Origin of the sequence: Aliiroseovarius sp. F20344 (genome assembly GCF_023016155.1) — a bacterium.
GTDB lineage: Bacteria > Pseudomonadota > Alphaproteobacteria > Rhodobacterales > Rhodobacteraceae > Aliiroseovarius.
In genome coordinates this window covers 2501-58965 of sequence record NZ_JALKBG010000008.1, presented here as the reverse complement: position 1 = coordinate 58965, position 56465 = coordinate 2501, and the positions used below count along the sequence as shown (strand labels likewise).

Below are 56465 nucleotides of genomic sequence, written 5' to 3'. Positions count from 1 at the left end.
AAATCCTGCCTGATCGGGGTAAACACCTGCTTTCATGCCTGCAAGCCACGCCGCCCCCAAGGCTGTTGTCTCTAAGACGGTTGGGCGATCTACTTGCGCATCGTTGATGTCCGATAGGAATTGCATTGCCCAGTCAGACGCTGCCATTCCACCATCGACGCGCAAAACGGCATTGCCGCCTGCCCCCATATCGGATTGCATGGCCTCAAGCAGATCTCTGGTCTGGAACCCTACCGCTTCCAAAGCGGCGCGCGCGAATTCTTTTGGCCCCGAGCCACGCGTCAGCCCAAAGATGGCCCCGCGGCAGTCGGCATCCCAATAGGGCGCGCCCATACCCGTGAAGGCAGGGACAAGGATCACTTCCTGCGCCGGATCAGCGGCGTCAGCCAGAGACGTGGTTTCAGCGGCATTGTCGATAATGCCCAGCCCATCGCGCAGCCATTGCACCGCCGCACCCGCGATGAAGATCGATCCCTCAAGCGCATAGGTCGGTTTGCCATCAAGCTGATAGGCGATTGTTGTTAGCAGCCGGTTTTGTGAAGTCACAGGTGTGTCACCGGTGTTCAAAAGCGCGAAACATCCGGTGCCGTATGTTGACTTCAACATACTAGGCTCGAAACAAGCCTGACCGATGGTGGCGGCTTGCTGATCGCCTGCCACGCCCAGAATCGGGACGGGATCGCCGAACAGGTCGGTTACTCCGAATTTCGCAGCGCAATCCTTCACCTCGGGCAACATGGACATCGGGATATTCAGCAGACCGCAGATATCCTTGTCCCATTGCCCGGACTTGATGTCGTAAAGCATCGTGCGCGCGGCATTGGTGGCGTCGGTCACATGGGATGCACCATCGGTGAGCCGCCAAATCAGGAACGTATCAACGGTGCCAAATACCAGCTCACCGGCCTCTGCCCGTGCCCGCGCCCCTTCAACATTGTCCAAAATCCACGCCAGTTTCGTGGCCGAGAAATAGGGGTCCAGCAAAAGCCCCGTCCGTTCGGTGATCAACGCCTCATGCCCTTGGGCTTTCAGCTCGGAACACCGTTCAGCTGTGCGACGATCTTGCCAGACAATCGCGTTGTGAATAGGTGCGCCCGTCACACGATCCCATACCAGCGTGGTTTCGCGTTGGTTGGTTATGCCGATGGCAGTGACGTCCCTACCCTCAACCGCATCGCGGCAGGTGGCGACCACACTGTCCCAGATCTCGTCCGGGTCATGCTCTACCCAACCCGAGTTCGGGAAATGCTGGGTGAACTCCTGTTGCGCAGTCCGCAGAGGGTGCATGTCCTTATCAAACAGAATGGCACGCGACGAAGTGGTGCCCTGATCAATGGCAAGGATATGGGTCAATTTGGCCTCCCGTATGTTCTGAAAGATATCGCTAACATCCCCCCGGCCTTATGTCACGCCTGATCAACTTGCCTTGCCAGCCCAGCGCCCTAAACTGCCCGTAAGCAGAAGGGGGCAGAATGAGCATTCTGGACGAATTGCGCGCAGCCATAGGCGCGGCACATGTGCTGACAGGTGATGATACGGCCCCTTGGGCACGCGACTGGGTGGGCAAATACGAAAGCACCCCTTTGGCCGTGCTGCGCCCCGGATCAACGCATGAAGTCAGCCAGATCATGGCGCTGGCCCAAGACCATGCCGTGCCGGTTGTGCCGGTTTCGGGCAACACAGGATTGTCGGGCGGCGCGCAGGCACGCGACGGTAGTTTGCTTTTGTCACTCGCCCGTATGAACCGCATCCGCGACATCAAATCTTATGCCCGCTTGGCCGTGGTGGACGGTGGCGTGGTGCTGGAAGCGCTTCATGACGCCTCCGCAGAGCACGGATTGCGGTTCCCGATGACCTTCGGCGCGAAGGGATCTTGTATGATTGCCGGCATGCTTGCGACCAATGCGGGCGGATCGAATGTGCTGAAATTCGGCAATATGCGCGCACTGTGTTTGGGGATCGAAGCCGTATTGCCGGGGGGCGAAATTCTCGACCTGATGAGCGAACTGCATAAGGACAATTCCGGCTACGATCTGCGTAATTTGCTGATCGGGTCCGAAGGCACGTTGGCAGTGATCACCGGCGCAGTGTTGAAACTGGTGCCTGAGCCGGGCGCGCGCGCCACGGCCATGATCGCCGTGGACAAACTTAGCACAGCGTTATCGGTGCTGAACCGTCTGCTAGAAGTGACCGGCAGCGGTGTTGAAGCGTTTGAGTACATGCCGGGCAGCTATCTGGACGCGTTGGTTGAAAAGCGTCCCGACCTCCGCCCGCCGTTTGAGAATCACCATCAAATCAACATCCTGACTGAGATCGCATCAAACGCCCCGCGCGATGTGAATTTGGCCGCGGATGGCAGCCAGCCCCTGACCACTTATCTTGAGGATGTACTGGTAGGGTTCATGGAGGACGGCACCGTGTTGGACGCCGTGATCGCCCATAACGACACCCAACGCACCGAGATGTGGGAACGCCGCGAGGCCGCCGCCGAGGTGGTTCTGGGGCGGCAACCGCTCGTCAACAACGACATTGCCTTGCCACTGGACAGGGTAGAAGCGTTTCTGGATCGGATGGGGGATGAGCTTGCCAAGCTGGACCCGAATGCGGAGGTGTTAGAGGTTGCCCATCTGGGAGATGGAAATATCCACTATGCCGTTTTCCCAAGCGATGCGGCGTTGTGCGATCCCATAATGGAACGGGTCGAGGATGTGGTGCGCGACATGGGCGGCAGCTTCTCAGCCGAGCACGGGATCGGGCTGTCGAAGCTTCCCTCGATGCAGCGGCGCAAAGACCCGGTGGCGCTGACTGTGATGCGTCAGATCAAGCGGGCACTGGACCCGAAGGGGATCATGAACCCGGGAAAAGTGCTGCCAAGATTGAGCCAGACACATGACGAACTACCGCTTTGAAACCAAGTTTGCCCTACTTTGCACAGCGGCGAGTGCTGAAGTTATGCAGGCTCCCTTAACCCACCACGGCATTCACGATTGGGAAATAGCGTCGGAAAATCGCGCGCAGGCGCGTTCGCAATAGCGCAGCTTCCGATCCTCGGATTTTTGGCTCTGCCCCGTCTGAACTGACGGTTCAGCCACAATGAATTCAAACCCGTCTGAAAAGGTTATTTTAACAACAACCCGGCGATCACCATCGCTATCTCTGGAAGTCACAATTTCAGGCTCGGGTATGGCCGCGGGCTCTAAGATTCTGGAAACGCGCTTGTGAGGGTATTGCCAGACAAACGAAACCCGTCCATCCGGCTCAAGGAACGCTGTGTAAATCGGTGTTGAGGCTGCTGTGTGGACAAAGAGGACAACCACGAGCCAAACAAATGCGATCAGCGCGTACTCGTAACCCGGACCGTTGAGATCGAGAACCGCTGTCGTCGCAACTGCCCCGAACATCAGAGCAAACAAACAAACGGTCCACACAAGCAATGCATGACGATGTGCTGCAATGCGTTTTCTCATACACCTGTATCCTGAGTGAAAAGTCCACGTGAAAGAGCATGATCGCAAAAGCGAACCTGATCAAGCACGATCACTAGGGGTGATTGGATCACAGATGTTCTGCGTGGCGGGGGGCAATTTTCCCGCAATCTGAACGTCAGTAGCTATACTCGTCGTAAATCCGGCTCAGATCACCATCCCATTCGCCGTGATACTTGCCCAGAAGCTCACAGGCAGGCGCACGGCCTTCTTCAACACATTCCTGCAGCGCGTTCAGGAAGTGGGTTTCATCGGGCACCATGCCACCGCTGCCAACACGGGCGCGGGCTTTCAACCCGCCTTCGGCGATCTTCACCACCTCGCCCGCCAGATCCAGCATGCGGATGCCGTTTACCTCGGCCTGAAGCCCCTCGACCGACGCGGCGACACGCAGCGCCTCGCGGGTTTCCGCGTCCCAGCCCTTGGCCAGATCCCACGCCGCATCGAGGCTGGATTGGTCGTACATAAGACCCACCCACAAAGCAGGCAGCGCGCAGAGGCGACGCCATGGGCCGCCATCGGCGCCGCGCATCTCCATGTATTGTTTGATCCGCGCCTCGGGGAAGATCGTGGTCAGATGATCGGCCCAGTCAGACAGGGTCGGTGTTTCACCGGGCAGTGCGGGCAGTTTGCCCTGCATGAAGTCGCGGAAGGACTGGCCCAGCGCGTCAATGTATTCGCCGTCGCGATAGACAAAATACATCGGTACATCGAGCGCGTATTGAACGTAGCGTTCAAACCCCATGCCGTCTTCAAAAACAAAGGGCAGCATGCCAGTACGGGCGCCATCCAGATCGCGCCAGATGCGCGAGCGCCACGACTTGTGGCCGTTGGGTTTGCCCTCGAAGAACGGAGAATTGGCAAACAGTGCGGTCGCCACCGGCTGTAACGCCAGCGCCACGCGGAACTTCTGCACCATGTCGGCCTCGGACGCGAAGTCGAGGTTCACCTGAACCGTGCAGGTCCGATACATCATCTGTTTGCCGTGGGTGCCGACCTTGTCCATATAGTCGGTCATCAGCTTGTAACGCCCCTTGGGCATCACCGGCATTTGATCGTGCGTCCATTCGGGCGCCGCACCCAGACCGATGAACCGCGCGCCGATCTCGTCCGCGATCTCGTGCACTTCGCGCAGGTGTTCATTCACCTCGTCACAGGTCTGGTGGATGTTGTCCAAGGGCGCGCCCGATAGCTCAAACTGCCCACCGGGTTCCAGCGAGATGTTCGCGCCGTCGCGTTCCAGCCCGATCAGGTTGCCCGCCTCGCGCACTTCGGTCCAGTTGTATCGGTCGCGCAGGCCTTCCAGCATCTTCAGGATCGAACGCGGCCCGTCATAAGGCAGTGGTTTATGCGTGTCTTTACAGTATCCAAACTTCTCGTGCTCGGTGCCGATCTTCCATGTATCACGCGGTTTACAGCCGCTTTCCAGAAACTGCGCCAGCTGATCGTGATGGGTGATTGGGCCACCACCGGACTGAGGAATGGACATGTTCGGCTCCTATAGAAAACGCCCTTTTGGGGGCTCCAGTCGTGGGGCAAGCGGCCCCCGGTGTCAATGCAGCTTCGTTGGTGGTTTTTGCCAGATAACGAACACGTGTTGTGCAGTCGAACCTGACGCGGCAATCACCTGTTCATAATTTGCACCGGAAAACCCGGCGAGCGCATCGAACAGATACTCCGCACCGACAGCCGATCCCGGAATGCGCACTAATGTGCCGCCCAAGAGGTGAAACAGCCAAAACAGATCGTCTTCCAGCGGCCCATCATCGGTGGTCTCAATCTCGATCCGTATCACGGACTCAAGCGGCACGATCGCGCCGCCATCGGGGTGCAGATAGGTCAATTGGCCTTCATCCAGCTCAATCACTCCGGCACCGCCTTTTCGTGGCAAGACCCGGCCCCGCTGGATACCAGCCCAAGTCAAGCCTGCACCAAGGATTGCCAAGGCGACCCCCATCCATTTGATCAACCCAAGCGACCCCCACGCCCACCACAGGCCCAGCAACATGATGCCCGCGCCGATCAACGCATCCCGAAAGCGGCTTAGGATCTGAGAGGCATCTGGACGAACGATGCTCATAACGAGCCTCCGATGGTCTGAGGCTCGGTCAAAAGGGAAAGCTGATAGGACCCAATCTTGGTGAACCCAATGGCTTCATACGCGCGACAAGCCGGGGGCCCCGATGCGAAAAGGATCGCCGTTTCCACACCATTTGTCTTTGCTTCCAGAAGATGCAGCGCGACGGCCTGGCGTGCATAACCCTTTGATCGCAGTTCCGGCGGTGTATAGACCCCGCCAATTTGCACCATGTCCGGAAGACTTGCGTTAAAGGCCGTTTTCGCAACCGGCGTGCCATCGGTTTCAAGAATGCGGTGTATATCCGATCCGATATGGACCTTGGCCGTTTCGACTGCGCGGTTACGGACATCCTCCGTCAGTTCCAAACCAAAGGCGGTCTTATCATAGTCGATGATCCAGTTGATCAGTAGGTCCAGATCAACGTCGTCAGCGGCGCGCAGCTTGCCGGTGATTTCTGGGAAGATCAACTGATCCAGAGACAGCCGATAAAGCGGCTCTTCACGATCCGTGGAATAGAGCCCAGCATCGATCCCCAAACCGCGCTTTCCCAACGCAACTTGCTCTGACGTGCCCATGATGCCGCCAACGTCCCGTCCGTTCAGAACCTGAGCGATGGCTTGCCACGCCTCGAAAGTCGCATTTGGCATCTGGCACATGACGAACCCGGCTTTGCTGTAGCCGACAACACCTTCAAGGCCCGCCCCTTCCACCAGCCAAAAGTCGGTCGAGCGCGGTGACGCGCCCTGTCCCAGCCCCAAATTCAGAAGGTTCGAGCGCAGGAACATGCTGGTTTCGGCATGACGGGCCAGAAACGCCTCGATCGCAGGTTCATCCCCCGCTTGGGCAAGGCGGATCATCCCCAATCCCCCAAGACCTGCTGCCACATGGTCATGGCGGCGACGGCCGCGGTGTCGGCACGTAAAACGCGCGGGCCGAGGCTGACGGCATGCGCGTTCTCCATCGCATGAAGCCGCGCGCGCTCGCGGTCAGAGAACCCGCCTTCAGGGCCAATGAAGATCGCCCATCGATGACCGCTTGCCGCATTGAGCGTCTCGGCCGCACCCACCAGCGCTTCGTCACAGAACATGATCTGGCGGTCGTCGGGCCATGCATCCAAAAGCTTGTCCATACGCATCAGATCCACGACCTCGGGCACATAGGTGCCGCCGCATTGCTCTGCGGCTTCAACTGCATGTGCTTGCAGGCGGTCGCGGCGGATTCGTTCGGAATTGGTAAACTCCGTCGACATGGGTTGGATCAACGCCGCGCCCATTTCGGCAGCTTTCTCGACAATAAAATCCGTGCGCGCTTTTTTGATCGGCGCAAAGCACAGCCAAAGGTCCGGCGGCATGTGCAGCGGTTTGGACTGCGCCTCGCATTCCAACACGCCCTTGCGTTTCCCTGCCTCGATCACACGGGCCGGAAACTCTCCGTCCCGCCCGTTGAACAGCGCCACGCGGCCGCCTTCGCCCAGCCGCATCACCCCAAAAAGGTAATGCGCTTGGTCGCGTTCCAGCGAAACGGTTTGCCCCTCGGCCAAAGGGTGATCTACATAGAGCCGGACTTTTGCCTGTTTCATGAGGGAAACCTATGACCCCGAACACCGATTTGCCAGACCCAACCGGACAGGTTTCTGATGCATATCAGGGCAACTGGGTGGATCACCGTGCGCCTGCATGGTCGCGCCCCTATTTGCGTCTAAGCCGGGCGGACCGTCCGATTGGCACGTGGCTTTTGCTGATCCCCTGTTGGTGGGGGGTGCTGCTTGCCACCGCCAGCACCGGAAAATTTGGTCTTTACGACGCATGGATCATGCTGGGTTGTGCCATAGGTGCTTGGCTAATGCGCGGCGCGGGCTGCACATGGAATGACATCACCGACCGAGACTTCGATGGGCAGGTTGAACGCACCAGAAGTCGCCCGATCCCCTCGGGTCAGGTGGGTGTAAAGCAAGCTGTGATCTGGATGGGGCTACAGGCGCTTGTTGCCTTTGGAATTCTGCTGACATTCAACACCGCTGCGATCATCATTGGTATTGTGGCCCTGCTGCCCGTCGCGGTCTATCCCTTCGCCAAGCGCTTCACGTGGTGGCCACAGGCGTTTCTGGGAATCGCTTTCAATTGGGGCGCATTGCTGGGCTGGGTTGCGCATACGGGTTCGCTGGAACTTCCCCCGGTCATTCTTTATGTCGCTGGCATCGCATGGACGCTATTTTATGATACAATTTATGCCTATCAGGATACTGAAGACGACGCGTTGATTGGTGTGAAATCCACCGCCCGCCTGTTTGGCAAAAACAGCCGCAAGTGGCTGAAATTGTTCCTGATGTTAACAGTCGCTCTGTTCGCCGTGGCCACGATTTTCGCGCTTGTTCCGCTGGCCAATGTGCTAACCTTGGTCATCGCCCTAGGCGGCGTGTGGTTCATGGGATGGCATCTGGCCTGGCAGCTTAGAAAGCTGGACACCGACAGCCCTGAGAATTGTTTGAAACTGTTTCGATCCAACCGGGATGCCGGGCTGATTTTTGTGCTTTTTCTTGCCGTAAGCCAGATCGTATGATTGCACCCTGCCCCAACACCCCATAAGAAGCTTGAAACCAAAGAGATAACGGACCCACTTTCGTATGCGCCCATCGCAAATTCTTCTGGTCCCGGCCTCGCTTGTGGTCGGCGCTTTTCTGGCCCTGTTCGCGGCCATTATTTCGGTCAATGTGATCGAAAAAAGCTCGGAAGATGCCGTGCGGGATGCTTTGACTTTGCGCGGACATGAATGGGCACAGGTCCAGTCTGATGGGTTGCAAGTTGTTTTGTCTGGTGTTGCCCCAAGCGAAGCCATGCGATTCCGTGCCTTGTCCGTCGCGGGCGGCGAAGTTGACGCGGCGCGTGTCATCGACAACATGGCAATCCCGGAAGCAGAAGTAGTTCAGCCTCCACGTTTCTCGATCGAGGTTCTGCGCAACGATGCCGGTATCTCGATGATCGGCTTGATCCCTGCAAAAACCGACCGCGACGAGCTGGTTGAAGAAGTTGGTGACATCGCAGGGGAAACGGACGTCACGGACCTGCTGGAAGTTGCCGATTACGCGGTCCCTGCCAATTGGGACGCAACGCTGGACTATGTGCTCTACGCTCTATCCCAGTTGCCACGATCGAAAATTTCAATGGATGCAGACAAGGTTTCGATCACTGCTGTGGCCGACAGTGCGGAACAACAGCAAGACTGGGCACGCAACCTGAAACGCAAAGCCCCGCGTTCTATTCTTCTGTCCATCGACATCTCAGCGCCGCGCCCCGTGATCACCCCCTTCACGCTGCGGTTCCTGATCGACGACAAAGGGGCTCGCTTCGATGCCTGTTCGGCGCATGATGCTGTGGGGCGCGCCAAGATCATCTCGGCCGCAACCGAGGCGGGATTAGACGGGGTTGCCAATTGCATTATCGGCTTGGGTGTCCCTTCGCCAGATTGGGCCGAAGCCGCCGAAATGGGCATCAATGCCGTTGCCGCCCTTGGCGGCGGGTCGGTAACTTTTTCGGACGCAGACGTAACGCTGGTTGCACAAGACACGACCCCACAAGCAACGTTTGACCGCGTCGTCGGCGAGCTGGAAAGCAACCTTCCTGATCTGTATTCGCTGCATTCGGTATTGCCCGAACCAGTAAAAATCGATGGTACCGGCGAAGGCGACGCAGTTCCCGAATTTGTCGCCACGCTAAGTCCTGAAGGGCAAGTCCAATTGCGCGGAAGATTGTCCGATGAAGCTTTGCGTAGCGCGGCAGAAAGCTTTGCACGGGCGAAGTTTGGATCACGCTCGGTCTACCCGGCAACGCGGCTTGATCCCGAACTGCCAGGCAACTGGCCTACACGCGTTCTGGCAGGTCTGGAAGCACTGTCTCTGGTCGCCAACGGCGTGGTCGTCGTGCAGCCCGACATCGTGGACATTCGCGGACGCACCGGCGATCCAGAAGCCAGCGCCGAGATCTCGCGCCTTTTGGGCGAGAAACTAGGGGCTTCCGAGAACTTTCAGGTCAACGTCACCTATGAGGAAAGCCTGAACCCGACCCTTAACCTGCCTAGCCCGGAACAATGTGCAGCTGACATCAACGCGGTTCTGGCAGCAAAGAAAATCACCTTTGCACCCGGCTCGGCCAATATTGAAGCCTCTGCCGCCGATACGGTCGACAAGATCGCCGAGATCATGCGCCAATGTTCGGACGTGCGGATGGAAATCTCTGGATATACTGACAGCCAGGGTCGTGAAGAAATGAACCTGGCGTTGTCGCAAAACCGCGCACAGGCGGTTCTAAGCGCCCTTCTGTCGCGCCGCATCCTTACCTCGAATCTGTCCGCCGTTGGCTATGGCGAAGAGAACCCGATCGCAGATAACGGGACCGAGGATGGCCGTGAAGCCAATCGCCGAATTGAGTTCCGCCTTCTGGAAGGCGCGACGCAGGAAAGTGGTGAGGAAACAGGCGAGGCTTCCGGTGAAACGGCTGAAGGCGAAAGCTCTACTACAACAGATGCCGAAGCGACACCCGAGGCTGAGGTAACGAACGCCGATGAACCGCCGGTCGATCCTGCATCTGAAACGGAAGAAACCGTTAGCGAACCAGATGCCGAGACCACAGCATCCGAACCCGAAGCCAATTCGGTAGAAGATACCGAAAGCGCCCCGGAAACGGCCCCAGTAGCTGATGCTGAACCCGCCCCAGAATCAGACCCTGCAGGCCCAGTGGAAGAGCCCAGCACGACCGACATCGCTGCGCCAAACGCAACAAGTCCGGAAGCCAGCCAAGGCTCTGCCGCCAGCACGCCCGACACCGAATCTGGTGATGAACCCTCGGAACCGCCCTATAGTGGGCCCGAAGTCTTCGCCCCTGACGCAAACGACACCCGTCCGGCTCCGCGCCCGGAACGCTGATAGACACCAAAGGACAGCCCGATGAACAGAACCGAGTTTATCATCGTCACCGCGATCATTCTTTTTGTGGCCTTTGTTCTGGGCTGGTTCGCCCATTGGCTGATCCACCGCTTCGTTCAGGTGCAAGGCAGCGAAATGAGCGAGCTGGACAAGATGGCGCAAGCGCTGCACGACGCGGAAGAGACACGTGACGAAGCCATCACCTATCTGCAATCGCGCGAAGCCGAGATGTCGAACCAGCTGCACCAGACCGAGGCGGAACTGCGCGCTGCAATGGATGGATTGCGCGATGCCCGCCACGAAGCGGAAGAGCTGCGCGCGTATATCGAACGCACGCAGCAGGGGTAAGTTTTACAGGTCTTTCACCAGCCTTAACGCGTCATAGATTGCCGCATGCGTATTGCGTGCGTTCACGGCATCCCCAATCCGGAACAGCTGAAAATTTCCATCCGCATTTGTGTTGATCGTCTGCGGCTTGCCCGTGATCAGGGCCTCTTGATCGACCTCACCGCGGTTTGACGATAGCTCTTTCAGCTCAAAATACAGATCATCCATCGGCAGTGTGCCATAGTTCACCACCACTTGATCGTATGTCGCCTCGCGGGTGAAATCAGAGTAATCGGTGCCAAGGGTAACCTTCAAGCGATTGCCATCACGCGCGACACTCTTAAGGCGTTCGGTAACGGTGAACTTCACCCCTTTGGGCTGTAGTGACCGCATGTAAGGCACAAGGTTCATCGCCATGATGTCAGGGGCGAAAGTGCGGTCAGGGGTCATCACTTCAACATTTGCACCAGCTTCGGCCGCGATTTCGGCGGCTTGCATTGCCGGGTGATCACCGCTTTCGTCATAGATCAGCACATCGCCTGCGCATTTCACGTCCCCCGCGATCACATCCCACGCGCTGATCGCCAAATCCTGATCGGTTTTGGTTTCGAAAAGCGTCAGATTGGGCAGACCGCCTGTCGCAACAATCACCACGTCTGGATTCAGCGCAGTCACGTCTGAGGCTTCAGCCCATGTGTTGAAATGGAAGGTCACATCGCGGGCGGCGCATTGGGACATACGCCAGTCAACGATGCCAATCATCTCGCGACGACGTGGGGTTTGTGCTGCTAACCGCAGCTGCCCGCCCGGATCAGGTTGCGCTTCGAACACGGTCACATCATGCCCACGCTCGGCCGCGACACGCGCTGCTTCCAGCCCTGCAGGGCCAGCGCCCACAACAACCACCTTTCGTTTCTCGCCCGCTGGTTCAGCCACATGCGGCATGGTCAGCTCGCGACCGGTGGCGGCATTGTGCATGCATAGCGCATCACCTGCCTGATAGATGCGATCCAGACAGTAGGTTGCGCCCACGCAGGGGCGAATATCCTCTTCGCGCCCCTCCACGATCTTTTGCACGATATGCGGGTCCGCCATATGGGCGCGGGTCATCCCGACCATATCCAATTGACCCGAGGCAATGGCGTGGCGCGCGGTTGCGACATCGGGGATGCGGGCGGCGTGGAAAGTCGGCATTCCAACCTCAGCCCGCACACGCCCTGCGAAATCCAGATGCGGTGAAGATGGCGCGCCCTGAATGGGGATCATATCCGTCAAAGCTGGATCCGTGTGAATGCGCCCGCGGTTGATGTTTAGATACTGGACCTGCCCACAATCGCGCAGCATTTTGGCGATCTCCATACCCATATCCGGGTCGATACCCCCATCTTCCACCTCGTCCGGGGCGAAACGCACTCCAAGGACAAACTCGTCACCCACACGCTTGCGTACGGCATCTATGATTTCCAGCGTCAGCTTCATCCGCGCAGCCAAATCTCCGCCATAGGGACCCTCAAGATGGTTGGTCAGCGGGGAAATGAACTGATCCAGCAAGTGCCCATGGGTCATAATCTCGACCCCATCCATTCCGCCTGCTTGCATCCGCTCGGCCGCGTCCGCAAAATCCGAGATGATCCGCGAAATATCCCAGTCCTCGGCCAATTTCGGGAACGCCCGGTGGGCTGGTTCGCGATGCGGTGTCGAACAGACCGGTGGCAGCCAATCGCCTTTGTTCCATCCAGTGCGCCGCCCCAGATGGGTTAACTGGATCATGCAGGCCGCACCATGTTCATGCACTGCATCGGTCAGGTTCTTGATCCACGGCACCACCTCGTCCTTATAGGCGAGGATGTTGTTGAAGACGGGCGGGCTGTTTTTCGACACAGCCGCCGATCCGGCCGTCATTGCCATCGCGACGCCTGCCTTGGCCCGTTCGGCATGGTAGGCCGCATAGCGCTCTTTCGGCATGCCATCTTCAGGATACGCGGGCTCGTGACTGGTGGTCATGATCCGGTTTCTTAAAGTCAGGTGTCCCAGCTGGTAGGGCTGCAAAAGGGGATCGTTCGACATCATCTTCTCCGTCAGTACCAGGCGTCTTCCATCGAGGCTTTCTTTCGCGCCACGAAGTCTTTCAGTTCTGCATCCTTCACCGGATCCATGCCCGGCGCTTCATAAGCCGCCAGTTGTGCCTTCCAGCGCAGGTTAGCGCGGGTGGCCATATCGACCTCGCCCTGCTCGTCCCATGTTTCCCACGGTTGGTTGTCGTCCAGCGCACTGTCGTAATAGGCGGTCTTATAGTGGCGCATCGTATGTGCGGTCGAAAACAGGTGCTCCCCCGGTCCTTTTTCGGCCAAGGCATCGAAGCCCAAAGTATCCTCGTTCACCTGCACCCCATCGTAATACGCATGCAACGCACCGCAGAGGTCCAGATCAAGCATGAACTTCTCGTAAGACATCGACAACAGCCCATCGAGGAAGCCTGCAGAATGTAGCAAATAGTTTGCCCCACATTGCACCGCTGACATCATCGACATCATGCTTTGCTGCATGGCTTGCGCATCCGGCAGTTTAGAGGTCGAGAAGTTGCCCGCACAGCGCAGCGGCATATTCAGGCGACGTGCCAGCTGCCCAAACACAAGACTGCCCAGCGCCGGTTCCGCCGTCCCAAATGTTGGCGATCCAGATCTCAGCGACATTGAGCTGATGAAGCTCGCCAGAACAGCAGGAGATCCCGGGCGTTCCAATTGCGTAATTGCGCAAGACACCATGCTTTCGGCCAAACATTGCGCGGCTGATCCTGCAAGGGTCAGCGGTGACACGGCCCCACCCAGCAAGAAAGGAAGGTGAATGGACCCCTGCCCTGCCTTCGCATATTCGCGAATGCCTTTTGACGTGATCCCATCAATTACCAACGGGCTGGTGGTGTTGAAATTGCCCATAATCACGCAGTTCTGATCGACAAAATCAGTGCCAAACAAGATGCGGCACATCTCGACGCTATCGGCCGCACGTTCGGGGGCTGTAACGGACCCAAGGAAGGCGCGATCAGAATAGCGCATGTGGGCATAGACCATATCCAGATGGCGTTTGTTCACCGGGATATCTGTGGGCTCGCAAACCGTTCCGCCCGAGTGATGCAGCCATGGGCTCATCTGTCCCAGCTTTACGAAGTTCTGGAAATCCTCAAGCGTGCCATAGCGCCGCCCCTTGTCCAGATCCATGACAAACGGGCTGCCGTAAGAAGGCGCAAAAACCACGTTATCGCCGCCAATCTCGACGTTGTTGGCCAGGTTGCGGGCGTGTTGGGTGAACACTGCCGGAGCAGTCTTCAATATCTCGCGGATCATGCCCGGTGCGAATTTGATGTTCCATCGTGTGGGATCGAGCTGGGTGACTTCACCGCCTGCCATTCGAAACATCTCAACCGTTTCAGGGTCATCTCGAAATTCGATGCCAATCTCAGCCATGATGCGATCGGCTGTCGCCTCGATCTGTTCTAACGCTTCATCGCCCAGAAGGTCATAGGTGGGGATGTTTCGTTTGATATAGGGGCGTTCCAAATGGGGATTCTGTCCGGGCGAGCCGTCCCTTGCTTGACGTCCACCTCGGCTACGCCGCCGCTTCACCGCAGTTTCGCTCATCGCATTCTCCTCCATTGCGAGTCGCCATTGACACTAGCGTCAGGAGGTTTGACACATGTGTCAAGTTCTCTAGAGTGCCCCGCATGACCCAAAAACGACAAAACCGCCCACGCGCGACCAAAAAACTTTGGCTAGACGCCGCAATAGAGCTGTTGATTAAAACCGGCGCTGACGGTGTGAAGATCATGCCTTTGGCTGAGCGTCTGGGTCTGACACGTACCGGTTTCTACCATCATTTCCGCGATCGCGATGCTCTGCTGGACGCGATGATTGAACGGTGGGAACGCAAAAACAGCGGCAATCTGGTTGCCCAATGTGACCTATATGCCGAGACGATTTGCGAGGCGATGTTCAACCTTCAGGATTGCTGGTTCCAATCCAAGCTGTTTGATGCCCAACTGGACCGTGCCATTCGAAATTGGGCCGATCATGATCGGAAGCTGAAAGCGCGGGTCGATGCGGCAGATGCCAAGCGCAAAACCGCAATTCAAGGAATGTTCGAGCGGTTCGGCTATCCCCCAACAGACGCCGAAATCAGGACGATGACCATTCTGTTCACGCAGGTTGGCTATATCGCCATGGAGATCAAAGAAGATCATGCCGCCCGTGTGAATCGCGTCCCTCTGTACGTTGAGCTTTTCACGGGAAAAACCCCCACAAAGCACGAGATTAGCCGATTCCGCGCACGGAATGGATATTGAATCCAATTTAAGCTGGCACTGTGATCACGAATATGATCATTTAACAGTCATAAGTATTCGACCATGGTGGGAGGGTCGGAAAAGCCGCATGAGCGCGCTGTTACGCCGATAACTCGCCAAGCTGAAAGACAAAGATGCGCTTGTTTTCGACCCGCAATCGGCCTGTGGATTTGGGCCCCTATCCGCTTGAACGGCTCCGACGCGTGGATCAACCCACCGCTGTCGACCAGTTACCAATGGATGCGCCAATCAGCTTTCACCGACATGATCAGCCGGACAGCATCGTTAATGCCATGACGCCCTATCAGGCAGCCTTGGACGCCATTCGCGACGGTCAAATCAATCCAGCGCCCTCCACTATCCCCACAGATCCAGATGAACGCGCGCGACACCTAAAGGCATTTGGGTATTTTTCAGATGCGTCCATGGTTGGCATCACGCGGCTCGACGCGACCGCCCATCTTAAGACATCCGTTGAAAACCCCGGCATACAAGAGCTTGTGAGCGCGCTTGAAACGCGCGAGGTGAAAACGCTGGCCGCTGGTATCGATGTCCTGATGGCAGAGCTTAAGGAAAGCCTTGCAACAAAGAACCGTGCGATCACGGATCACACCCACGCGATTGTCTTCCTTTACGAACATCACCGCGCCCCAAGACAGGACGAACCCGGCGCAAGCTGGATCATGGATGCGCAGGCTCAACGGGCCTGTTTGCTGTCCGCCGAAACTGCCATCGTCATTGCGAACTACTTGCGTCTTTTAGGCCATGATGCCAAAGCGCACACTGGGGCTGCGAGCGACGTCTGGCTTTCGCGTCTTTCGGTCCAAGCTGGGCTGACATGGGCAACCCCAAACGGTGCGCGTGCGCCCTGGCTTGGTGAAGGTTTTGGTTTGGCAGTCGTCACCACCAATCTTGAGATGACACCAGATCGTCCCCTTGCCCCAGAACCTGACCAACCAAATCTAACCGGGTTGCGGTGGTGGTTGGGCAAGGACAGCGCCAAGTCAGGCCTAAACCAAGATCCGTATACGAAACGCGACTACACAATGGGTCCGCTTCCTTTTGAGCGTCTGAAGCGCGTCGACACCCCCACATCTTACATCGACGAAGAAAACGTCGCACGCGTCCCGAAACGCTCGGACATGTTCGCACGTGCACAGTTTGGGGACATGGGGAAGAACCTGCACGAAGGCTCGTCCGGGGGGATGTATGTGCGCAAGGCTGCACCCAGCTATGCGCAACGGCGCGCGCTTGGTGTTTTCACGTTGCTACAGGATGGACCCGTTGCCAACGGTATAAGCCCTGCGGATGCCAAGCAGAACGCTGCCGCAATCCGGGCCGCCAGTTACTTTCTGGGCATTGACGCCGCGGGCACCAGCCGTTGTCCCGATTGGGCATGGTACAGCCATGATGCGGCGGGGGAAGAAATCACTCCGCCACATGATCAGGCCATTTCCATGATCGTCGATCAGGGGTTCGAAACTATGGAGGGCGCGTCAGGCGATGATTGGATCGCCGTCAGCCAATCCATGCGCGCTTATTTAAGGTTCTCGCTGATCGGGGGCGTCATCGCACAACAAATCCGCAATCTTGGATACTCGGCCAAGGCCCATACGGTGATGGATGGCACGGTGCTGCAGCCTCCACTGCTTCTACTGGCTGGCTTGGGTGAGATTTCGCGGATCGGAGACGTGATCCTGCACCCCTATCTGGGGCCACGCCTTAAGTCAGGTGTAGTAACAACCGACATGCCCCTATCGCATGACAAGCCAATTGATTTCGGTCTGCAGCGGTTCTGCGAAGCGTGTAACAAATGCGCGCGCGAATGCCCGTCCGGTGCAATCACTGCCGGGCCAAAGAAGATGTTCAACGGCTATGAGATCTGGAAATCTGACAGCCAAAAATGCACCACCTACCGTGTGACTCAACCCGGTGGCGCGATGTGTGGTCGCTGTATGAAGACGTGCCCCTGGAATCTTGAGGGGCTTTTTGCGCAGGCGCCCATGAGATGGGCAGCATCGACCATTCCGGGGGCTGCACCGGTACTGGCGAAACTTGATGACGCCGTCGGCAATGGCGGATTGAATGATGTCAAAAAATGGTGGTGGGATCTGAAGCTTGGCGAAGACGGCGGTTATCACCCCACAGATGACCCGGTGAACCGCCGCGACCTTCAACGCGAGATCAAACTTGATCCGGAAAGCCAGACCCTTGCGGCATATCCAGCTGATCTTGCGCCGCCGCCCTATCCCTATCCCTTCCCTATGGATCGCGAGGCCGGGATAACGGCCTATGACGCGATGATCACGGCGGGCGAATATCGCGACCGCAAGGCACGCGGCGACCTGTCGATGGTACATCGCTATACGGTGCCGGAAGACAGCCCGGTCTTGCAACTGGCAGTGTCCAAGGTCGAACAAATGACACCGGGCATCGCCAAATACGAACTCTCCGCGCAGGATGGATCGCGTTTGCCCGCTTGGACCGCTGGGGCGCATCTTGATGTGCTGGTGTCCCCTGATTTCCTGCGTCAGTATTCGCTGTCTGGCGATCCGTCAGATCGCAACAGCTATCAAATAGGCGTCCTGCGCGAGGAAGGTGGGCGCGGCGGATCGGCCCTTCTGCACCGCATTTTCACTGAGGGGCGCAAAGTCTTCGTCTCAAAACCCATCAACCATTTCGAACTGGTCGAAGACGCCCCCAAAAGCTTCCTGATGGGTGGCGGCATTGGCATCACGCCAATGATCGCCTTCGCCCACCGGCTTCACGCGCTGGGGAAAGACTTCGCGCTGCACTATTCGGTCGGTCGTCGGGATGAGGCCGGATTCCTTGAAGATCTGGCCGCGATGCCTTGGGCAGATCGGGTGCATCTGCATATCTCGGATGAAGACACTCGGGCGGATTTCGACACGGTGTTGGCGGATGCGCCGGAGGGCGCACATGTCTATGCCTGTGGCGCGGACCGCTACATGGACGCGGTGATGGAAGCCGCGGCGCGCCAAGATTTCCCGGAAGAAGCGCGGCATCTAGAGTATTTCTCGGTGCCCGAACAGCCAGACTATGAAAACCACCCATTCAAATTGCAGCTGAAAGATGGGCGCCGCATCGAGGTCTCGGCGGACCAAACGGCCGCAGACGCGCTGAATGCTGCCGGAGTGCATGTGGATGTGAAATGCTCTGACGGGATTTGCGGCGTGTGCAAATGCGGTTTGATCTCGGGCGATGTGGAACATCGGGATTTTGTTCTGTCCAATGCCCAGCGCGAGGGCGCGATGATCCTGTGCCAAAGCCGGGCTGCGGAACCGGGCGGTGAAATCACTGTGGATTTGTAAGATCACGGAAACGTCATCGGCTGTAGTGATCTGACCTAAGAGGGCACGCGTACTCCTTGTATCAAACAACATGGAGAACGTTATGCTTCGTCGTACATTTATTGCCCTCGCCGCCACCGCTGCATTCAGTGCCCCCGCATTCGCAGATGGTCATTCGAAAGACATTGTGGACACAGCCGTTGCTGCTGGTAGCTTCACCACTCTTGTTGCAGCGGTTCAAGCTGCAGGCCTTGTCGACACCCTGAAGGGTGAGGGCCCGTTCACAGTTTTCGCCCCAACCGATGACGCGTTCGCCGCGCTTCCGGAAGGTACCGTCGAAACACTGCTGATGCCCGAGAACAAAGACAAACTCGTGTCGATCCTGACCTATCACGTAGTCCCGGGCAAAGTAATGTCAGGCGATCTGTCTGACGGCATGATGGCCGCAACCGTACAAGGGTCCGAAGTCAAAATCGGCACCATGTCGGGTGTCACTGTCCAAGGTGCAAATGTGGTGTCAGCAGACATCGAAACGTCAAATGGCGTTATCCACGTCATCGACAGCGTGAACCTGCCTCCGGAAAGCTAAAACTTAGTCCCCCACTCACGGTGGGCAGGTAAGGGGTCGCTCACGCGGCCCCTTTTCGTTGAAGACTATTCTTCGATTGATTTCGGCAAGGTCACTAGAAAAGCTGTTCCATCTTCATCCGTCCGCTCTAAGTCCAGTGTGCCGCCGTGGCCGCGTACCAGTTCAGCGGCAATCGCCATGCCAAGGCCCGAGCCGCCCTTGCGGTTGGTCCCCGCAAAAGGTTGGAACAGATGTTCGCGCGCATTTTTGGGCAATCCCGGTCCGGTATCGACAACGCGAATTTGCCAATCCGCATCTGTCTCGAATGCTTGCAATGCGATCTCGCCGGGTTTGCCGGATGCAACAATTGCCTGGCGTGCATTGCGCACGAGGTTTGATAAGACGCGATACAGCTGCTCGGGATCTGCACGCAGGGTCAGCCCCATGGGAATGTCTTCGGCGAAGGACAGATCATGTTCGCCTGCTGACAGACGTTCGCTGTCAAAGATGTCACCCGCCAAATCAGCCAGATTAACCCATCCAAGCGACGGCGCAGGTTCCTCGGCCTTGCCAAAAGCAAGCGTGTTTTCACACAGGCTAACGGCACGACTGATCGAGTTCAAAAGCTTCGGCACCACCCGCTTCACCATTGGATCGTTGCTGCCTTCCATTCGGTCCGCGAAAAGCTGTGCCGTGGTCAGAACGTTGCGCAAGTCATGGCTGATCCGCGCAACGGCCCCGCCCAATTGCGCCAACCGTTCCTTTTGGCGCAACGCGCCCGTCAAATCAGTTTGCAGAGAGCGTAGCGTCAGTTCCGCCTCGCGTAGCTCGGTCACATTTGTGTCGGGCGAGATGATGCGGCGCGCATCCTCGGGATCGGCTGCATAAGCTTTCATATTGCCTACGACGCCCTTGATCGGTCGTACGATCAGGCGCTGCACCGCAAGGAACAACAACAATGCCGTAATAACCGAGATGACAGCCGACAGTAGTAGGATGTTCAGACCATAATCGATCATCGCAGCGCGCAGCTTGGCGGTCCACATGGTAACTTCGATCACCAACCCGCCTTCGCGCACCGGATCACCGATGATCCGAATAACCTCGGGCTCGGTGTTGAAAAGCCGCATCATGGCGTCCCGGATCAGCGTCATTGCGGATGCATCACGCAGATCAAAGTCGTGGGTGACAGCCCCAGGTGGCGTCGACGACAACATCAGTTCGCGCATTTCATCGCGGCGCAACACGACGTTATAGACCTCGGCGTTTTCCAGAAGCTCGGCTTCCAGCTCTGGTGCGATCATGTCATCGGCCAACAGGGCCAGCGATGCAATCTGCGCCCGTTCCAAACGGTCTTGCAGATAATCGGCGCGGAAACGCGCGACGGAAGGCACGAAGATCAAAATCTCGGCCAGCATGACGAACAGGGTCGTCAGGATCAAAAAACGGCCGGAAAGAGTATTGAACACCGCTGCGTCCTCGCCAGTTCACATCACGGGATGAATTTCTGCACGAAACCCACGACCCGCTTCACCATAGGACTATCAAAGAGCCGAGGCGAGAAATAGGCCCCCGCCGCCCGTTTGCTGATTTCCGCCATCGTCGGATATGGCGCAACCATCGCTGCAATCTGCCCCATTTTCAAACGGTTGGCCATGGCAAGCGCCCACAAAGTGATCATCTCGCCTGCGCCGGGACCGATAATCGAGACCCCCACCGGGCGACCTTTGACGATCATCACCTTGATCAAGCCCTTTGTTTGCTGGGTCGCAATCGCGCGGTCATTGCCCGCAAAGTCGAAACGCGCCACCTCCATCTTGTCACCATGGGCGTCCTTGGCTTGTTCTTCAGTCAGACCGATCTGCGCCATCTCGGGCGATGTATAAGTGGCCCAAGGAATGTGATCCGTGCGTTGTTTCGACGGCAGTCCAAACAGCATAGATCGGATGATCACGCCTGCATGGTAGCCCGCCACATGGGTAAATTGCAGTCCGCCCGCGACGTCCCCGATGGCGTAAACTTTCTTGTTCGTCGTGCGCAGGCTGGCGTCGACCTTGATGCCAGTTCGGGTGGGTTCAATCCCTGCCACTTCAAGGTTCAGTTTGTCCGTATTGGCTTTGCGCCCCACGGCCATCAGAAGATGCGTGCCTTTGAAGATACGGCCATCCTTGGCCTCGACCTCGATCGCACCGGCTTTGCCGCGGATTTCGGCGGCCATTGCGTCTTCTTCAATGGCGATGCCTTCACCTCGTAGCGCGTCGAGCACCTGCGCTGCCATCTCGAGATCATCCCGGCCCAGCGCCTTCATGCCCTCGATTACGGTGACCTCACAACCCAGACGACGGTGCGCCTGCGCCATTTCCATGCCAATGGGACCACCGCCGATAATCAAAAGATGATCCGGCTTTTCCTTCAGCTCAAAAATCGTTTCATTTGTCTCATAGGGCACGTTCTCGATCCCCGGGATAGGGGGTACGAAGGGGGACGAGCCCGTCGAGATTACGAAACGGCGTGCCTCGATGACATAGTTGCCAGCTCGTACTTCCTTGGGCGAGATGAACTGACCGTATTCCGTGATGACGCGCACGCCCAACCCCTCGAACCGTTCGACTGAATCGTGAGGCTCGATGGTCGCGATGGTTTGGCGCACATGCTCATGTGCTTCATCCCAGCCCATCGCGGTTTTACCAGCGTGCAAGAGCGCCTTTGACGGCACGCAGCCATAGTTCAGGCAATCTCCGCCCATCTTGTGACCTTCAAGAAGCACAACGGACGCCCCCATCTGAACGGCCCCCGCTGCAACCGAAAGCCCGCCTGAGCCCGCACCAATGATGCAGACATCTGTTTTGATTCGTTCGGCCATATCAGGCGTCCTTCTTGAAAAGCTTCAGCACCATCGGCAGGGCAGCCAACGCGGCCAAACCCAGCATGGGTAGCAGGATGTGCGGTTCAAAGATAATACCCAGATCCGGGGTTTCGCCACGGGCAAAAACCTCGCCCAATCCGGCACCGACAGATGTATAGACCAGCCCGCCGGGGATAATGCCAAGGAAGGTGGACACCACAAAACGGTGAAGTGGCACACCGACCAAAGCGGGGATCAGGTTGGCCACGAAGAACGGCACGGCTGGCACAAGGCGGATGAGGAACAGAACCGACCACTGATTTTCGTCGATCCCGTCTTTGATATTCTTCACCGCGCCTTCGCTGCCTTCCATTTTGGCGGCCAGCTTCTCGCCCAGCCCCCAGCGGGCGGCCAGAAAGATGATCGTCGCGCCAATCGTGGCTGCGGTCACGTTAAAGAGCACGCCCGGAAAGGTCGCAAACAGGAAGCCTCCGGTCAGCGTCGCAATGGTCGCGCCCGGCAGCGAGAAGCCGACGATGACGACATAGGCCGCGATGAACGCGCCAACCGTCAGCAGGTAGTTTGCATCCCGGAAGGCCAACAACGCCTCGCGGTTTTGCGCCAAGGTCTCGAAACTCAGATAGTCACGCAGTGTAAAGGCTCCGATTACGGCAACGCTTAGAATCGCAATCAGGGGCAGGCGGCGAAGAAGCGCGTTTTGCGCAGGCTTCTGGATATCCGCATCGGGTTCGGTCATCATCAAGTATCTTTCCGTGCCGGTTTGGCATAGAGGCAGCAAAGCCGCGTTGGGTTGCCAGCAACATGAGCGCAAAGACCTGCCTTGCCCACCCACCTCACGCTTGCTTGAACGGTGGTGAAGAAAACGGATATCGATGTAACAAAAGGGGCGAAAATATTTCATCAGGCATTTGACTTGCCCCCGAATGACCCCTATAGACCGGGCTTCGAATAACTCACGCTCCGAATCCACCGGGATTGGGAGCATTAACGGAGACGGGCGATGAAACGCACATACCAACCTTCGAACCTGGTTCGCAAACGCCGCCACGGCTTTCGCTCACGCATGGCCACCAAAGCCGGTCGCAAGATCCTGAATGCCCGCCGCGCACGTGGCCGGAAGTCGCTGAGCGCATAAGCGCTCGGGTCGCAGACATGACTGCGCCCAAAGCTGACAAAATGAAAACCGCCGAGACCGAAGGGTCTGCGGCGGTTTCCGTTTGCGCGCCTGATCGCAAGCTAATCACGCTGACAGAGCGGCGCGATTTTTTGGCCGCCGCCCGCGCCCGCCGGGCACCTGCACCTGCCTTCTTGCTTCAAGCACGTAAACGACGTGAAGGCGAAACTGCCCCACCCGAACAAACCCGCATCGGGTACACCTGCTCGAAAAAAGTCGGCAATGCGGTTGTTCGCAACCGAGCCAAGCGCCGTCTGCGTGCCATCGCACGTGAGGTTCTGCCCGGATTGGGCAAGCCCGGCTGGGACTATGTGTTGATCGGTCGCGCTGAAAAGACCGTGTCGCGTGACTATATGGATATGAAAGCGGACCTTGCCCGCGCCATTGAACAGATCCACGCCCCGCGAAAGAAATCATGAGCCCCGCAGCCTTCATCCTATCCCTGCCTATCCGGGCCTATCGCCTGATCTTCAGCCCGTGGGTGGGGTGGAACTGCCGCTATCAACCCACATGCAGCGCCTATGCGCTGGAAGCCTTGCAGAAACACGGCGCCTTTAAAGGTGGCTGGATAGCCGCCAAGCGCATCGCACGCTGCAATCCCTGGGGGTCCTGTGGCTACGACCCTGTGCCTGGCACGGATCACGATTGTAACACTCACGACTGATACAATCGTGCCCGAAGGGCCACATCCCTCCACAACCTGAACACGAAGCTTGAGCTTCATTTCGTTTGCGCTAAACAAGCGCCATCGCAACGCACAAGCAGAAGGAGGCGTTACATGACGAATATCAGCGCTCTCCGCCCATGCCACGTTGCGGCTCCTTGGGGTTATCTTACCGCGTGACTTATTTGTCCCGCGCTTAACCGCCCCGATCCGCCCGCATGCCGGGCCATCCCACAGCTGACACATAAACCCTGATCCCGGCCGCAGTGCGTCCGCGGTTCCGCGTCCCGTCAGCTTTCATTTAACCAAACCCAATATAAAGAGGGCCGGCCCCGTGCCGGTTTCCAACCCATGATGGACTCTAATATTCATTCCAATCCCGTCCGGCTGAACGATCTGCTGGATGATCTGATTGCCGACCATGGAACGCTGCGTGTGCTGCGTGCACTGGCGTTGCGCATCATGTCAGGCCGGACAAGACGACCGCAAGTGGATCATCTGTCCGACCATCTGCGACGTGACGTAGGGCTTCCGCCAAGCCACCCCCCGCCAGACCTCGAGGGGCCCAGGTTTTGGTAAGCCTTTCCAAAGCACCCGCCCCGTTGTTTCGGGGCGGGTCAGAAAACGCTTGACCTAAAGTTCACTTGAGGTCCGACAACAGGCTCAAACCTGCGAAAAAGGAGACACGGAAATGACCCATGTTTTGACCCTTCCACCCCGTCGGCGCAGATCTGTCCGGCTGCAATCCGCGCTTCTGGGCTTGATCGAACGTCATGGCCGCTGGCGCGTTTTGCGTGCGGCATTGTTCGCACGTCCATCTGCGCCACTTAAGGCGGACGACCTGAGCGCCCATCTGCGCCGGGATCTGAATTTACCCGAGGACCCCGGCCTTTTGCCATCTCAGCGACCACATCTGCTGTAATTTCATGGACCTAAACCAGATCGCAGCCAACGCACCGACTTCGACGCAGCCTTTTGTTTTGCAAGAAACTTGGGCTGCGTCTGATCACATCTGCGCACAGAATAAACTGCCCCTCGGCAGCACAATCCTATTACTCCACCTGTTAGACGAACCCTTGCCCGGCGTGGTGTTTTCCCCTATGCCGCGCCCATGTTGGACGACCTAGACGATATCCACCCGCTGTTTCACGGCGCGCCCTCGACCACCGAGTTCAAGAAGCTGCGTAAGCGCATCATGCGAAATGTGCGCGAGGCCTTGGACCAATACGGCATGGTCGAACGTGGGGCGAAGTGGTTGGTCTGCCTGTCAGGTGGCAAAGACAGCTATACGATGCTCGCCGCGCTTTACGAACTGCAGTGGCGCGGCGTGTTGCCGGTCGAGATTCTGGCCTGCAACCTTGATCAGGGCCAACCCGGATTTCCGGCCACCGTGCTGCCGGAATTCCTTGAAAAGATGCATGTTCCGCACCGGATTGAATACGAAGACACCTATTCGATCGTCATGGACAAGATCCCGCAGGGCCGCACGTTTTGTTCTCTTTGCGCGCGCTTGCGTCGTGGCAATCTATATCGCATTGCCCGCGAGGAGGGCTGCTCGGCCGTTGTATTGGGACACCACCGCGACGACATCTTAGAGACGTTTTTTATGAATCTCTTTCACGGTGGACGTCTTGCAACGATGCCTCCGAAATTGGTGAATGAAGAAGGCGATCTGCTTGTTTATCGCCCTCTTGCCCATGTCGCCGAAGAAGACTGCGAAAGATTCGCTGCCCAGATGAACTATCCCATCATCCCGTGCGACCTCTGTGGATCGCAGGACGGGCTGCAGCGTCAGCAGGTTAAAAAGATCATTGATCAGTGGGAATCGAACTTCCCCGGGCGTCGCCAAATCATGTTCAAAGCCCTGATGAACACACGCCCCAGCCACCTTCTGGACCCGCAACTGTTTGATTTTGCAGGCCTTACACGCGATACACCGGTAAATAGCGAAGATTCCTGAATAATTTTTGGCAGTTTTTCTAGGCGCGTTAACACCTGATTGACCACATGTTCCTACTTTGTCCCTTGCGACCCCGACAACCGGGACGCGATTGGAGTATCAATTTAGGAACCCGTCATGGCTGCCAGCTTTGGTCAAAGATCCGTTAAAACTGCTGTTCGAAATCTGCTGACCAGCCCCCACCTTACGGCGTTAATCCCAGCCCTGATGCTTTTCGCCTATTGGTGGGGCGGGGAGCCGCTTTTGTTGCTGGCCGCAATCGTTTTCCCCGGCACATTTGCATTAGGCGGCGCGCTCACAAGATCGACCTTAAAAGACAGATGGCCAACGGATCCCGTCACAGATCTGCCACTACGCCAACGCCTGACCACACTTTTGGATGCAGGGTTTGAAACTCCCGATGTGAAAGAGAAAACCTGCCTTGTCGTCGAAATTGATGACTTCGCGCAAATTGAAGACCACTACGGGTTGGATGCGCAGGACAAGATCGAAGCACAGCTGAGCGAAGCGTTAAGGTCAATGCTGCGCGCGACCGATCTGATTTGTTCGCTGGGGCGCGGCCAGTTTGGCATCGCCATAGACCGTTCAACACGCGCGGATCTTGAAGTTGTGTTGCAAATCGCATCGCGGTTGCAGGCGGTGATTGCAAACCCGATCGACCTTGACCAAACCCGGCTACACCTAACCGCCTGCATCGGATTTGCACTTCCCCAACGCGCGCCCGAGGCTACGGGGGAATCCCTTCTTCAAGCGGCTGAGAGTGCGTTGCAAAACGCACAAGCCGCAGGTTCAGGATCCATTCGTGCCTTTTCCAACGGCATGGCACCACGCGCGGCACCTTCGGAACATTCCGAAGCAGAACTGTCCGACGCGCTTGAATCCGGGCAGATGACCCCGTGGTTCCAGCCACAGATCTGCGTTCAGACCGGACAACTTACGGGCATGGAGGCTTTGGTACGTTGGCACCACCCCAAGCTTGGATGGATCGCCCCCGGAGCGTTCCTGCCTGCGCTGACGCAGGCTGGCCTTCTGGAACGCCTGAGCGAAGTGATGCTGTTCGAATGCCTGACCAGCATCTGCGAATGGGATCGGCAAGGGCTTGAGGTTCCGACAGTCTCGATCAATCTGTCATCCGCAGAACTCTCAAACCCCAAGCTTTTCGAAAAGATCCGCTGGGATCTGGACCGATTTGATGTCTCACCCGAACGATTGACTCTGGAAATTCTGGAATCGGTCATCACTCAGAACGAGGATGACGTAATCACACGCAATATCAATGCCTTGGCCCGTATGGGGTGCAATATTGATCTGGACGATTTCGGCACGGGACACGCTTCAATCTCTCACATTCGACGGTTCACTCTGAACCGGATCAAGATTGACCGCTCTTTCATTACCCATATCGACACGGACCCCAATCAGCAAAACATGGTATCCGCCATTCTAACCATGTCAGACCAGCTTCAGGTCGGGGTTATCGCCGAAGGCGTTGAAACGCATGGCGAATACGCCAAACTGGGCGAATTGGGTTGTACGCATGTTCAGGGTTACGCGATTGCCAAACCCATGCCGATGGATGCAGCTTCGATGTGGATCCGCAACTGTAAGACCTCTGCAGATCGCATCACTGCTGTCCCTTCACCGAATTGGGACAGTCAAACGCCAGCAATTCATGGGAAATCGGGATAAACTGCTTGACCTTTTGCCCCCTGCCCTGTTGAACCACTCTGACCGAAATCTATGAGTGGTGGGCCCGATGGACGACCAGAATAAGAACCTAATCCTGGCAATGGTTCTAAGCTTTATTGTCATCACTGGTTGGCTGATCATGTTTCCGCCCCCGGAGCCTGCTGTTACAACTGATCCGGCAGCGCAAGCTTCACAGTCATCGTCGCCGACCGATAATACTGTTGCCCCTGCAGCTGCAGCCACGACAGAGGCGGCCCCGGCAGATATCGCAACACAACAAGCTCAGGCAGGCCGTGTTGACATCGACACGCCCGAGCTCTCCGGCTCGATCTCGCTTCTGGGTGGTCGCATAGACGATCTGAAGCTGAAGGAATACCACGTCGAACTCTCGAAAGAGAGCGACATCGTCACGCTTCTGCGTCCTGCCGGAGAAGAGAATGCGTATTACACGCTTTACGGCTGGACACCTGGCGGGCAGACGGCGCTGGAAGACGTGCCCGGTCCGACAACTGTCTGGAACGTTGAGAACGGCAGCACCCTTACGCCAAACACCCCAGTTACACTGCGTTGGGACAGCCCATCGGGTCTGATCTTCCGGCGCACGGTGTCGGTTGATGAAAACTTCATGTTCTCAATTGATCAGTCCGTTGAAAACACCAGCGCCGCCGCCCAACGCATGGCGCCCTACGGCGTGATCGCGCGTCACGGTGAACCGCAAGACCAGAAAGGTTTCTTCATCCTGCACGAAGGTCTGATCCGCGAAGTGGATGGTGAACTTGAGGAAAGTGATTATTCGGACATCGCAGATCTGAGTTATGACGACCGCGAGGGCGCATTGGCAGATGTTCAGCAGGTCGAAGAAAACGGCTGGCTTGGCTTCACAGATCACTACTGGATGACCACGCTGATCCCCGAACCTGGTGAGCCTTTCACATCGGTCGTGCGCTATGCTGACAAAGCTGATATCTATCAAGCTCAGTTCCGCCTTCGTGCGCAGGATGTAGCACCCGGTACCACCGCCAGCGCCACGACCCATTTCTTCGCAGGTGCTAAAGAATGGGAAACCATCCGCGCCTATCAAAAAGAAGATGGCATCGACAAGTTCATCGACTCGATCGATTGGGGTTGGTTCTTCTTCCTGACCAAACCGATCTTTGCCGTTCTGCACTGGCTGAACGCGCTGATCGGGAACATGGGGTGGGCGATTATTGGTCTGACCCTTGTGATCAAGGCAGTCCTGTTCCCGCTCGCCTATAAATCTTATGTCTCTATGGCGAAGATGAAAGAGCTTCAGCCAGAAATGGAGAAGCTGAAAGAGCGCGCTGGCGATGATCGTCAGAAGATGCAGCAAGAAATGATGGAGCTGTATAAGCGCGAGAAGGTGAACCCTGCCTCTGGCTGTCTGCCGATCCTGTTGCAGATCCCGATCTTCTTCTCGCTCTATAAGGTGATTTTCGTCACGCTTGAACTGCGTCACGCCCCGTGGATTGGTTGGATCAACGACCTCTCGGCGCCGGACCCCAGCTCGATCCTGAACCTGTTTGGCCTGCTTCCCTATGCAGCCCCCAGCCCGGAAAGCTTCTTGGCCATCATCTCGCTTGGTGTGCTGCCGATCCTGTTGGGTATTTCGATGTGGCTGCAACAAAAGCTGAACCCGGCACCCACGGACGCAACCCAAGCCATGATTTTCGCTTGGATGCCTTGGGTCTTCATGTTCATGCTGGGTGGCTTTGCATCGGGTCTGGTTGTTTACTGGATCGCGAACAACACGATCACTTTTATCCAGCAATACACGATCATGCGCAGCCACGGACACAAACCGGATGTGCTGGGTAACGTATTGAAAAGCTTCAAGAGAAGCCCGAAAGACTCGAAATGACCGGGGTTGTCGCTGGCATCTGGCGGCACCCGATCAAGTCGCATGGACGCGAGGAGCTTCTTCGCGTCCAGTTGACCGAAGGGCGCTGTCTTCCCTTCGACCGAAAATGGGCTGTCGCGCATGAAGCAGCCAAGCTGGAAGACGGTCAACGCTGGGTTCCTTGCACAAACTTCTCGCGAGGGTCCAAAGCCCCCAAACTAATGGCAATTTCGGCTGCGGTGGATGAAGGAACGAATACCGTAACCCTGACTCACCCCGCACAGCCCGGCATCACGATCAATCCAGATCTGTCCGCTGATCAGAAAAGTTTCCTTGATTGGGTTACACCCTTGTCACCCGAGAACCGCGCCCAGCCGTCAAAGCTGGTTTCTGTTGGCCGCGGAATGACAGACACAGAATTTGAAAGCGTATCTTTGATCAATCTTGCATCCCATCGCGAGGTGCAAAAGCAACTTGGGAAAGAGATCTCACCACTGCGTTGGCGCGGGAACTTTCTGCTTGATGGGTTTGAGCCGTGGGAAGAGCGCAACTGGATCGGAAAACGGCTGCGGATTGGCGATGCAGAGTTTGAGGTCCGCGAACATATCAAACGCTGTATGGCAACGACCGCCAGCACCCGCACCGGTGAACGGGACGCAGATACGTTGGGCATCTTGAACCAGAACTGGGGCCATCAGGATTGCGGCGTGTATGCTGTTGTGACGAAGCCCGGCGTTGTCGTCCGGGATGAGCCCGTTGAGGTGATCGAATGACCATGCTTCCCTTTCCAATGGCTGAAGAGCCGGACCAGGCGTCGAAAGAAAAAGGACGTCTTCTGTTTGCCGGGGCGACCGACTTTCTGAAAGGCGTTGTCGCGATGGATGGGCTGCCCGCCCCGGACCGGATCGAGGTTTGCTTTGCTGGGCGATCGAATGTTGGTAAATCCAGCTTGATCAATGCCTTAACTGGTCGCGTCAAACTGGCTCGTGCGTCAAACACGCCGGGCCGCACGCAAGAGATCAACTTTTTCACCACAACTGGCGGCCCCTATCTGGTCGACCTTCCGGGCTATGGTTATGCAAACGCGCCCGTGGCTGTGGTCGAGAAATGGCAGCGGCTTTTAAAGAACTATTTGTCCGGCCGTCAGAACCTGCGTCGCGCGTTTGTTCTGATCGATAGCCGCCATGGTGTGAAGAAGGTTGATGATGAGATCATGAGCCTTCTGGACAAGTCTGCTGTGACCTTTCAAGTGGTGATGACCAAAGCTGACAAAGTGAAGGAAAAGGACCGCGCGAAGGTGATGGAACAGGTGCGCAAAGCGCTGTCCAAACACCCGGCTGCCTATCCCGAACTGGTGTTGACCTCGTCCGAAAAAGGCGACGGAATTGAGACGTTGCGCGCAATCATCGCTGGCCTAGACTAACTTGGGGCGTTCGGCCCTCAGCCTTACACTCACACATGCTGCGCGCCGTTCACTTCAATCTCAGCACCCGAGATATACGAGCTTTCATCCGAGCAGAGGAAATAGATGGCCGAGGCGACTTCCTCGGGTTGACCAAGCCGTTTGAGCGGCAGCTTCTCGACAATCTCTTCGGTTCCGGGGGATAGGATGGCGGTCTCGACTTCGCCCGGGGCGATGGCATTCACACGCACGCCCATCGGGCCGAAATCGTGCGCCATTTCCCGCGTTAACGCAGCAAGTGCTGCCTTCGAGGTTGCGTAAGCAGCACCTGCAAACGGGTGAACGCGCGACCCGGCGATCGACGTCACGTTGACCACAGCGCCTTTGGCTGCCGCCAGTTCCTCGCGCAGACCGCGGGCCAGAACCACGGATGCAAAGAAGTTAACGTGAAAGACCTTACCCCAATCCATAAGGTCCGTGTTCAGCGTATTCAGACGCGAACCTCCGGACCCCTTGGGCGAGATGCCCGCGTTGTTCACAAGCGCATCCAAACGCCCGTTCAGACGTTCCTGAATGACGCCGACCGCGTTGATCGTGTCCGCTGGGTCTGAAAGGTCCAGTTGCACGTGGTTATCCTCGCCGCCGCCCCACGGGCATTCATCAGGAAACGGGTGGCGGGAACAGGTGATCACGCGCCAGCCTTCGCGGTTAAACTTGCGCACGGTCGCGTGGCCAATGCCTCGGCTTGCACCGGTGAGAAGCAGGGTTTTACGGTCGTCACTCATCAGAGCCTCGTAAGGTTAGGTGGGGAAAGGGCTGACTTCTGCTTGCCCGCGCACCCTAGCAGGGCCAGCGGGTACTGCAATGCCTCTTGGCAGGCGCGGCGCAAGCGCGTAACAGGATGGGAACGAGGACCAGCATATGAAGACCCAGGACATGAACCGCGATTGGATCGCCACCGCACGTACACTTTCTCAGGCTTTGCCGTACCTTCAGCGCTATACCGGTGCGACCGTTGTCATCAAGTTCGGCGGCAACGCCATGGGCAGCGACGAAGAAATGGCCAGCTTCGCACGTGATATCGTCCTGATGCGGCAGGTCGGTGTGAAGCCGGTTGTCGTTCATGGCGGTGGGCCGATGATCAACGCGATGTTGGACAAGCTTCAGATCAAAAGCGAGTTCGTGAACGGCAAACGTGTGACTGACAAAGCCACGGTCGAAGTGGTCGAGATGGTCCTGTCAGGCCGCGTAAACAAGCGGATCGTTCAGGCAATCAATGCTGAAGGCGGCAAAGCCGTTGGCCTGTCCGGCAAGGATGCCGGGCTTGTGACCTGTGACCAGACGAACCCGGATTTGGGGTTTGTCGGCACGCCTTCAGATGTGGACGTATCGGTGCTGCACGACCTTGCAAATGCCGAAGCGATCCCAGTGATTGCCCCCTTGGGTGCGGGCCGTAATGGCGAAACCTTCAACATCAACGGCGATACGATGGCGGGCGCAATAGCAGCAGCCCTAAAGGCCGATCGCCTGCTGCTGCTGACCGATGTGGAAGGTGTGAAAGGGGCAGATGGCGAGGTTTTGACCGAGCTGACACCCACGCAAATCCGCGACATGACCGCGACGGGCGTGATTGCGGGTGGGATGATTCCGAAGACCGAGACCGCGTTGGCTGCCATCGAAGGCGGCGTGCGTGCAGTGGTCATCCTTGACGGGCGTGCCCCAAATGCCTGTTTGTTGGAGCTTTACACCGATCACGGTGCAGGGTCGCTGATCCGCGCCTAAGCCTCGCGTTTTCGTGTCTTGCAGATCCGGCAGGAACCCATAAATTCCCCACATGGAATATGAAGTTCTGATCCGATTGGGCAGTTTTCTGGTGCTCTTCATCGTTTTCGCGGTGGCAGAGGCACTGGCCCCACGTCGTGCGCGAGTGCAGCCCCGTTCGGGCCGTTGGTTCACCAATCTGGCCCTTGTCGTCATCGACAGCGTCACATTGCGTCTGCTGAGCCTTCTGTTGCCGCTTTTGGCGGTGGGCGCGGCGATGGATGCTACGCGCCAAGGCTGGGGGCTGTTCAACCAGTTCGAGTTGCCCCTTTGGCTAACAGTTCTGTTGTCTTTCCTGATCCTCGATTTTGCCATCTGGGCCCAGCACCTTGTGTTTCACAAAGTTCCAGCCTTATGGCGCCTTCATCGCGTACACCATGCGGACCGGGATATTGATGTGTCGACCGCGCTCAGGTTCCACCCAATCGAGATTGCAGCCTCAATGCTTATCAAAATCGGGCTGGTCTATGTGATAGGTGCCCCCGCGATGGCTGTGGTCTTGTTCGAAGTGGTGCTGAACGGATCGGCCATGTTCAACCATGCCAATTGGCGATTGCCCCTGCCTCTGGATCGCGCGCTAAGACTTGTGCTTGTTACACCTGACATGCATCGTGTGCATCATTCGGTCTATCGAAATGAGACTGACAGCAATTATGGCTTCTGCCTGTCTGTTTGGGACCGGTGGTTTGGAACCTACACGGACCAACCAAGCGACGGGCATGGCGACATGGTGATAGGACTGGAATGGCAGGACGAAAAACCGATGAAACTGGGCTGGAGCCTGATGCTTCCCTTTCGACGAAAATGACCCTTAAACCCGCTGCAGAGGACCTGCAGCTGGAAGTGCTGGGCACACTTCACGAGGGTGATGACACAATCTATCTGTTAGGCCCACATGAGCCGGGGTTTTGGCAGGTATTCACCGAAAGTGATGAGTATTGGGTCGGAGCACCTGATCCGCTGGATCGATGGTCCAAACGCGTGATCGGAGAGCTGGCTGAAAGCTGGGGCGGTACAGCGATTTTTCCATCTGACGGACCGCCCTATCCCCCGTTTCAGGCTTGGGCGCGTGCGTCTGGTCGGGCGTGGGACAGTCCCGTGGGCATGTTGGTTCATGACACTACAGGGCTTTGGATCAGCTATCGGGGAGCCGTGCGTGTACCAGGTTTGCGCCCTCTGCCCTCTACCGGCGACAAACCCTGCTTAAATTGCGATGCGCCTTGTCTAAAGGCCTGCCCTGTTTCAGCTCTGGGCCCAAAAGCGTATGATGTTTCTAAGTGCAAAGAGCACTTGAACGGCGAAGATCTTGCCAATTGCATGACGCAAGGCTGTGCGGTCCGTCGCACTTGTCCTGCAGGCCAGTCTTATGGCAGGTTGCCTTCTCAATCCGCATTTCACATGAAAGCATTCAACCCGACATGACCCTGACCCTAATCCTGACACGACACGCAAAATCCAGTTGGAGCGACGCGGACCTTGATGACCATTCCCGTCCGTTAAACAAACGTGGTCGGGCATCAGCCAAGGCCATTGGGCGTTGGCTGGCAGGTCATGGTGACACCCCGGACGAGGTTCTGTGCTCGGACGCTGCACGCACACGTGAGACTTGGGCGTTGGTGTCGGACAAGCTCGTAGGGTCACCTAAGGTCTCTTACCTGCCCGAGTTGTATCTGGCTGATCCCGAGGATATGTTGGCGGTTTTGAAAAAGGCCTCCACATCGCGGGTGATGATGGTCGCCCACAATCCTGGTTCTGCCTATATGGCGCGCAGACTGGCGGCAGAACCCTACCCGCACCCAAAGTTTCATCACTACCCGACAGCCGCGACGTCTGTGATTGAATTTGACGCTGCCAGCTGGGCCGATGTGGATTGGGGCAAGGGCCGTGTCGTCGAATTTGTGGTCCCGCGTGAGCTGATCTGAGACCATAGTTCAGGACTACCCGTCGACTGTCGTGTTCTCATATGGCACGCCAGCTTGGTGAACCTGCTCCATAAGAGACGAGATTGAATAGCCCGTATACTCGCGCAGCTGTATCGATGGGCGGTCCTGAAAATGCGCCCAGTACTCGACCATATCCGGATCATCATCTCGCGCTATTCTTCGACGTTCGAGCGATTTGATCGCCGAAAGAGGCACGTGAAAGCCTTCCTCGGGTCCATGGGCGTGAACTGGCACCTTCCAAAGCAGATCGTCCTGCGTCAGTCGAAACCGCCATTCGCCCGAGGTGCCACGGGCGCGCCAAACAAACACCATAAGCTTCAGCAAATTGACAACGCCCGTCACAATCAGAAAGAGCCCAAGAAAGCCCCAAAGGTTCCACGTCTCGACCGCTTCAAAGGACAAGGCCCAAACTGCGTCATCGGGAATCAACCGGAACCCCAGCCAAATAAATCCAGCCACCACAATTGGAATGATGATCAATCGCTCCAGATTGCGTCTAGATACGGATTTGCGCAGATCAAAGATTGGGGCCGATGTCATGGGCCACTGCACCTTGAGTTCTTAGCCTTCGATGGCTTCCATCATGTCCACACGGGTCGCATGACGTCCACCTTCAAATTCGGCATCAAGGAAGGCGTCAACGATATGCAGGGCCAGATCCTGCCCAACAACACGCGCGCCGATCGATAGCATGTTGGCGTTGTTGTGCTCGCGGATCATGCGGGCCGAAAATGCTTCAGAGCAAACGCCGCAGCGGATGCCATCAACACGGTTGGCAGACATCATGATGCCCTGACCAGTGCCGCACAGGATGATGCCCAGCGCGCAGTCACCCGAAGCCACTTTGCGGGCCGCGGCTTCACCATGTTTCGGATAGTGGGTGCTTTCGGGTGTCGTCGGACCAATATCAACTGCCTCGTACCCTTTTGCAGTGATGTGATCTGCGATGGTATTGCGCAGATCAATGGCAGCGTGGTCGCTTGAAAGAACGATACGTTTGTTGGCAGTCATGATGTCATTCCGTGATTAAGGTGACCGTGTTGGCCGCCTTCTAGCACCCTCGCAACAAAAAAGCCCCACCAAAATGGCGGGGCTTTTGAAGTTCTGTTCAGAAAAATCAGAGGATCTGGCTGAGGAACAGCTTGGTGCGTTCCGATTGTGGGTTGTTGAAGAACTCTTCCGGTTCGTTTTGCTCCACAATCTGGCCGGCATCCATGAAGATCACGCGGTTGGCGACCTCTTTCGCGAAGCCCATCTCGTGGGTCACGCAGAGCATGGTCATACCTTCTTCGGCAAGCTCCACCATGGTCTCCAGCACTTCCTTGATCATCTCAGGGTCAAGCGCCGAGGTGGGTTCGTCGAACAACATGATGCGCGGCATCATGCACAGCGAACGGGCAATCGCCACACGCTGCTGCTGACCACCCGAAAGCATGCCCGGATATTTGTGGGCCTGTTCTGGGATCTTCACCTTCTCAAGGAAATGCATCGCACGCGCTTCGGCCTCTTTGCGGGGCTCTTTGCGCACCCAGATGGGGGCCAGCGTACAGTTCTCCAGAATGGTCAGGTGCGGGAAGAGGTTGAAGTGCTGAAACACCATCCCCACTTCCGAGCGCACCTTGTCGACGTTTTTCAGGTCCGAGGTCAGTTCGGTCCCGTCAACGATGATCTGACCTTCCTGGTGCTCTTCCAGACGATTGATGCACCGGATTAAGGTGGATTTACCCGAGCCCGACGGCCCCGCGATAACGATCCGTTCGCCCTGATAGACGGTCAGATCAATGTCGCGCAGCACGTGGAACGAGCCATACCACTTGTTCATGTTGCGGATTTCAATTGCCACCTCGTCCGAGACGGCCATCTTGCTGCGATCAGCGTGGTGATCGAGAGTAATCGAAGACATTTAGTCTCTCCTTTAACGGTGGTCCGTACGAAGCCGGCGTTCGAGATACATCGAGTAGCGCGACATCGAGAAACAGAAGACGAAGAACAGAAGTGCGATAAAGCCGTAAAGCTCCCACACCAGACCGTTCCACGCCTGGTCTGCACGGATGGCATTTGAAAGACCCAGCGGGTCCAGAAGGCCGATGATCGACACCAGAACCGTGTCTTTAAACACGCCAATGAACGTCGAAACGATACCCGGGATCGAGATCTTAAGGGCCTGCGGCATGATGATCAGTCGCTGGGCTTTCCAATAGTCCAGCCCCAACGCATCTGCGGCTTCATACTGTCCACGCGGAAGCGCGGCCAAACCGCCCCGGATCACCTCGGCCATATAGGCTGAAGCGAAGAGCGTCACCATGATCAGCACCCGAAGGATGATGTCAAAGTTCGTGCCCGGCGGCATGAAGATGTTCAGAAGCGTAGACGCCACGAACAGAAGCGTGATCAGCGGCACACCGCGAATGAACTCGATGAAGCCCACGCACAGCGCCTTGACAATCATCAGGTCGGATTGACGGCCCAGCGCCAGCACGATGCCGATTGGCAGCGAACAGGCAATGGCGACAACACCGATGGTGATCGACAGCATGAAGCCCCCGAACTTGCGGCTTTCGACTGGCTCAAGACCAATTGGCAGAATGGCATCCATCAGACTGGCGAAACCACCTGTCAGGAACAGCCACCAGACAATCGAAGCCACAACGGCAAGGATGATCCCTGCAAGGCTTCCGACGATCTTCGACAAGATGCTGTAGGCAAAGTAACCGATCACAAAGCCAAGTGCGGCACCGACTGGCAACCAAATGGAGCCACCCCACAACAGCCAGGGCGCAATGAACGGGAAGATCGCCGAGAAGATCAGCGGATTGGGCAAGCGTTTCGCCCCCGCCTCGATCTCGGCAGCCCGTGCATCTTTATCGGTCGACAAAGCTTTGAAGCCGACGAAGGCAGCACCGGCCAGAAGAGCCAGCCCAAGGATCATGCCAGCGGCACCACCAAGGTAGAGACCTGTCAGGCCCAGAACGGCCAGCAGAAGCACCCAGTTCATGCGGCGCGAGATCATGCTGAACAGGACCGGGGTCACCGCCACAAACAGAAGCGCAAAGGCTACGATCGGACGCCAACGTTGATCGGTAGTGTCACCTTCTGTGCCATTGGGATAGAAGCCAAACAGTAGCTGCTCCCAACGGTCATTGATCACACCCCAACAAGCGGCATGATGCCCTGCACCGATGATTTCACGGCAATCATTTTGTGATGTACCGTTCCAGGTCGGTGAGAATATCCAAGGTACGATGGCCATGGCGACCATAGCAATCAGCACCAGCGAGACGATGGTAAGGATCGAATTCACAATCCCGTTGAATAGGTTTTGCCGCATCCACCCGACGAACCCGACCGACGAAGCGGGCGGTGCGCGTTCAGGCAGCATTTCAGAGCGGACGTAAGACATATCAGACATATCAGCGCTCCTTCAGCTTCACGGATTCGTTGTACCAGTTCATCACGCTTGAAATCGTCAGCGAGATTGCCAGATACACGGCCATCAAAAGCAGAACCGTCTCAAGCTCGCGCCCGGTTTGGTTCATCGTGATGCCCCCCAACGTCCCCGTGATGTCCATATAGCCCACGGCAATCGCCAGAGAGCTGTTTTTGGTGAGGTTCAGGTAATTCGAGATCAACGGCGGGATGATAACCCGCAGAGCTTGCGGCAGAATAACAAGGCTCATGGTCCGGTTCGGACGCAAGCCCAGCGCACCCGCTGCTTCACTTTGGCCTTTAGAAACCGCCAGGATGCCCGCACGGACGATCTCGGCGATAAAGGCGCCTGTATACAACGACAGGGCCAACCAAAGCGCAATCAGCGAATTGCGCATGTATGTGCCACCCTTGAAGTTAAAGCCCTTAAGCTCTGGATAACCCCAGTGCAGGCCAAGGATGGTCAGCACGATCACTGTCGGGATCACGACCACGCCCAAACGCCAGTACCATGTCGCTGGGCGATCACCGGTGCTTTCTTGAATGGCATCCGCGCGACGCTTGATCAGCATCGACGTCAGGATACCCGCAAGGAAGACCGCAGCAATAGCCAGCAGATCAAGGCTTACGTCAAATCGCAGGCTGGATTGGCCAAGCAGATGAATATTGCCCAAGCTGTTTGAGAAGAGCGGTTCGGGAATGTAGACGCCACGATTGGTAATCGCAACGGAATCCCAAAGCGCCATTGACGCCTCGCCTTTCCTGAATGCGCTTGGTGCTGGCAAGGTCTCGATCAAGACCGCCATGATAAACACGATCCACAAAAGGACTGGCACGTTGCGGAACATCTCAACATAGACTGCAGCAAGGCGAGAAACGATCCAGTTCGGCGACAGGCGAAGAACGCCCACGATAACTCCGATAATCGTTGCCGCAATACAGCCCATTACGGCCACAAGTAACGTGTTGAGAAGTCCCATCAAGGACGCACGTAGGTGCGTATCCTGAGAGTTATATTCCAGCAGGCGCTGGTTGATGTCATAGCCTGCAGGTTCGCTCATGAACCCGAAGCTGGGTTCTTTACCCAGTTCTGCAAGGTTTTGAGCAGTGTTCGAAATTAGCCAGAAGACCAAGATCAAGAAGCCGATCAAGGCGACGATCTGAATGGTCATCGAGCGGTACCGGCTGTCATACAACAGCATGGATAGCCGGAACTGGCCCTGATGAGGGTCGGTCATAGATGTCATGTGGTACATCCCCGTTGCCCTTGGCTTGTTATGTGGTGGCGGCTTGGGCCGCGGTGCCAAGGTGCGTTCAGATGGAAAGAAAAAGGGCGTGGTCGAACCACGCCCTTTTCATGAGTTTCTTAACGGAAGGGCGGCGAGTACAGCAGGCCGCCTTCGGTCCATTGAGCGTTCAGGCCACGTGCCAGAGCGATCGGGGTATCTTCACCGATGTTCTTGGCAAACAGCTCACCGTAGTTGCCGCCCGCCATGATGGCGCGCTTAGCCCATTCGGCGTCCAGACCCAGCATTTCGCCCAGGTTGCCTTCGGTGCCCAGCAGACGGTTGATTTCCGGGTTGTCGCCAGCCGACGCGCCCAGTTCACCGATGTTTGCCGAGGTTACGCCCAGCTCTTCAGCCGAAACCAGTGCGTTCAGGGTCCAACGAACAACGTCGCCCCAGTTGTTGTCGCCGTGACGAACCAGCGGGCCCAGAGGCTCTTTCGAGATGATCTCGGGCAGCAGAACGTGGCCAGCCGGATCTTCAAAGGTTGCACGTGTGGCAGCCAGACCCGAAGCGTCGGTGGTGTACACGTCACATGCGCCAGCAAGATACTGTTGCTGAGCTTCTGCGTTGGTTTCGATCGGAACCGGCTCGTAGCTCATGTCGTTGGCGCGGAAGAAGTCGGCCAAGTTCAGCTCTGTTGTGGTGCCGGTTTGGATACAAACGGTAGCGCCGTCCAGTTCCTTGGCCGAGCTTGCGCCCAGATCCTTGGAAACCATGAAGCCTTGACCGTCATAGTAGTTCACGCCAACAAATTCGAACTTCAGGTCGACATCGCGCGAGAAGGTCCAAGTGGTGTTACGGGCCAGCATATCGATCTCGCCCGAAGCAAGAGCGGTGAAGCGGGTCTTACCGGTGGTCGGCACGAACTCGACTGCGTTTGCATCGCCCAGAACTGCAGCTGCAACAGCACGGCAGACGCCAACGTCGAAACCATTCCAGGTTCCGTTTGCATCCGGTGCTGCGAACCCAACCAGACCGGTGGTCACGCCACAGTTCAGTTTGCCGCGCTCTTTGATCTGATCAACGGTCGACACGTCCTGAGCAACAGCAGCGCTTGCGGCAATGCTGGCAACAGTGAGTGCGCCAAGAAAAGCGGTTTTCTTCATTTTTACCTCTTCCTGATTTTACCCATTTTTAGGGCTTTTTTAGCGACCATCTGGCCGCAGTGAGTGATGCAAAAAAGGGGGGTACCCTCTTCGACTGCCTAGGATTTTGAAAGGATTGATCAGAATTCGTCAAGGGCAACATTGAGAATTGCGATACTTAACCTAGGGGAAAGTAAGATAATTAGCGTCGACTAACGGTTTGGCAGAATTAAGTTTCACGCTGGGCAGCGGTATAAAACCATGCTGCCACTGCGAAATCCTTGCTCTTCTTTTCAACCATTTCCTGTGCTTCTTCGTCTTTTCCCCACAATTCTTCCTGCCAAAGCTCGTCAAGACGGGACAATTCCAATGCTGCACCTGCATCCAAATACTGGTGCGTTACCGAAAACGCCAAAATGAGAGACCCGGAAATCGAAACGAGGTCATGAAAAGCTGTCAGTTCAAACGGCGAAAGGGCGTGAACCAAATCCGACATTTTCCGAAGGGAATGCGCATCCTGTGCTTCGTGCATGATCCCGGACACGGATTTCAGCCGCACTCCTAGAGAATCGACCGCCCAGTCAAGAATCGGATCCCATTTATCAGCCTGACGCGTGACAAGCTCACGCGGGTCAGTGGCTCGGTAACACAAAAGGTCACTGTCCCCATACGCCGCGAGCATGTCTGCGACCGCAGCATGTTGCACGGAAACTTTGTCGATTGCCGAATTTGCCATGCGTGTAACGGGCATGGTGTTGGGATCAATCGCTTCATCCTGCGCATCCCATTCGGCTGCCATCGCCTCCGCCAAAGCTTTGGTCGGAACAACCAAGGATGACTTCGCTGGGGTCTTCACAGCGCGACCATCGAGCAGCACCTGATATCCGCCATCGGTCTCACTGACCGAGGTTTCTTTCCAGAACCGTTTCGCAGCCCAACCGCTCATGCTTGCCCCCATAGCTCGTCCAGCGCTGCGGGCAAATCCGCGAACGCTTCAATCAAAATATCTGCACCAGCCGCAACCAACGCTTCGCGCGGATGATAGCCCCACGTTACACCGATGGTGCGGAATCCGGCCGCTTTGCCCATGTCCATGTCAAAGCTGGTATCCCCAATCATAACCGCCTGCGCGGCGTCAGCACCGGTTTCGACCAACGCGCGTTTCAGCATCGAAGGGTGCGGCTTTGATGGGTGATCATCTGCGGTCTGGTGAGTCACGAAAAACTCGCGCAGATCATGGGCGTCATAAGCGTGTTCCAAGCCACGCCGCGCCTTGCCTGTGGCAACGCCCAACAGAACTTCATCGCGTGGATATAGCGCCTCAAGGGCGTCACGCGCACCGGGATATAATGGTGCAGCAGCTTCGCCACCCTTTTCGGCGCGCAGTTGGATAAACATGTTCTTATACTGCTGCGCCGCTTCCGCCACATCCGGTTCGGACATTGATGGCACCAAACGTGCGATGGCGTCGTGCAGGGACAGCCCGACAATCGAAAGAACCTCGGCCCGAGTGGGCAGGGCCACGCCCATCTCACCAAAGGCGCGGTTCATCGCCTCGACAATAAAATCCTGACTGTCGATAAGCGTGCCATCCACGTCGAAAACAGCAAGTTTCAGTGTGGTCATTCAGAGCGCCTCGAACGGGTCATCGGCGGCCAGATCAGGCGTCCAGCCGAAGGTCTTGAACGTGTCCGCCATATGGGGCGGCAGTTCAGCGGTCACAGTAATGGGTTCTTTCGTCACGGGATGCTCAAAGGTCATCGAGCGCGCGTGCAGGTGCAGTTTGCGCGAAATCTCTCCGCCAATCATAGCGCCCCAGCCGTCGCCCATATTGTCCTGCGAAGACCCACCATATTTGCCATCCCCAATAATCGGGTGCCCGATTTCGGCCATATGGGCGCGCAGTTGGTGGGTGCGCCCGGTAATCGGCTCCATTGCAACCCACGCTGCGCGGCTCGCCACGCGATAAAGCGTGGCATAAAGCGTATGGGCGCGTTTGGCCTCAGGGTATTCGTCCATCGCGCGCGGATGGACGCAGATCATCTTTTCGCCAGCCCCGCGCCCTCCGCCGGGGGCTTTGAACAGCCCATAGCGGATCTCACCCAGATACGGGGTGGGAACGCCTGCGACGACGGCCCAGTAAATCTTGCGGGTTTCTTTGTGGCGCATTGCAGCTGTCAGCCCAGAGGCTGCGGCCTGCGTACGTGCCAAAAGCAAAACACCCGATGTGTCTTTGTCCAACCGGTGCACAAGGCGGGGCTTTTCGTCACGATCAAACTTCAACGCCTCGGCAAGACCGTCCACATGGCGGGTCTGTTTCGAACCGCCCTGCGTGGGCAGACCCGCGGGCTTGTTCAGTGCAATCACGTGATCATCGCGATAGATCACGCAAGACTGGATCAGTTTCGCATCCGCATCTGACACGCGCGCCTTGGCTTTTGGTTCCGAGCGATCGTCCTTGGTGGTTGGAAGCGGCGGCACACGCACTTCATCCCCGGGGCCCACACGGGTCGAGGTTTTGACCTTGGCTCCGTTTACGCGGAATTCGCCCTTGCGGCAGCCCTTCTCGATCCGGCCTTGCCCTGCATGCGGAAACATGCGCTTGACCCAACGGTCCAGCCGCTGCTCTGCCTCATCCGGGCCGATAGTAATTACCTGAACGCCGCTCATGCCAGCACCATCCGGGCTAGCATTACACCTGCAACCAGGGCAGCAATCGACAGGACAACCGTCCCGATCACATAAATCGCGGCGGAGCCAACCTGTCCGCGTTCAAACAATGTGTACGCTTCCAGCGAATAGGCCGAGAAGGTCGTGAACCCGCCCAGAAAGCCGGTCATCAACAAAGGCGACATATGCGTTACGTCCTTTCGCGCCAGAAACACCACGATGACGCCAATCAGGAACGAGCCCAGCACATTCACGATCATCGTGCCCGCAGGAAATCCAGCGCCAAACGCACGGATATATGCGTTCACGCTAAGATAGCGGGCCGAGGCGCCAAGCGCGCCACCAAGGGCAACTTGCAAAAGGGGTGTCATCATGGCGTCTGACTGAGGCCAAGCGCCTTTATTGTCAAGCGCCCAGTCAGGTGTCGGGGTGGTCTTTCGCCACCTCTTTCATACCGGTGATCATCGGTTTCACAAGGTTTTCACTCTTCCAAAACCGATAAAACAGAATGGCTCCCAGATGTACGAGGGTAAGGCCAAGCACGACAAAGGAAAGCTTGTAGTGCAGCTTGGCAGCCTCGCGCGCGTTTTCGTAGCTGATCGTGTCAGCGAAAGGACCGGTGTTGATGAAGTCATCGGCGTCGATGAAAAGCCCAGTGCCTGCCTGAAGCGCCAGAACTCCGATCAAAGCAAACACGGACAATGCGCCAACTGGGTTGTGACCAGGCCAGAAACTGGGGCGTCGTTTGGGCATCGTGGCGATATAGGCGAGTGTCTTTCTAGGACCGAACAGGAAATGGCTGAACCGCGCAGTGCGTGATCCGACAAAGCCCCAGACAATCCGAAACACCAATAGCCCAATGATCGCGTAGCCCAGATAGAAATGCAGTGTCATCGCATCTGGCCCGAACTTGCCCAGCAGGAACGTGGCAATCACACAAAAAGCCAGTGCCCAGTGGAAGACGCGCAGCAATGGGTCCCATAAGCGCACGGTTTCTGTTTGGATCTGATGCTCTTTCGACATGTTGGTCCCTCGGTTCGGTTTCTGAACTCTGACATAAGAAATAAGCGTTTTCGAGCCAGCCTTGCGAAACTGTGACCAGCGCGATTAATCCCGGCGCTTTGCGCGAAGCTTTGCGAAGTAGTCCACGCGCTTTTTCAGCTCGCGTTCGAACCCACGTTCAACCGGCATGTAATAAACGCCACGTTTCATGTCGTCGGGGAAATAGTTTTGGCCCGAAAACCCATCCGGCGCATCGTGATCATAGGCATAGCCATCGCCATAGCCTTGCTCCTCCATCAGGCGCGTGGGGGCATTTAGGATATGTTTGGGCGGAGGGGCCGATCCGGTCTTCTTGGCCGCCGTCATCGCGGCCTTGAACGCCACATAGTTGGCATTGGATTTCGGCGCAAGCGCCAGATATATTACCGCCTGCGACAGGGCCAGCTCACCTTCCGGACTCCCCAACCGCTCGTAAGTTTCCCATGCGTCCAAGCAAACCCGGTGGGCCTGCGGGTCACCCAGCCCGATGTCTTCGACCGCCATGCGGGTCAGTCGACGAGCCAAGAAACGAGGATCTTCGCCGCCGTTTAGCATGCGCGCAAACCAATATAGGGCTGCGTCCGGATCAGACCCGCGCACCGATTTATGCAGCGCTGAGATCAGGTTGTAATGCTCGTCGCCGGACTTGTCATAAACCGCAGCGCGCTTCATCAGGCGCGAGGACAGGCCTTCAACATCCAGCTTGCCATCAACCTTCCATGCGGCGACCTGCTCAACAAGGTTTAGCAGCGCCCGGCCATCGCCATCCGCCATCTCCAAAAGCGCTTCGCGCGCCTCGCCGGTCAGGGGAAGCGCTTTCCCCAGCTCTTGCTCGGCCCGCTGAACGAGGCGTTCCAAATCGGCCAATGACAAGCGCGTCAGCACAAGAACCTGAGACCGAGACAGCACAGCGGCGTTCAGCTCAAAAGAAGGATTTTCGGTCGTCGCCCCGACCAATAGGATGGTGCCATCTTCCATGTAGGGCAAGAACCCGTCCTGCTGGGCTTTGTTGAAGCGGTGGATCTCGTCCACGAACAGAAGCGTCCCCTGCCCGTTTGCGCACCGATGCTTGGCGGCTTCAAAGACTTTTCGCAGTTCAGGCACGCCCGAGAAAATCGCGCTGATCTGAACGAAGTGCAGGTCGGTTTCACGGGCGAGAAGGCGGGCGATGGTGGTTTTCCCGACGCCGGGCGGTCCCCAGAAAATCAACGACCCAAGACTTCCCGCGGCAAGCATCGTGCCCAACGGGGCCTCAGGGCCCAAAACTTGTTCCTGACCGATCACCTCATCCAAGAATTGCGGGCGCAATCGATCCGCAAGTGGGCGAGGCGCCTCGTGCGTGGCATCCGTGCGATTTGTGGAACTGTCAAAAAGATCGGCCATGCGGTGAAACTATGCGCCTCAAGGGCCGGGGAAAAGAAGAAAAGCGCTGCGGCCTACAGCATTCGTCGTTCTTGCGCGCGCTGAATTGCTTCAGCGGTCGTGCGCGCCGCCAATCGATCACGCGCGCTGCGCAATCGCGCCTTCAACGCGCTTTCCGAAATTCCCAAAAGCGCCGCCGCCTTGGCATAGCGATGCCCCTTGGCAACATGCTGAAGCGCCGCCTGTTGCGCTTTAGTCAGGATTTCAGGAGGCGTTGAAATCACGTGCAGCTCTTCGACGATGGCCTGCAGCTTATCGATTTCATCATCTGTGAACTCTCGATCGGGTCGTGAAAAACCGGCAATTGTGCGCGATTTCATCGGACCCACAGCAACGACCGCCCCATACTTAAGGCCATAACGTTCTGCTTTCTTTAAAATCCCGTGTGGGTCGGGCAGGTTTAACGCACTCCAGCGAATAGTTGTCCCGTTCCCAAACCCCCAATAGACCACGGGATCAGCCAGCATAAAGCCACTTTCCATGTACAGCTTGACCCATTCAGGATCGTAGGTTTTGTACTCAAGGTGAGGAACGGCATGCCGGATGTGCAGACCTATTGCGTAGCCCGAGGGCGACAGATTGGTCAGATGTGCCAAGCGTTGGCTTATTTTTTGGTCTATCTTCATCGCTCAATCGGCGCCTAGACTGCGTTCGCAAAACTATCCTTTTAGACTAGCCACACAAAGTCAAACAACCACTGGTTGCTTTTTGGCAAGGATTGCTTGATTTTGCCGTAAACCCATCAAAAAGAAAAAGCCCCGCGAAATGCGGGGCTTTCGAACAGGTTATGTACCTGTTCTTATTCTTCGGCGTCCGCTGCAGCTTCTTCAGCTTCCAGACGTGCGCGATCTACAGCGCCTTTGGCGTCTACGTCGCGATCAACGAACTCGATGATGGCCATCGGTGCCATGTCGCCATAGCGGAAGCCAGCTTTCAGAACGCGGACATAGCCACCTTGACGGTCTTTGTAGCGCGGTCCCAGAACCTCGAACAATTTTGCAACTTGGTCTTCTTGCTTCAGACGTGCCGAAGCCTGACGACGGGCGTGCAGGTCACCACGTTTGGCCAGCGTGATCATCTTTTCGATGATCGGGCGCAATTCTTTGGCCTTCGGCAGTGTGGTTTTGATTTGTTCGTGTTCGATCAGCGAACCAGCCATGTTCGAGAACATAGCTTTACGGTGTTCGTGTGTGCGATTCAGGCGGCGGTAACCACGAGCGTGACGCATTTTCTTAATCCTTCTTTGGTGCTCTTGAACGAGCGATGCTTTGTCTGAGAACCGATGCGTGTCGGTCCCTCTCCTTGGGGCAGGATTGCCCGGATGTTCCCCGCATCAGGCGGGCATGTTGGGGGCCAGAGATCCGGCCCCCGGTGAAGATCAGAACTGATCTTCGAATTTCTTAGCGAGCTCTTCGATGTTCTCAGGCGGCCATTCTTCGACATCCATGCCGAGGTGCAGACCCATGCCCGAAAGCACTTCTTTGATCTCGTTCAGCGACTTGCGGCCGAAGTTCGGAGTGCGGAGCATCTCGGCTTCGGTTTTCTGAATCAGATCGCCAATGTAAACGATGTTGTCGTTCTTCAGGCAGTTTGCCGAACGGACCGACAGTTCCAGCTCGTCCACTTTCTTCAGCAGAAGCGGGTTGAACTCGAGGCCATCGTCTTCGTCCTGACGGCCAGCTGCTTCCGGCTCGTCGAAGTTCACGAAGATCGACAGTTGGTCTTGCAGAATACGCGCAGCGAAAGCCACGGCATCTTCCGGCGTAACCGAACCATCTGTTTCCAGCTTCAGTGTCAGCTTGTCATAGTCCAGAACCTGACCTTCACGGGTCGGCTGAACGTCATACGACACTTTCTTGACCGGCGAATAGATCGCATCAACCGGGATCAGGCCAATCGGCGCATCTTCCGGCTTGTTCTTGTCCGAAGCAACATAGCCCTTGCCCGTATTCACGGTCAGCTCCATGAACAGATCCGCGCCGTCATCCAGGTGACAGATCACGTGATCTTTGTTCAGGATCTCAATGCCAGCGCTTTCCGAGATTGCACCAGCGGTGACAACCATCGGGCCTTTGGCCGAAATCGACAGGCGCTTGGGGCCTTCAACTTCCATAGCAATAGCAACACCCTTGAGGTTCAGAACGATGTCGGTAACGTCTTCACGCACACCGGCGACCGAGCTGAACTCGTGCAGTACGTTGTCGATTTGAACCGACGTGATGGCGGCACCTTGCAGCGAGCTCATCAGCACGCGGCGCAGGGCGTTGCCCAGTGTCAGACCAAAGCCGCGTTCCAACGGTTCGGCGATCACAGTTGCTTGACGTGCTGGGTCATTGCCCGGCTTTACGTCCAGCTGTGTCGGCTTGATCAATTCTGCCCAGTTCTTGTGGATCATGCGTCCCTCCATACTAGTCCTGTCCCCATGTCCAAAGGGCAGGACGCCCGAGGTTAAAATGACGGAAACCGGGCCACGCGTTTGTGCGAGGCCCGGCGGTATTAACTTGCCTTAGACGCGGCGGCGCTTCGGCGGACGGCAGCCGTTATGTGCCATCGGTGTCACGTCACGGATCGACGTGATGTTGAAGCCGATTGCAGCCAAGGCGCGCAGAGCCGATTCACGACCCGAACCGGGGCCTTGAACTTCAACTTCCAGCGTTTTAACACCGTGTTCCTGAGCTTTTTTGCCAGCGTCTTCCGCAGCCATCTGAGCAGCATACGGGGTCGACTTACGCGAGCCTTTGAACCCCATGGTGCCAGCCGACGACCACGAGATGGCGTTGCCTTGCACGTCCGAGATCAGGATCTTGGTGTTGTTGAACGAAGAGTTTACGTGAGCAACACCGGATGCGATGTTCTTACGCTCTTTACGCTTGGTACGAGTCTTATCGCGAGCCATTGGTCAAACCCTCCCTTATTTCTTCTTACCAGCAATGGCCTTTGCAGGGCCTTTGCGAGTACGTGCGTTGGTCGAGGTACGCTGACCACGAACAGGAAGGTTACGACGGTGACGAAGACCGCGGTAGCAGCCCAGATCCATCAAACGTTTGATGTTCATCTGAACGTCACGACGCAGGTCACCTTCAACGGTGTAGTTGGCGTCGATGTGCTCACGAACAGCAAGAACTTCAGCGTCCGACAGTTCGTTCACGCGACGGGTTACGTCGATGTTCACAGCTTCGCAGATAGCAGCAGCCGAAGTATGGCCAATACCAGTGATATAAGTCAGGGCGATCGGGACCCGTTTATGGGTCGGGATGTTCACGCCAGCAATACGTGCCACGTATTCTTTCCTTTCGTTGCGGTTCCGTAACTCCGGAACCTTTTTTCACAACGGAAGCCCGCCGGATCATTCCTGCGGGCCGCGCTGAATTCTTTGGTCTGGTGCAGCTAGGGGAGCGACCCCGCAGACACACCGATTCCCGTAAGGGATGGGGTGACTTAGATGGGATTCCCGCCTCCGTCAACCCGTCTTTGATCGTGGGGTGGTATTCCCCAATTCTTACCAGGAAAAGAAAACGCGCCGCAGATCAACTGCGACGCGTTTTCCAATCAAAACCTTTTCGCCTTATCGGGACAATACATCCGCGATCTCAGCCCGCACTTCGTCGATTGTGCCCAGCCCGTCGACAGATTGCAGGTCACCCTTGGCGTAGTAATACCCAATCAACGGCGAGGTTTTCTTGTAGTATTCCATCAGACGGATCTTCAGGCTTTCCTCGTTATCATCCGCGCGCACGGGTTGACCGGCTTTGCGGGCTTCCTCGGCGCGGCCAACGATACGGCCAACAAGCACGTCGTCATTCACCTGCATCTCGATAACAGTGTCCAGAGACTGGCCATGCTTTTCAAGAAGCGCGCCAAGCGCATCCGCTTGAGCCAGCGTGCGGGGGAAACCATCGAAGATGAAGCCTCCGCCATTGTCGCCTTCCAGCTTCTCTTCGATCAGACCGATAACGATCTCGTCAGTGACAAGCTCGCCTGCGTCCATGATTGCAGCAACCTTCTTGCCCATCTCAGTGCCCGAGGCTTTGGCTTCCCGCAGCATGTCACCGGTTGACAGCTGGATCATGCCACGCTCTTCCACCAGTTTGGCAGCTTGCGTTCCTTTGCCGGCACCCGGCGGTCCAAGAAGAATAATGTTCATCGACGTGCAGGCCCCTTCTTGCCACGTTTCTTACCGCGCAGCTGCGATTTCTCAATCAGGCCCTCATACTGGTGAGCCAGAAGATGCGACTGCACTTGCTGGATCGTATCCATGGTCACCGACACAACAATCAGTACCGAGGTGCCACCAAAGTAGAACGGGATGGCCAGCTGATTGCGCAGGATTTCAGGCATCAAGCAAACTGCGGCCAGATAGATCGAGCCGAGCGTCAGCAAGCGGGTAACAACATAGTCCAGATACTCAGCGGTTTTCTTGCCGGGGCGAATACCTGGCACAAAACCGTTCTGGCTTTTCAGGTTATCAGCAACCTCATCCGTTTTGAACGCAACTTCCTTGGTGTAGAAGAAAGTGAAGAAGATGATCATGGCCGAGAAGAACAGCAGATAAAGCGGCTGACCGGGGCCAAAATAGGCAAGCAGGGTAGACATGATCGGGCCGGCTTGTCCTGACGAGAAGGTCGAGATCGTGGTTGGCAACAGCAAAAGAGCCGAAGCGAAGATCGCTGGGATAACGCCTGCCGGGTTCACTTTGATCGGCAGGTGGCTTGAGCCACCATCGTACATCTTCATACCGACCTGACGACGCGGGTATTGGATGTGGACCTTACGAAGGGCGCGTTCCATGAACACAACAAAGGCAATCACGGCAACCATCATGACAATCACACCGATGATCACGGCGGGGCTGATGGCACCCGAACGGCCCGAGGCCAGGAACTGTGCCAAGGCAGCAGGGATCTCGGCCACGATGCCGACGAAGATGATCAGCGAGATACCGTTGCCGATGCCGCGTGCGGTGATTTGCTCACCCAGCCACATCAGGAACATGGTGCCACCCACAAGAGTGATCACGCAAGCTGCGATGAAGAACATACCCGGATTTGTCACCAAATCACCCGCTTGCAGCGAGTTTGCGAGCGCAAAAGCCTGACCCGTGGCAAGCAGAACGGTGCCGTAACGGGTATATTGGTTGATCTTTTTGCGGCCTTGCTCGCCTTCTTTCTTCAGCTGTTTCAGCGGCTCCCACATCGAAGACATTAGCTGCACGATGATCGAAGCTGAGATGTAGGGCATAATGCCAAGGGCAAAGACACCCATACGGCTGAGCGCACCACCGGTAAACATGCCAAGTACGCCCGCGATGCCCGACTGGGCTTGCTCCATGAATTCGCGCAAGGCAACCGCGTCAATCCCAGGAACCGGGATGAATGTGCCAAGCCGATAAATGATCAGAAGCCCGATCGTGAAGAAGATGCGCTGGCGAAGCTCGGTCGCCTTACCGAAGGCGCTCCAGCTCATGTTCGACGCCATTTGTTCTGCTGCAGATGCCATAAGGCCCCCTTAGATCAAGTAAAGCGCCGCCGGACCGTTCCCGGCTCCGGCGGCGCTTGAAAACGTGATTAGACATGTAAGGGGCTGGCGCGCCCCTCACAAGGTCTTATTCAGCCGCAGCCGGAGCAGCCACGGTCAATTTACCGCCAGCTTTCTCGACAGCTTCGATGGCCGATTTCGACGCACCGGTCACGGTGATGTTGGCTTTGGCGGTCAATTCGCCTTTGGCCAGAACGCGAATACCGTCCAGTTTGCGACGGACCAGACCCGAAGCCACCAGAGTATCTTCGTCGATCTTCTTGGCGTCGATTTTCTTTTCGTCGATGAACTTCTGGATCAGGCCCAGGTTGATCACAGCGAACTTCTTGCGGTTCGGCTTGTTGAAGCCACGCTTAGGAAGACGCTGGTAGAGGGGCATTTGGCCGCCTTCGTAGCCGTTGATGGCTACACCCGAACGCGACTTTTGACCTTTGATACCACGGCCACCGGTTTTACCAGTGCCCGAACCGGGACCACGACCAATGCGTTTGCGGGGTTTGGTTGCGCCAGGATTGTCGCGCAGTTCATGCAATTTCATTTCGCTTCTCCTTTGCCGGAACTGACCCCAGAAGCGATACGGGGCCAAACACGGCTTTTCTTGGTTTTGATTCTGTGACGTAAAGCCACCGGGGGCGTATAGACGAGCTGCCTTTGCGACGCAAGCCTTCTCGGCTATTTGCGCGCGACAAGCCCGATGGCGATGCCGCCCAACACAAGAGCTGAAGCCGTGACCTCACGAAGCCCTACCGTTTCACCCAGCAGAGCGACCCCTGCCCCCATTGCGATGACCGGTACCGAAAGCTGCACCAGCGCGCCGGTGCTGGCGGCCAATTGCGGCAAGACGCGGTACCATAGTGCATATCCAAGCCCCGATGTGATGGCTCCCGACGTGATGGCCAGAAGAATACCCGGAATGGAGAGAGCCTCTCCCCAGATGAATGGAAGAGTGACGATTAGGACAATGGGTGTGGCATAGAAAAAGTTCCACGCGGTTGCCTGAAGTGGCTCGACCGCACGTCGCCCGATCAAGGAGTAGATGCCCCAACCGATGGCCGCAGCTGTCATCAGGATCAATGGGAGCGCAGGAAGTTGGACCTTCTCAGACGGCCAGACCAGATAGGCTAATCCGAGCATCGACACCGCCATACCGCCCCACCGCAGCCCCGGGATCCGATCCCCCGCCCGCACCGCACCCGCGAACATCGTGACCTGCACGATGGCGAAGAGCACTAACGCGCCCAGCCCCGCATCCAGCGCCACATAGGCAAACGAGAAGCCCAGAAGATAGGTGGCCAACGCTCCCGCCGAGATCCAATCCGGCGCGGGGCGTTTGGAAGCGACCTTCCTCCCCAACACCATCAACACCCACAACATCACCGCGCCCGAGATCACTCGGATTGCGGCAAATCCAGCGGGACCAATGGCACCATCAGCGAGTCCAGCCCGGTTAAGCAGAGAGTTGGCCGCGAAAGCGGTCATGGTGAGGAGTGTGAGGAGGAAGAGGCGCATATTAGGTCCGGGATTTATTAAGCCCTGTTAACGCGTTTTGCATCCAAGCGCATCTCACGTCTTTATCAGTAGACTATCGGCTGACCTTTCATGAGGCACTTCCCAGCAGCACTTTGCCAAACAGCAATACCCAATAGACCATTCGACCTAAAACGTACGGCTTGGTTCTAACCGGCCCAGAGCATGGCTCGGTGTTCGGATACACCTCACCGAATCTTAAACTCTAGATCCGGTAATTAAAGTTTCGAGTTTGGGTTAGTTGCAGCACACATGCTTACTACAATCTGCAACCCACCAGAGTTCGATAGCTTCCGGGCAATATGGCGCTGCCTTCCCGGTATATAGCCATGTGCTTGAGATACCTTTTATCCAATACATTCCGGTACGATAGTAGGACTTTACTCTCATGCAATCCACTGGCTGCGGGTTTGCGACTTCCGCTGAAGTCAATGAGCGCGAAGATTGACGTTCATAACATCCGATCCAATTCCCAGTAACAAGTTTACGAAACTCATCAACAAATCCTTCGTTTGGCGTGATTCCCCACAATCTGTAGAGTTGTGGATCGCCTGCAAACTCAAAGCTTCCATCATCATTAACGGAGCTTACAACTCCTTTGGTATGATAAGGAGGCGGATTTCCTAGTGCATCACCGTAAGCAACAGACATTGTAAGAAGGTATATCGTAGTGAGAAGGGTGGTTTTCATAGCGCACCTGCCACCAATTTAACTCGATGGTTTGTAACCCAATTGATCCGAGCTTACCACCTATAGGTGAGTTTCGCTCATTCCCCCCCTGAACGCAGAACGCCGCCGGCATTTCTGCTCGGCGGCGTTTTGTTTGTTTTTATCATCGTTTAGAGAGGATACGTTTTCTTGCTCTTTATTAGGTTTGGCGGTGACCTACTCTCCCACACCTTAAGATGCAGTACCATTGGCGCAACCGTGCTTAACGGCCGAGTTCGGGAAGGGATCGGGTGTTTCACTGGTGCTGTGACCACCAAACCGAATAAAGAGCAATTTCCAAGTCAAGTGCTACTGTGATGTATGCTTTTGATTATCCGTAGAGATCTAACTTCTACTGGATCAAATCAAGCCTATCGGACCATTAGTACCAGTCAGCTGAACGTGTTACCACGCTTACACCTCTGGCCTATCGACGAGGTAGTCTTCCTCGGTCCTCAGGGATACCTTGTTTTGAGGGGGGCTTCCCGCTTAGATGCCTTCAGCGGTTATCCTGTCCGTTCATAGCTACCCAGCACTACCGTTGGCACGATAACTGGTCCACCAGTGGAACGTTCACCCCGGTCCTCTCGTACTAGGGGCAACTCCTCTCAAGTATCCTACACCCACGGCAGATAGGGACCGAACTGTCTCACGACGTTCTAAACCCAGCTCACGTACCTCTTTAAACGGCGAACAGCCGTACCCTTGGGACCTGCTCCAGCCCCAGGATGAGATGAGCCGACATCGAGGTGCCAAACACTGCCGTCGATATGGACTCTTGGGCAGTATCAGCCTGTTATCCCCGGCGTACCTTTTATCCGTTGAGCGATGGCCCTTCCACTCGGGACCACCGGATCACTATGGCCGTCTTTCGACTCTGCTCGACTTGTCAGTCTCGCAGTCAGGCTGGCTTCTGCCATTGCACTCAACGAGCGATTTCCGACCGCTCTGAGCCAACCTTCGCGCGCCTCCGTTACTCTTTAGGAGGCGACCGCCCCAGTCAAACTACCCGCCACACAGGGTCCCGGATCCGGATAACGGACCGCGGTTAGACATCAAACAGAACAAGGGTGGTATCTCAAAGGAGGCTCCCCAAAAACTGGCGTCTCTGGTTCAAAGCCTACCACCTATTCTGCACATGTTGTGTCTGATGCCAATGTGAAGCTGTAGTAAAGGTGCACGGGGTCTTTCCGTCTAACCGCGGGAAGCCTGCATCTTGACAGGCAATTCAATTTCGCTGAGTCGATGTTGGAGACAGCGGGGAAGTCGTTACGCCATTCGTGCAGGTCGGAACTTACCCGACAAGGAATTTCGCTACCTTAGGACCGTTATAGTTACGGCCGCCGTTTACCTGGGCTTCAATTCGGAGCTTGCACTCCTCCTTTTAACCTTCAGGCACCGGGCAGGCGTCAGACCCTATACGTCGTCTTGCGACTTCGCAGAGCCCTGTGTTTTTAGTAAACAGTCGCCACCCCCTAGTTTGTGCCCCCAGTCAATACTTGCGTAGAAACTGGGCCTCCTTCTCGCGAACTTACGGAGGTATTTTGCCGAGTTCCTTCAACATCGTTCTCTCAAGCGCCTTGGTATACTCTACCTATCCACCTGTGTCGGTTTAGGGTACGGTCTTACAGGAGGGCTATTTCCAGGAACCTCTTAGCAGCCCATTCAATCCGATAAGGATGAACTACCTTCGAGATCCGTCACCACTCCACGGCCCAGGAATATTAACCTGGTTCCCATCGCCTACGCCTTTCGGCCTCGGCTTAGGGGCCGGCTTACCCTGCTCAGATTAGCTTTAAGCAGGAACCCTTGGATTTTCGGCGAGGGGGTCTCTCACCCCCTTTGTCGCTACTCATGTCATCATTCTCACTAGTGATCTCTCCACGGGATCGCTCACACGCCCGCTTCATCGAAAGCTCCTATCCTCAAAGGATCTGCGAACAGATCTAATGAGGAATGGAACTATGTCACACTACGCTCTGCTACCGCGTACACATAAGTGCACACCCTAAGCTTCGGCTCATGGCTTGAGCCCCGGTACATCTTCGCCGCAAGACAACTTATTTAGACCAGTGAGCTGTTACGCTATCTTTAAAGGATGGCTGCTTCTAAGCCAACCTCCTGGTTGTTTTGGTCGTCTCACCTGCTTTCCCACTTAGCCATGAATTAGGGGCCTTAGCTGTAGGTCAGGGTTGTTTCCCTCTCCACAACGGACGTTAGCATCCGCTGTGTGTCTGCCATATAGTACTTCCCGGTATTCGGAGTTTGATTAGGATCAGTAAGGCTGTATGCCCCCATTACCCATTCAGTGCTCTACCCCCGGGAGTATTCGTATGACGCTCTACCTAAATAGATTTCGCAGAGAACCAGCTATCTCCGAGTTTGATTGGCCTTTCACCCCTAGGCACAGCTCATCCCGATCTTTTTCAACAGATGTGGGTTCGGTCCTCCAGTGCGTGTTACCGCACCTTCAACCTGGCCATGCCTAGATCACTCGGTTTCGGGTCTGATCCACCTAACTCATTCGCCCTATTAAGACTCGCTTTCGCTGCGCCTACACCTAACGGCTTAAGCTTGCTAGATAGACCAAGTCGATGACCCATTATACAAAAGGTACGCCGTCAGCCCTCAAGGGGCCTCCGACTGATTGTAGGCGTTCGGTTTCAGGTACTGTTTCACTCCCCTCGTCGGGGTGCTTTTCACCTTTCCCTCACGGTACTGGTTCACTATCGGTCAGTAAGGAGTACTTAGCCTTCGAAGGTGGTCCTCCGATCTTCAGACAGAATTTCACGTGTTCCGCCCTACTTAATACGTCCAATTGTGCTTCATATACGGGACTGTCACCCACTATGGTTGCGCTTCCCAACGCATTCTATCCACACTCATGGCTCGGCTGGTCCCCGTTCGCTCGCCGCTACTAGGGGAGTATCAATTGATTTCCTTTCCTCCGGGTACTTAGATGTTTCAGTTCCCCGGGTTTGCTTTTATAAACCTATGTATTCAGTCTATAAATACCTGTTTCAGAACACTATAAATAACCGAAGTTATTATAATGAACTGTCAGGTGGGTTCCCCCATTCGGAAATCTTCGGGTATAACGGCTATTCTCACCTTCCCGAAGCTTATCGCAGAGTATCACGTCCTTCATCGCCTCTTACTGCCAAGGCATTCACCAAACGCCCTTCTCGCGCTTGATTTGATCCAGAAGAAGACAGACCTTTTGTATATCTGCCATCTTACCCCGAAGGGCAAACTGGACCAAAAGCATACTTTCCCGCGCTTCCTAACTGTTCCGAAGAACTGGATCGCAGATGTCGGTCTTTGATCCGTTAAGAAGCACATGTTCGAACTTGCGTT

Annotated in this window: 55 protein-coding genes and 2 rRNA genes (1 of these 57 cut by a window edge); 21 read left to right on the top strand and 36 right to left on the bottom strand. The window is 56.5% G+C overall.

The window, feature by feature from the left end:
- Window positions 1–1353: the 5' portion of a glycerol kinase GlpK gene (glpK, locus tag MWU55_RS09390; protein ID WP_246935794.1), read on the bottom strand. It extends 111 nt beyond the left edge of the window; the window shows 1353 of its 1464 coding nt (coding positions 1–1353); its start codon is at window positions 1351–1353; the stop codon falls past the left edge of the window.
- Between the two features lie 119 nt (window positions 1354–1472).
- On the opposite strand from glpK, the gene MWU55_RS09385 reads away from it, so the two are divergent.
- A complete protein-coding gene (locus MWU55_RS09385) occupies window positions 1473–2909 on the top strand; it encodes an FAD-binding oxidoreductase (protein ID WP_246935793.1) in 1437 nt (478 codons plus the stop codon).
- A 72-nt stretch (window positions 2910–2981) separates the two neighbouring features.
- Here MWU55_RS09385 and MWU55_RS09380 read toward each other — a convergent pair whose 3' ends face one another.
- From MWU55_RS09380 to MWU55_RS09360, 5 genes are all read right to left on the bottom strand, one after another.
- Window positions 2982–3467: a hypothetical protein gene (locus MWU55_RS09380; RefSeq protein ID WP_246935792.1), complete on the bottom strand. Its 486-nt coding sequence runs from the start codon at window positions 3465–3467 to the stop codon at window positions 2982–2984.
- A gap of 136 nt (window positions 3468–3603) precedes the next feature.
- A complete protein-coding gene (locus tag MWU55_RS09375) occupies window positions 3604–4974 on the bottom strand; it encodes a glutamate--cysteine ligase (protein ID WP_246935791.1) in 1371 nt (456 codons plus the stop codon).
- Between the two features lie 63 nt (window positions 4975–5037).
- Window positions 5038–5565, bottom strand: coding sequence for a hypothetical protein (locus tag MWU55_RS09370; RefSeq protein WP_246935790.1), 528 nt, complete (start codon window positions 5563–5565; stop codon window positions 5038–5040).
- A complete protein-coding gene (locus MWU55_RS09365) occupies window positions 5562–6422 on the bottom strand; it encodes a GNAT family N-acetyltransferase (RefSeq protein WP_246935789.1) in 861 nt (286 codons plus the stop codon). The genes MWU55_RS09370 and MWU55_RS09365 overlap by 4 nt, the downstream gene beginning before the upstream one ends.
- Complete coding sequence (locus MWU55_RS09360) at window positions 6419–7144, bottom strand: 16S rRNA (uracil(1498)-N(3))-methyltransferase (protein WP_246935788.1); 726 nt, start codon at window positions 7142–7144, stop codon at window positions 6419–6421. Before MWU55_RS09360 ends, MWU55_RS09365 begins: the two co-directional genes overlap by 4 nt.
- Before the next feature lie 11 nt (window positions 7145–7155).
- On the opposite strand from MWU55_RS09360, the gene ubiA reads away from it, so the two are divergent.
- The 3 genes from ubiA (at window position 7156) to MWU55_RS09345 (ending at window position 10831) form a co-directional block, all read left to right on the top strand.
- Window positions 7156–8124, top strand: coding sequence for a 4-hydroxybenzoate octaprenyltransferase (gene ubiA / locus MWU55_RS09355; protein ID WP_246935787.1), 969 nt, complete (start codon window positions 7156–7158; stop codon window positions 8122–8124).
- Window positions 8125–8188: 64 nt separating this feature from the next.
- Window positions 8189–10483, top strand: coding sequence for an OmpA family protein (locus tag MWU55_RS09350; protein ID WP_246935786.1), 2295 nt, complete (start codon window positions 8189–8191; stop codon window positions 10481–10483).
- Window positions 10484–10504: 21 nt separating this feature from the next.
- Entirely contained in the window at window positions 10505–10831 is a 327-nt protein-coding gene (locus MWU55_RS09345) for a hypothetical protein (protein ID WP_246928143.1), read from the top strand.
- Window positions 10832–10834: 3 nt separating this feature from the next.
- Here the strand turns inward: MWU55_RS09345 and MWU55_RS09340 are convergent, their stop codons facing one another.
- Both MWU55_RS09340 and MWU55_RS09335 read right to left on the bottom strand, forming a co-directional pair.
- A complete protein-coding gene (locus MWU55_RS09340) occupies window positions 10835–12877 on the bottom strand; it encodes an NADH:flavin oxidoreductase (protein WP_246935785.1) in 2043 nt (680 codons plus the stop codon).
- An 11-nt stretch (window positions 12878–12888) separates the two neighbouring features.
- On the bottom strand, window positions 12889–14448 hold the full coding sequence (locus MWU55_RS09335) for a trimethylamine methyltransferase family protein (protein WP_246935784.1): 1560 nt from the start codon (window positions 14446–14448) through the stop codon (window positions 12889–12891).
- A gap of 83 nt (window positions 14449–14531) precedes the next feature.
- On the opposite strand from MWU55_RS09335, the gene MWU55_RS09330 reads away from it, so the two are divergent.
- The 3 genes from MWU55_RS09330 to MWU55_RS09320 all read left to right on the top strand — a co-directional run bounded on the left by MWU55_RS09330 (window position 14532) and on the right by MWU55_RS09320 (window position 19049).
- Complete coding sequence (locus MWU55_RS09330) at window positions 14532–15149, top strand: TetR/AcrR family transcriptional regulator (RefSeq protein WP_246935783.1); 618 nt, start codon at window positions 14532–14534, stop codon at window positions 15147–15149.
- Between the two features lie 134 nt (window positions 15150–15283).
- Window positions 15284–18481, top strand: a complete 3198-nt coding sequence (locus MWU55_RS09325; protein ID WP_246935782.1) for a reductive dehalogenase — start codon at window positions 15284–15286, stop codon at window positions 18479–18481.
- 82 nt (window positions 18482–18563) lie between these two features.
- On the top strand, window positions 18564–19049 hold the full coding sequence (locus MWU55_RS09320) for a fasciclin domain-containing protein (RefSeq protein ID WP_246935781.1): 486 nt from the start codon (window positions 18564–18566) through the stop codon (window positions 19047–19049).
- 65 nt (window positions 19050–19114) lie between these two features.
- Here MWU55_RS09320 and MWU55_RS09315 read toward each other — a convergent pair whose 3' ends face one another.
- From MWU55_RS09315 to MWU55_RS09305, 3 genes are read right to left on the bottom strand one after another with little or no spacing between them, the layout of a single operon-like run.
- Entirely contained in the window at window positions 19115–20497 is a 1383-nt protein-coding gene (locus MWU55_RS09315; RefSeq protein ID WP_246935780.1) for a HAMP domain-containing sensor histidine kinase, read from the bottom strand.
- A 23-nt stretch (window positions 20498–20520) separates the two neighbouring features.
- Window positions 20521–21891, bottom strand: coding sequence for an FAD-dependent oxidoreductase (locus MWU55_RS09310; RefSeq protein WP_246935779.1), 1371 nt, complete (start codon window positions 21889–21891; stop codon window positions 20521–20523).
- 1 nt (window position 21892) lies between these two features.
- A complete protein-coding gene (locus MWU55_RS09305; protein WP_246935778.1) occupies window positions 21893–22633 on the bottom strand; it encodes a TVP38/TMEM64 family protein in 741 nt (246 codons plus the stop codon).
- Window positions 22634–22894: 261 nt separating this feature from the next.
- Here MWU55_RS09305 and rpmH point away from each other — a divergent pair, with 261 nt between their 5' ends.
- From rpmH to yihA, 10 genes are all read left to right on the top strand, one after another.
- Window positions 22895–23029, top strand: a complete 135-nt coding sequence (gene rpmH / locus MWU55_RS09300) for a 50S ribosomal protein L34 (RefSeq protein ID WP_048599009.1) — start codon at window positions 22895–22897, stop codon at window positions 23027–23029.
- 17 nt (window positions 23030–23046) lie between these two features.
- Window positions 23047–23487: a ribonuclease P protein component gene (gene rnpA, locus MWU55_RS09295; protein ID WP_246935777.1), complete on the top strand. Its 441-nt coding sequence runs from the start codon at window positions 23047–23049 to the stop codon at window positions 23485–23487.
- Complete coding sequence (gene yidD / locus MWU55_RS09290) at window positions 23484–23732, top strand: membrane protein insertion efficiency factor YidD (protein ID WP_246935776.1); 249 nt, start codon at window positions 23484–23486, stop codon at window positions 23730–23732. The genes rnpA and yidD overlap by 4 nt, the downstream gene beginning before the upstream one ends.
- A 351-nt stretch (window positions 23733–24083) precedes the next feature.
- A complete protein-coding gene (locus MWU55_RS09285) occupies window positions 24084–24311 on the top strand; it encodes a hypothetical protein (RefSeq protein ID WP_246935775.1) in 228 nt (75 codons plus the stop codon).
- Between the two features lie 112 nt (window positions 24312–24423).
- Window positions 24424–24654, top strand: a complete 231-nt coding sequence (locus MWU55_RS09280) for a hypothetical protein (RefSeq protein WP_246935774.1) — start codon at window positions 24424–24426, stop codon at window positions 24652–24654.
- Between the two features lie 189 nt (window positions 24655–24843).
- Window positions 24844–25692 carry a tRNA 2-thiocytidine(32) synthetase TtcA gene (gene ttcA, locus MWU55_RS09275; RefSeq protein ID WP_246935773.1) on the top strand — a complete coding sequence of 283 codons (849 nt, stop codon included), beginning with the start codon at window positions 24844–24846 and terminating at the stop codon, window positions 25690–25692.
- Window positions 25693–25809: 117 nt separating this feature from the next.
- Window positions 25810–27381 carry a bifunctional diguanylate cyclase/phosphodiesterase gene (locus MWU55_RS09270; protein ID WP_246935772.1) on the top strand — a complete coding sequence of 524 codons (1572 nt, stop codon included), beginning with the start codon at window positions 25810–25812 and terminating at the stop codon, window positions 27379–27381.
- Window positions 27382–27448: 67 nt separating this feature from the next.
- A complete protein-coding gene (yidC, locus tag MWU55_RS09265; protein ID WP_246935771.1) occupies window positions 27449–29260 on the top strand; it encodes a membrane protein insertase YidC in 1812 nt (603 codons plus the stop codon).
- Window positions 29257–30012 carry an MOSC domain-containing protein gene (locus MWU55_RS09260; protein ID WP_246935770.1) on the top strand — a complete coding sequence of 252 codons (756 nt, stop codon included), beginning with the start codon at window positions 29257–29259 and terminating at the stop codon, window positions 30010–30012. Before yidC ends, MWU55_RS09260 begins: the two co-directional genes overlap by 4 nt.
- On the top strand, window positions 30009–30662 hold the full coding sequence (yihA, locus tag MWU55_RS09255; protein WP_246935769.1) for a ribosome biogenesis GTP-binding protein YihA/YsxC: 654 nt from the start codon (window positions 30009–30011) through the stop codon (window positions 30660–30662). Before MWU55_RS09260 ends, yihA begins: the two co-directional genes overlap by 4 nt.
- A 29-nt stretch (window positions 30663–30691) precedes the next feature.
- On the opposite strand, the gene MWU55_RS09250 is transcribed toward yihA, so the two are convergent.
- Entirely contained in the window at window positions 30692–31426 is a 735-nt protein-coding gene (locus tag MWU55_RS09250; protein ID WP_246935768.1) for an SDR family oxidoreductase, read from the bottom strand.
- Between the two features lie 136 nt (window positions 31427–31562).
- Between MWU55_RS09250 and argB the strand changes: the two genes are divergently transcribed.
- From argB to MWU55_RS09230, 4 genes are read left to right on the top strand one after another with little or no spacing between them, the layout of a single operon-like run.
- Window positions 31563–32423 carry an acetylglutamate kinase gene (gene argB / locus MWU55_RS09245; protein ID WP_246935767.1) on the top strand — a complete coding sequence of 287 codons (861 nt, stop codon included), beginning with the start codon at window positions 31563–31565 and terminating at the stop codon, window positions 32421–32423.
- 52 nt (window positions 32424–32475) lie between these two features.
- Window positions 32476–33270: a sterol desaturase family protein gene (locus MWU55_RS09240; RefSeq protein ID WP_246935766.1), complete on the top strand. Its 795-nt coding sequence runs from the start codon at window positions 32476–32478 to the stop codon at window positions 33268–33270.
- Entirely contained in the window at window positions 33267–33884 is a 618-nt protein-coding gene (locus tag MWU55_RS09235) for a ferredoxin (protein ID WP_246935765.1), read from the top strand. Before MWU55_RS09240 ends, MWU55_RS09235 begins: the two co-directional genes overlap by 4 nt.
- Window positions 33881–34384, top strand: a complete 504-nt coding sequence (locus tag MWU55_RS09230) for a histidine phosphatase family protein (RefSeq protein ID WP_246935764.1) — start codon at window positions 33881–33883, stop codon at window positions 34382–34384. The genes MWU55_RS09235 and MWU55_RS09230 overlap by 4 nt, the downstream gene beginning before the upstream one ends.
- A gap of 15 nt (window positions 34385–34399) precedes the next feature.
- Here the strand turns inward: MWU55_RS09230 and MWU55_RS09225 are convergent, their stop codons facing one another.
- From MWU55_RS09225 to MWU55_RS09110, 24 genes are all read right to left on the bottom strand, one after another.
- Entirely contained in the window at window positions 34400–34945 is a 546-nt protein-coding gene (locus tag MWU55_RS09225; protein WP_246935763.1) for a hypothetical protein, read from the bottom strand.
- A gap of 21 nt (window positions 34946–34966) precedes the next feature.
- Window positions 34967–35416: a ribose 5-phosphate isomerase B gene (gene rpiB / locus MWU55_RS09220; protein WP_246935762.1), complete on the bottom strand. Its 450-nt coding sequence runs from the start codon at window positions 35414–35416 to the stop codon at window positions 34967–34969.
- Window positions 35417–35522: 106 nt separating this feature from the next.
- Window positions 35523–36308: an amino acid ABC transporter ATP-binding protein gene (locus MWU55_RS09215; RefSeq protein ID WP_281501851.1), complete on the bottom strand. Its 786-nt coding sequence runs from the start codon at window positions 36306–36308 to the stop codon at window positions 35523–35525.
- A 12-nt stretch (window positions 36309–36320) separates the two neighbouring features.
- Window positions 36321–37814, bottom strand: a complete 1494-nt coding sequence (locus MWU55_RS09210; protein ID WP_246935761.1) for an amino acid ABC transporter permease — start codon at window positions 37812–37814, stop codon at window positions 36321–36323.
- Window position 37815: 1 nt separating this feature from the next.
- Window positions 37816–39078, bottom strand: coding sequence for an ABC transporter permease subunit (locus tag MWU55_RS09205; protein WP_246935760.1), 1263 nt, complete (start codon window positions 39076–39078; stop codon window positions 37816–37818).
- A gap of 119 nt (window positions 39079–39197) precedes the next feature.
- The gene (locus tag MWU55_RS09200; protein ID WP_246935759.1) at window positions 39198–40226 is read right to left on the bottom strand and encodes an amino acid ABC transporter substrate-binding protein; all 1029 of its coding nucleotides are present in this window, start codon (window positions 40224–40226) and stop codon (window positions 39198–39200) included.
- Window positions 40227–40434: 208 nt separating this feature from the next.
- A complete protein-coding gene (locus MWU55_RS09195) occupies window positions 40435–41151 on the bottom strand; it encodes an ATP12 family protein (protein WP_246935758.1) in 717 nt (238 codons plus the stop codon).
- Window positions 41148–41831 (bottom strand): HAD-IA family hydrolase, encoded by a 684-nt coding sequence (locus MWU55_RS09190; protein WP_246935757.1) that lies wholly within the window; start codon window positions 41829–41831, stop codon window positions 41148–41150. Before MWU55_RS09190 ends, MWU55_RS09195 begins: the two co-directional genes overlap by 4 nt.
- Window positions 41832–42875, bottom strand: a complete 1044-nt coding sequence (locus tag MWU55_RS09185) for an RluA family pseudouridine synthase (RefSeq protein WP_246935756.1) — start codon at window positions 42873–42875, stop codon at window positions 41832–41834.
- Complete coding sequence (gene crcB, locus MWU55_RS09180; RefSeq protein ID WP_246935755.1) at window positions 42872–43249, bottom strand: fluoride efflux transporter CrcB; 378 nt, start codon at window positions 43247–43249, stop codon at window positions 42872–42874. Before crcB ends, MWU55_RS09185 begins: the two co-directional genes overlap by 4 nt.
- Window positions 43250–43292: 43 nt before the next feature.
- Complete coding sequence (locus tag MWU55_RS09175; RefSeq protein WP_246935754.1) at window positions 43293–43898, bottom strand: cytochrome b/b6 domain-containing protein; 606 nt, start codon at window positions 43896–43898, stop codon at window positions 43293–43295.
- An 84-nt stretch (window positions 43899–43982) separates the two neighbouring features.
- Window positions 43983–45299 (bottom strand): replication-associated recombination protein A, encoded by a 1317-nt coding sequence (locus MWU55_RS09170; protein ID WP_246935753.1) that lies wholly within the window; start codon window positions 45297–45299, stop codon window positions 43983–43985.
- Window positions 45300–45352: 53 nt separating this feature from the next.
- On the bottom strand, window positions 45353–45964 hold the full coding sequence (locus MWU55_RS09165) for an autoinducer binding domain-containing protein (protein WP_246935752.1): 612 nt from the start codon (window positions 45962–45964) through the stop codon (window positions 45353–45355).
- Window positions 45965–46137: 173 nt separating this feature from the next.
- Window positions 46138–46566, bottom strand: coding sequence for a 50S ribosomal protein L17 (gene rplQ, locus MWU55_RS09160; protein ID WP_246935751.1), 429 nt, complete (start codon window positions 46564–46566; stop codon window positions 46138–46140).
- A 150-nt stretch (window positions 46567–46716) separates the two neighbouring features.
- Entirely contained in the window at window positions 46717–47733 is a 1017-nt protein-coding gene (locus MWU55_RS09155) for a DNA-directed RNA polymerase subunit alpha (protein ID WP_246935750.1), read from the bottom strand.
- A gap of 111 nt (window positions 47734–47844) precedes the next feature.
- The gene (gene rpsK / locus MWU55_RS09150) at window positions 47845–48234 is read right to left on the bottom strand and encodes a 30S ribosomal protein S11 (RefSeq protein ID WP_246935749.1); all 390 of its coding nucleotides are present in this window, start codon (window positions 48232–48234) and stop codon (window positions 47845–47847) included.
- 15 nt (window positions 48235–48249) lie between these two features.
- On the bottom strand, window positions 48250–48618 hold the full coding sequence (gene rpsM, locus MWU55_RS09145) for a 30S ribosomal protein S13 (RefSeq protein WP_246935748.1): 369 nt from the start codon (window positions 48616–48618) through the stop codon (window positions 48250–48252).
- Window positions 48619–48903: 285 nt separating this feature from the next.
- Window positions 48904–49482, bottom strand: a complete 579-nt coding sequence (locus MWU55_RS09140) for an adenylate kinase (protein ID WP_246935747.1) — start codon at window positions 49480–49482, stop codon at window positions 48904–48906.
- Window positions 49479–50834, bottom strand: coding sequence for a preprotein translocase subunit SecY (gene secY, locus MWU55_RS09135; RefSeq protein ID WP_246935746.1), 1356 nt, complete (start codon window positions 50832–50834; stop codon window positions 49479–49481). The genes MWU55_RS09140 and secY overlap by 4 nt, the downstream gene beginning before the upstream one ends.
- A gap of 106 nt (window positions 50835–50940) precedes the next feature.
- Window positions 50941–51411, bottom strand: a complete 471-nt coding sequence (rplO, locus tag MWU55_RS09130; RefSeq protein ID WP_246935745.1) for a 50S ribosomal protein L15 — start codon at window positions 51409–51411, stop codon at window positions 50941–50943.
- 134 nt (window positions 51412–51545) lie between these two features.
- Entirely contained in the window at window positions 51546–52352 is an 807-nt protein-coding gene (locus MWU55_RS09125; RefSeq protein WP_246935744.1) for a DMT family transporter, read from the bottom strand.
- A gap of 285 nt (window positions 52353–52637) precedes the next feature.
- Window positions 52638–53090, bottom strand: coding sequence for a hypothetical protein (locus tag MWU55_RS09120; protein WP_246935743.1), 453 nt, complete (start codon window positions 53088–53090; stop codon window positions 52638–52640).
- A 182-nt stretch (window positions 53091–53272) separates the two neighbouring features.
- A 5S ribosomal RNA gene (rrf, locus tag MWU55_RS09115) occupies window positions 53273–53387 on the bottom strand.
- An 82-nt stretch (window positions 53388–53469) separates the two neighbouring features.
- Window positions 53470–56305, bottom strand: a 23S ribosomal RNA gene (locus tag MWU55_RS09110).
- Window positions 56306–56465: the final 160 nt, after the last annotated feature.

Excerpts from the sequence above, each read along its gene's own strand:
- MWU55_RS09385 (WP_246935793.1), top strand. The coding sequence starts at position 1,473 with ATGAGCATTCTGGACGAATTGCGCGCAGCCATAGGCGCGGCACATGTG.
- MWU55_RS09380 (WP_246935792.1), bottom strand. The coding sequence starts at position 3,467 with ATGAGAAAACGCATTGCAGCACATCGTCATGCATTGCTTGTGTGGACC.
- MWU55_RS09375 (WP_246935791.1), bottom strand. The coding sequence starts at position 4,974 with ATGTCCATTCCTCAGTCCGGTGGTGGCCCAATCACCCATCACGATCAG.
- MWU55_RS09370 (WP_246935790.1), bottom strand. The coding sequence starts at position 5,565 with ATGAGCATCGTTCGTCCAGATGCCTCTCAGATCCTAAGCCGCTTTCGG.
- MWU55_RS09365 (WP_246935789.1), bottom strand. The coding sequence starts at position 6,422 with ATGATCCGCCTTGCCCAAGCGGGGGATGAACCTGCGATCGAGGCGTTT.
- MWU55_RS09360 (WP_246935788.1), bottom strand. The coding sequence starts at position 7,144 with ATGAAACAGGCAAAAGTCCGGCTCTATGTAGATCACCCTTTGGCCGAG.
- ubiA (WP_246935787.1), top strand. The coding sequence starts at position 7,156 with ATGACCCCGAACACCGATTTGCCAGACCCAACCGGACAGGTTTCTGAT.
- MWU55_RS09350 (WP_246935786.1), top strand. The coding sequence starts at position 8,189 with ATGCGCCCATCGCAAATTCTTCTGGTCCCGGCCTCGCTTGTGGTCGGC.
- MWU55_RS09345 (WP_246928143.1), top strand. The coding sequence starts at position 10,505 with ATGAACAGAACCGAGTTTATCATCGTCACCGCGATCATTCTTTTTGTG.
- MWU55_RS09340 (WP_246935785.1), bottom strand. The coding sequence starts at position 12,877 with ATGTCGAACGATCCCCTTTTGCAGCCCTACCAGCTGGGACACCTGACT.
- MWU55_RS09335 (WP_246935784.1), bottom strand. The coding sequence starts at position 14,448 with ATGAGCGAAACTGCGGTGAAGCGGCGGCGTAGCCGAGGTGGACGTCAA.
- MWU55_RS09330 (WP_246935783.1), top strand. The coding sequence starts at position 14,532 with ATGACCCAAAAACGACAAAACCGCCCACGCGCGACCAAAAAACTTTGG.
- MWU55_RS09325 (WP_246935782.1), top strand. The coding sequence starts at position 15,284 with ATGCGCTTGTTTTCGACCCGCAATCGGCCTGTGGATTTGGGCCCCTAT.
- MWU55_RS09320 (WP_246935781.1), top strand. The coding sequence starts at position 18,564 with ATGCTTCGTCGTACATTTATTGCCCTCGCCGCCACCGCTGCATTCAGT.
- MWU55_RS09310 (WP_246935779.1), bottom strand. The coding sequence starts at position 21,891 with ATGGCCGAACGAATCAAAACAGATGTCTGCATCATTGGTGCGGGCTCA.
- MWU55_RS09305 (WP_246935778.1), bottom strand. The coding sequence starts at position 22,633 with ATGATGACCGAACCCGATGCGGATATCCAGAAGCCTGCGCAAAACGCG.
- rpmH (WP_048599009.1), top strand. The coding sequence starts at position 22,895 with ATGAAACGCACATACCAACCTTCGAACCTGGTTCGCAAACGCCGCCAC.
- rnpA (WP_246935777.1), top strand. The coding sequence starts at position 23,047 with ATGACTGCGCCCAAAGCTGACAAAATGAAAACCGCCGAGACCGAAGGG.
- yidD (WP_246935776.1), top strand. The coding sequence starts at position 23,484 with ATGAGCCCCGCAGCCTTCATCCTATCCCTGCCTATCCGGGCCTATCGC.
- MWU55_RS09285 (WP_246935775.1), top strand. The coding sequence starts at position 24,084 with ATGATGGACTCTAATATTCATTCCAATCCCGTCCGGCTGAACGATCTG.
- MWU55_RS09280 (WP_246935774.1), top strand. The coding sequence starts at position 24,424 with ATGACCCATGTTTTGACCCTTCCACCCCGTCGGCGCAGATCTGTCCGG.
- ttcA (WP_246935773.1), top strand. The coding sequence starts at position 24,844 with ATGTTGGACGACCTAGACGATATCCACCCGCTGTTTCACGGCGCGCCC.
- MWU55_RS09270 (WP_246935772.1), top strand. The coding sequence starts at position 25,810 with ATGGCTGCCAGCTTTGGTCAAAGATCCGTTAAAACTGCTGTTCGAAAT.
- yidC (WP_246935771.1), top strand. The coding sequence starts at position 27,449 with ATGGACGACCAGAATAAGAACCTAATCCTGGCAATGGTTCTAAGCTTT.
- MWU55_RS09260 (WP_246935770.1), top strand. The coding sequence starts at position 29,257 with ATGACCGGGGTTGTCGCTGGCATCTGGCGGCACCCGATCAAGTCGCAT.
- yihA (WP_246935769.1), top strand. The coding sequence starts at position 30,009 with ATGACCATGCTTCCCTTTCCAATGGCTGAAGAGCCGGACCAGGCGTCG.
- MWU55_RS09250 (WP_246935768.1), bottom strand. The coding sequence starts at position 31,426 with ATGAGTGACGACCGTAAAACCCTGCTTCTCACCGGTGCAAGCCGAGGC.
- argB (WP_246935767.1), top strand. The coding sequence starts at position 31,563 with ATGAAGACCCAGGACATGAACCGCGATTGGATCGCCACCGCACGTACA.
- MWU55_RS09240 (WP_246935766.1), top strand. The coding sequence starts at position 32,476 with ATGGAATATGAAGTTCTGATCCGATTGGGCAGTTTTCTGGTGCTCTTC.
- MWU55_RS09235 (WP_246935765.1), top strand. The coding sequence starts at position 33,267 with ATGACCCTTAAACCCGCTGCAGAGGACCTGCAGCTGGAAGTGCTGGGC.
- MWU55_RS09230 (WP_246935764.1), top strand. The coding sequence starts at position 33,881 with ATGACCCTGACCCTAATCCTGACACGACACGCAAAATCCAGTTGGAGC.
- MWU55_RS09225 (WP_246935763.1), bottom strand. The coding sequence starts at position 34,945 with ATGACATCGGCCCCAATCTTTGATCTGCGCAAATCCGTATCTAGACGC.
- rpiB (WP_246935762.1), bottom strand. The coding sequence starts at position 35,416 with ATGACTGCCAACAAACGTATCGTTCTTTCAAGCGACCACGCTGCCATT.
- MWU55_RS09215 (WP_281501851.1), bottom strand. The coding sequence starts at position 36,308 with ATGTCTTCGATTACTCTCGATCACCACGCTGATCGCAGCAAGATGGCC.
- MWU55_RS09210 (WP_246935761.1), bottom strand. The coding sequence starts at position 37,814 with ATGTCTGATATGTCTTACGTCCGCTCTGAAATGCTGCCTGAACGCGCA.
- MWU55_RS09205 (WP_246935760.1), bottom strand. The coding sequence starts at position 39,078 with ATGACATCTATGACCGACCCTCATCAGGGCCAGTTCCGGCTATCCATG.
- MWU55_RS09200 (WP_246935759.1), bottom strand. The coding sequence starts at position 40,226 with ATGAAGAAAACCGCTTTTCTTGGCGCACTCACTGTTGCCAGCATTGCC.
- MWU55_RS09195 (WP_246935758.1), bottom strand. The coding sequence starts at position 41,151 with ATGAGCGGTTGGGCTGCGAAACGGTTCTGGAAAGAAACCTCGGTCAGT.
- MWU55_RS09190 (WP_246935757.1), bottom strand. The coding sequence starts at position 41,831 with ATGACCACACTGAAACTTGCTGTTTTCGACGTGGATGGCACGCTTATC.
- MWU55_RS09185 (WP_246935756.1), bottom strand. The coding sequence starts at position 42,875 with ATGAGCGGCGTTCAGGTAATTACTATCGGCCCGGATGAGGCAGAGCAG.
- crcB (WP_246935755.1), bottom strand. The coding sequence starts at position 43,249 with ATGATGACACCCCTTTTGCAAGTTGCCCTTGGTGGCGCGCTTGGCGCC.
- MWU55_RS09175 (WP_246935754.1), bottom strand. The coding sequence starts at position 43,898 with ATGTCGAAAGAGCATCAGATCCAAACAGAAACCGTGCGCTTATGGGAC.
- MWU55_RS09170 (WP_246935753.1), bottom strand. The coding sequence starts at position 45,299 with ATGGCCGATCTTTTTGACAGTTCCACAAATCGCACGGATGCCACGCAC.
- MWU55_RS09165 (WP_246935752.1), bottom strand. The coding sequence starts at position 45,964 with ATGAAGATAGACCAAAAAATAAGCCAACGCTTGGCACATCTGACCAAT.
- rplQ (WP_246935751.1), bottom strand. The coding sequence starts at position 46,566 with ATGCGTCACGCTCGTGGTTACCGCCGCCTGAATCGCACACACGAACAC.
- MWU55_RS09155 (WP_246935750.1), bottom strand. The coding sequence starts at position 47,733 with ATGATCCACAAGAACTGGGCAGAATTGATCAAGCCGACACAGCTGGAC.
- rpsK (WP_246935749.1), bottom strand. The coding sequence starts at position 48,234 with ATGGCTCGCGATAAGACTCGTACCAAGCGTAAAGAGCGTAAGAACATC.
- MWU55_RS09140 (WP_246935747.1), bottom strand. The coding sequence starts at position 49,482 with ATGAACATTATTCTTCTTGGACCGCCGGGTGCCGGCAAAGGAACGCAA.
- secY (WP_246935746.1), bottom strand. The coding sequence starts at position 50,834 with ATGGCATCTGCAGCAGAACAAATGGCGTCGAACATGAGCTGGAGCGCC.
- rplO (WP_246935745.1), bottom strand. The coding sequence starts at position 51,411 with ATGAAATTGCATGAACTGCGCGACAATCCTGGCGCAACCAAACCCCGC.
- MWU55_RS09125 (WP_246935744.1), bottom strand. The coding sequence starts at position 52,352 with ATGACCGCTTTCGCGGCCAACTCTCTGCTTAACCGGGCTGGACTCGCT.
- MWU55_RS09120 (WP_246935743.1), bottom strand. The coding sequence starts at position 53,090 with ATGAAAACCACCCTTCTCACTACGATATACCTTCTTACAATGTCTGTT.